Genomic DNA, 54,815 nt, shown 5'->3' with positions numbered 1-54,815 from the left:
CCTCGGCGCCGATGTCGTCCGGATCGAGCCCCCGGGCGGAGACCCCCTGCGCGGGATGCCGCCCGCCTGCTCCGGGATCTCCGCCCGCTGGCTCGCGCTGAACCGCGGCAAGCGGGCCGTCGAGGTGGACATCAAGTCCGCCGCGGACCGGCGCCGACTGCGCCAGATGGCCGCCGGCGCCGACGTCTTCCTGCACAACTGGGCCCCCGGCAAGGCGGCCGCGCTGGGGCTCGACTCCGTCCATCTGGCCGCCGTGAACCCCGCGCTCGTCTACACCTACACGGGCGGCTGGGCGGGCCGCATCCCCGGCGCCCCCATGGGTACGGACTTCATGGTGCAGGCCCGCACCGGCGTCGGCGAAGCCGCCCGCCCTCAGGACGAGGCACCCGCGCCCTCCCTGATGACCCTGCTCGACGTACTCGGCGGACTCCTGGGCGCCGAGGCCGCACTGGCCGGACTGCTCCTGCGCGAGCGGAGCGGCGGAGCGGGCGTCCGCGTCGACTCCTCGCTGCTCGGAGCCGCCGACGTGCTCACCGCCCCGGCCCTGCGCCGGGCGCTGCGCGGGGAGGACCCGCGCCGGCCGGCCGGCTTCCGGCGGCCGCTGCGCACCGCGGACGGCTGGATCGCCCCCACCGACACCTGCGCCCGCGCGGCCGCCGCGTACGACCTGCGCGAACTGCCCACCGCCGAGGCCCTGGCGCAGCTGCGCGCCCACGGCCTGTCCGCGACCCCCGTCACCGCCGAGCCTGCCGACCTGCACCACGACCCGCGCTTCCCCGGCTCGATCAGCCGCGACGCGCACGGTGCCCCCGCCGTTCCCGACCCCTGGAGCTTCGTATGACCGTCGTCCTGCACGACCTGCTGCCCGCCGGCCTCCGCCGTGGCTGGGCGGCCGACGGGATCTGCCCCGACCTCGACCTCTACAGCCTGTTCCGGGCACGCCAGATCGCCGATCTGCACGCCACCGCCGTCGTCGACGCCAAGGGCGAGCTCTGCTACACCGCGCTGGACCGCAAGGTGCGATGTCTGGCCGCCGGCCTCGCCGGCCTCGGCGTACGCCCCGGCGAGGTGGTCGGCGTCCAACTCCCCAACGGCAGGGGCGCGGTCATCGCCGAACTGGCCCTGGCCGCCCTCGGCGCGGTGGCGCTGCCCTTCCCGATCGGCCGGGGGAGCCTGGAGGCGGAAGCCCTGCTGCGCAAGGCGGAGGCCGTCGCGGTCCTCGCCCCCGTCGAACACCGGGGCAGCCACCCCGCCGCCGATCTGCGGGCCCTGGTTCCGGCCCTGCCGGAGCTGCGCCATGTCATCGCCGCCGGGCGGGCCGGCAGCGCGCCTGAAGGAACGATTCCGCTCTCCGGGCTGCTGCGCTGCGACCCGGCCGCGTTCGTGCCCGCCCGGCCCGACCCCGACAGCGCCGCCCGCATCCTCGTCTCCTCCGGCTCGGAGGCGGAGCCGAAGATGGTCGCCTACTCCCACAACGCGCTCGCCGGGGGCCGGGGCAACTTCCTCGCCTCGCTGATGCCCGACGGGACCCCGCCGCGCTGTCTGTTCCTCGTACCGCTCGGGTCCGCGTTCGGGTCCAACGGCACCGCCGTCACCCTCGCCCGGCACGGCGGAACGCTGATCCTGCTCGACCACTTCACTCCGGAGGCCGCCCTCGCCGCCGTACGCGAGCACCGGCCGACGCACATCCTGGGCGTCCCGACCATGGTCCGCATGATGCTGGACCGGTGGGATGGGCGGCCGGACGGCCTCGACCCCGGCGCGGGCGAACTGCCCTCGCCCACCGCCCTGGTCCTCGGCGGCTCGGCCCTGGACGAGACCACGGCCGAGGACGCGGCCCGCGCCTTCGGCTGCCCGGTCGTCAACCTCTACGGCTCGGCCGACGGGGTCAACTGCCACACCGGGCTCGGTGCCGGGTACCCCGGGGCCGAGGCGCACACGGGAGTGGTGGCAGGCCGACCCGACGCCCGCGTCGCGGACATCCACATCGCCGACCCCGACACGCACGAGCAGCTCCCGGACGGCGAGATCGGCGAGATCATCGCGCGCGGTCCCATGACCCCGATGTGCTATGTGGGCTCCCCGGAGCTGGACGCCCGCTACCGCACCCCCGATGGCTGGGTCCGTACGGGAGACCTCGGCCTGATCGACGAGGACGGGGCCCTGCACCTCGTCGGCCGCCTCAAGGACATCGTGATCCGCGGCGGGGCCAACATCAGCCCCGCCGAGGTCGAGCGGGAGCTCGCCTCCCACCCCCGGGTACGGGACGTGGTGTGCGTCGGCATCCCGGACCGGCTGATGGGCGAGCGCCTCGCGGCCTGCGTCGTACCGCGAGGCCCCGAGGCACCCGCCCTCGCATCGCTCGGCGAGCACCTCACCCGCCGCGGGCTCGAACAGCGCAAGCACCCCGAGCGCCTGCTGGTGCTCGCGGAACTCCCGCTCACCCCGGCCGGCAAGCCCGACCGCGCGGCACTCCGCGAGCGGCTGACGCAGCCCGCACGCTCCGCCCCCGCCGCGGCCCCGGCGCCCCCGCTCGCCCACGCGGGCTGACGCGCCCGCAGAACGGCACCGGCACATGCGCAAAGGGTGGGAGGGCGACCGGAGTTGCCCTCCCACCCCTCGTGGGGGTGCCGCGCGCGTCAGGAAGCGCCCGCGGCCTTCTTCAGCTCGGCCGCCGCGTTGCGGTAGACGGGCAGCAGATCGAGGTCAGTGCCCGGGTAGTTGACGATCTCGATCTGCCGGGCGCCCGAATCGGGCAGGACCGTACCGGTCGACATGTGGGCGTTGTCCAGGACCAAGGCGGGCTTCCTCCCCGACAGTTCGGCGAGTTGCGCCGGGGTGACCGCCTCGGGGCCGTACGTGCCGACCGGCGCGGCCCCGGCCAGCCTCGCGGACCAGGTGGTGAACACCTGGCTGACGACCGCCGGGCTCTTCCCGCCCGGCCAGGAAGCCTGGACGTCCTTCGACAGCTTCGCGTACTCGGAGTCGAACGACGCCGTCCACCGCGCGGCGGCCTCCTCGGTGCCGAACAGCTTGCCCAGCCTGGCCACTTCGGCCTTGACCTTGTCGGCGTCGTTGTCGAGGTCCACCTCGACCAGTTCGGCCTTCGAGCCGGCCGCCTCCTTGATCTTCGCCGCGTACGGCTCGAAGGGCGCGTAGAGCACGAAGTCGGCCTTGCCGACGGCGGCCAGGTCGGAGGGCTTGGGGTCGTAGTCCGGGGCGTGGTGTACCGACTGCGGCACGATCACCCTGACGTCCTCGGCCCCGGCGGCCTTGGCGAAGGCCCCCTCCCAGGTGGTGGTGACCACGACGGCCGGTTTTCCGCCGTGGTGGCCGGGTGCGCCGTCCTTCGAAGCGGTGTCGGTGTTGCCGTTGCCGCAGCCGGTGGCGAGAGCCGTCAGGGCCGCGGTCAGTGCGAGGAGGGAAGCGAATCGGACGCGGGTGCGCGCCATGTGCTGGTGCTCCGTTCGGGGATGAGATGGACCGCGAGGACGAGCGCCCCCGCGGTGAGGACGAGGACGGGTCCCGGCGGCCAGTCGAGCCGCAGGGCGAGGAGGAACCCGGTCAGGTTCACGGCCACCCCGATGCCGACCGCCCACGCCGTGATGGACCGCAGCGAAGTGCCCAGGCGGCGTGCCGCCAGTGCCGGCAGCAGGGTGAGGGCGTCGACGAGGAGTGCGCCGGTGAGCTTGATGGCCCCGGCGACCGCCACCGCGACCAGGACCAGCAGTACGGCGGTCAGCGCCCGGACCGGGACGCCCGAACACTGGGCCAGCTCACGGTCGTACAGCAGCAGGGCCACATCGCGCCGCCGCCACCAGAACAGCCCCGGTACGAGGGCCGCCAGCGCGCCGAGCACCACGAGGTCGGCGGTACCCACGGACAGGATCGAGCCCCACAGCAGGGCGAACGCACCGGAGGCGTTGACCCCCGATACGGCCAGGACGAGCAGCGCGGCCGCGATGGCCAGGCTCATCAGCAGGCCCATGGCCCCGGACAGCCCGTCGGGGGTACGGGCGAGCGGCGCCACCCCGGCGCCGGCCAGGGCGCAGGCGACGAGGGCGCACAGCATCGGGTCCAGCCCGGTCAGCAGCCCGACCGCGATGCCCAGCAGGGCGACGTGCATCATCGCGAAGCGCACCGGCATGATGTCGAGCCCGACGATGACCACGCCGATCACCGGCAGGCCGACCGCCGCCAGCAGCAGGGCGAAGCCCGCCCGCTGTACGGGGACCAGCTGGAGCAGTTCGCCGAGATCGGCGCCGGCGAGGATCACGCGACCTCCCGCAGCCGGCCCGCGGCCATCTCCAGCACGCGGTCACAGCGCTGCGCGAGCGCCCGGTCGTGCGTCACCACGACGAGGGTCACCGGCAGGGCGGCCAGTACGTCGGCCGCCTCCTCCTGGCCGTCGAAATCCAGTGCGGCGGTCGGCTCGTCGGCCAGGAGCACCTCCGCCCCCGCCGCCACCGCGCCGATCGCCCGGGCCAGGTACATCCGCTGCAACTGCCCGCCGGACAGCGTGTGCAGCGGCCTGTCGAGCAGTGCGCCGACGCCCAGTTTCCGTGCCGCTTCGGCCGCCTCGGCCGGTGCGCCGCCGCTGGCCAGCAGCTCGTCCCCGAGGAGCGGGAACCGGCCGGCCGCCGGCTTCTGCGGGATCCAGGCGCAGGAGCGCCGCCGCCAGGCCCATTCGGCCGCCGAGGCGGTACCGCGGCCGCCGACCAGGATGCTGCCTGACACCTGGCGGTGCAGCCCGAGTACCGCGCGCAGCAGCGTGGTCTTGCCCGAGCCGTTGGTCCCGGTCAGCGCGACGCGCTCGCCCGGCGCGATCTCCAGGTCCACCTCGGCGACCGCCTCGATCCGGCCGTGGCGGCAGGCGACCCCCCGCATGCGTACGTCCAGCCCGCCCATCCGTCGCCCTCCCGTCGTCCGCGTGCCGGGTGGCTCCCCGCACCCGGAGTTGGTCGGACGCAGGCCGCTCCCGGTTCCGGCGGCGGGCGGCGGATCCGCTTCGGTTCGGGTGGGGACCGGCCCGGGCGGGACGGACCTGCGCGGGAAAGGCCGGGGCGGGCCGTCAGGCCGGGGCAGGTGGCGCCGCCGGGTCCGCGGCCGGGGCGGGCGCCGGATCGGTGCCGCCCTGGTCGAGCCGGAACGGCGGGTACTCGTCCGTCATCAGCGCGGCGTACGCGGCCACGCGCAGCACCCACCGGTGCAGCCCCACGATCAGGTCGAACAGGTCGCGCGGGTACGTCGCGGTGAAGGCGAGCGCCACCACCGCGATGAGGGCCAGCAGCGTGATCAGACCGCCGCCCGCGCACCATCCGTGCCGCATGCCGCCGGTGAAGAAGGCGATGACCAGGTAGTGCGGGATCGCCAGCAGCCACCACTTCACCAGGACCAACGGCCGGGACAGGCGCTCCGGGTAGGCGACCTCCAGGCGTGCCGGATAGCCGGGCTCCGGGCCCAGGCTGAAGGGCGGGTACCGGTCGGTGCCGAGGGCGCCGTACGCGTAGAAGGAGACCCGCCACGACCAGCGGAGCACGCCGACGTTGAAGTCGAACAGGCCGCGCGGATAGCGCCCGGTGAACAGGATCGCGAAGAAGGCGATCACGCTGACCGCGATGAAGGCGATCCAGAGGAAGAACAGCACGATGTAGTGCGGGATCGCCAGGATCCACTTCACCAGCCAGAGCCAGCGCGACAGCGGGCTGTCGAGGTCGGCGCTCACCCTGACCGACCGGTAGTGGGAAGCGTTCGCGGACATGATTGCGTCACCGTCCCGTGTCCGGCGTCGTCGAACCCCCGGGCCTCGTGCCCCTCCATCATCCGTGCCGCACGCGGCAGGCTCCAGTCGGCGTGCCCGGTGTCCGGATGTGACAGACAACCGTCATTGCGGCCATCTGCCCGTCCGGCCAGGATGGACACATGCCCACGCCCCACCGCGTCGTGATCGCGGTCTTCCCCGATGTCGACCTGCTCGACGTCACCGGCCCCGCCGAGGTCTTCGCCCTCGCGAGCCGGGAGGCCGGGCGTCGGCTGTACGACGTACGCCTGGCGGGCCCGGACGGCGGCCAGGTCACGACCTCGGCCGGTGTCCGGCTGGTCACCGACCTCTCCTTCGCCGAGGTCGGCGCCGCCGTGGACACGCTCGTGGTGCCCGGCGCCGTCGAGCTCGCGGAGGAGGGACCGGTCGCGCGCGTCGACGAGGCGGTGGTGCGGTGGGTCGCCGCCACCGCCCCGCACGCCGCGCGCGTGGCCTCGGTGTGCGTCGGCGCCCACCTGCTGGCGGCGGCCGGCCTGCTGGACGGGCGCCGGGCCACCACCCACTGGTCCACGGCGGGCCGGCTGGCGGCCGAGTACCCGCGGGTGGAGGTCGACCCGGACCCGATCTTCGTCCGCTCAGGCCGGGTGTGGACCGGGGCCGGGATCAGCGCCTGCATGGACCTGACGCTGGCCCTGGTGGCCGAGGACCACGGCGAGGAACTGGCCCTGGCGGTCGCCCGGCAGCTGGTCATGTACCTCAAGAGGCAGGGCGGCCAGAGCCAGTTCAGCGTGCCGCTCAGCCGCCCGGCGGCCTCCCGCAGGGACATCGACGCCCTGCGGGTCTACATCGCCGAACACCTCGGCGCGGACCTGTCGGCGGCCGCGCTCGCGCAGCGCATGAGCCTGAGCGAGCGCCATTTCGCCCGTACGTTCCGCAGGGAGCTGGGCACCAGCCCCGCCGCCTACGTGGAGGCCGTACGGGTGGAAGCCGCCCGCCGGCTGCTGGAGACCACCGACCAGCCGCTGGAGCAGGTCGCCGCGGCGGCCGGCCTCGGCTCGGTGGAAACGCTGCACCGGGCCTTCCGCAAGCAGATCTCGACGACCCCGGCCGCGTACCGCCGCCGCTTCCGTACCGCCCACTGACCGCCCGGCGCGACCGCGCGCCGGGCCGCGCTTCGCCATGCCCGCTTCCCGAGAGAAGGACCCCTTCACCATGTCCGCATCCACCGCAGCCGCTGCATCCACCGGGTCCGCGGCACCCGCCGCATCCACCACGAGCAGCGCGTCCGAGTCGCTGCGCGATGTGATCGGCCTGCCCGGCACGCTGCCCCGCCTGGCGGAGTCCGTCCTGGTCATGGTCGACTTCCAGAACACCTACCGCTCCGGTGTGATGGCCCTGGACGGCGCCGAGGAGGCTCTGGCGGCGGGCGCCCGCCTGCTGGCCGCGGCCCGGGCCGCCGGCGCGCCGGTCGTGCACGTCGTCAACGACGGCGGCGAGGGGACCCCGTACGACATCCGGGCCGAGGTCGGCGCCATCAGCGCCGAGGTCGCACCGCGGGAGGGAGAGCCGGTCGTGGTCAAGCAGTTCCCGAACGCCTTCCACGCCACCGAGCTGGAGAGGACCCTGCGGGAGCTGGGCACCGGACCCGACCTGGTGATAGCCGGGTTCATGACGCACATGTGCGTCACTTTCACCGCCCAGGGCGCCTTCAACCTGGGCTACCGCCCGGTCGTCGTCGCCGAGGCCACCGCGACGCGCGCCCTGGCGGCGCCCGACGGCACGCTGATTCCGGCCGCCACCCTCCAGGCGGCCGGCCTCACCACGATCGCCGACCTCTTCGCCCCGGTGGCCCCCACGGTCGACTCCCTCCCGGCCTGACCCGGAACGCGGCAGGGCCCCGGACCGAAACGCTCCGGGGCCCTCCCGGGCACCTCCGCGATGTCCCGGGCGTCCAGCGCGGCCTGGAGGGCGCCGGCGGCGCCCTCGCACTCGGGGTCGCTCGCCGGCTCCGGCGGCAGTGCCTCCGGCGTCAGTGGATGACGCTGAAGCTGCGCCAGGGGAGGCTGACCGGGGCCGTGACGTTCGAGAGCGTGGTGGCGACGTAGATGCCTTCGTTCCCCAAGGGCGTGCTGCAGTCCGCCGTCCGGTACAGCACGACGTCGACGAGGGTGTTGTTCTCCACGTGGGTGGCGCCCTTCGGAAGGGCGATCCTGTGGCATCCGTTCACCGAGGTGTTCGAGTAATTCAGCTCCGCCGGCGAGTCGTGGCTGCGGAACGTCAGCACGCCGACGGTGCTCCGGCCCAGGCCCGAGCAGGCGGTGGCGGTCAGCAGCAGTGCTGCGGCCGCGGTGATGACGCCGATACGCCGGCTGTGGGACATGGCGCGGTCCTCGTCTGTGCGGTGGTGACTGCCTTGCCCACAGCCTGCCCCCGCCGGGCGCGGGCGGCATCCGGTGCTCGGCCGGGCGGATGAACGCGGCCGAGCCGGGAAGGGACTCGGCCATGACCACCGACCTTCGCATCGGCGTCCTCGGATACGGGCTCCGCGGCAGCATCGCGCGGACGGCACACCGGCCCGGCCGCGGCGCGACCGTCACCGCCGTCGCGGATCCCGATCCGCGGGCCCGGGAGGAGGCCGCCGCGGCCTTCCCCGGCGCCCGCGCCGCCCCCGATCCCGCCGCCGTGATCGAGGATCCGGACGTCGACGCCGTCCTCGTCCTGACCCCCGACCACACCCACGCCGACCTGGCCTGCAGGACGCTCGTCACCGGGAAGCCCGTCTTCGTCGAGAAGCCGCTCGCCATCACCGTCGACGGCTGCGACGAGATCCTGCGCACCGCCCGCGCGACGGGCACCCCCCTGTACGTCGGGCACAACATGCGGCACATGCCCGTCGTGCGGATGATGCGCGAGCTGATCGCGGCCGGCGCGATCGGGCGGGTCAGGACCGTCTGGGTCCGGCACTTCGTCGGCTACGGCGGCGACTGGTACTTCAAGGACTGGCACGCCGAGCGCCGCCACACCACGGGCCTGCTGCTCCAGAAGGCCGCGCACGACATCGACGTACTGCACTGGCTGGCCGGCTCCTACACCGACGACGTCCAGGCGATGGGCGACCTGCTGGTCTACGGGGACAACCCGCACCGGCGCGCCCCCGGCGAACCCAAGCCCGACGACTGGTACACGGAGGACGGCCACTGGCCCCCGCACACCCAGCGCGGACTCAACCCCGTCATCGACGTCGAGGACGTCTCGCTGCTCAACCTCCGCCTCGCGGGCGGCGTTCTGGCCGCCTATCAGCAGTGCCATTTCACCCCCGACTACTGGCGCAACTACACCGTCATCGGCGACGCCGGCCGCCTGGAGAACTTCGGCGACGGCCCGGGTTCCGAGGTCCGGGTCTGGAACGCCCGGCGCTCCGGATACCGGGCCGTGCCGGACGCCTCGTACGCCGTCCCCGACGCGCAGGACACGGGCGGGCACGGGGGCGCCGACCCGCTGCTGATCGACGAGTTCCTGCGCTTCGTGCGGCACGGCGGAGCGACGGACACCTCGCCGGTCGCCGCCCGGATGGCGGTCGCGGCGGGCTGCATGGCGACGGAATCCCTGCGCGACGGGGGCACGCCCCGACGGGTACCACCGCTCGATCCGGCCCTGGCGGCGTACTTCGACGAGGGCCAGGTACCGTCCGGGGGCCGTTGAACCGCCACGCCGGCCCCGGCATTTGCCCAAGAGTTCCCCAAGGGCGGGCCCGCCTCCGGATCCCCGGCCGCGGGGGGCCTAGCTTGGGCCCGCATGAGCGTCCTTGCCGAGCAGCACCGGGCCGACGGGACTCCTGGGCGGCGTCGCCTGGTACGGGGCGCCCTCACCGGGGCCCTGGCCCTGGGCGCCGGACTGGCCGCCGGCGGCGGCTCCACCGGCGGCTCCACCCGGACCGGCTTGAACGGTCCGCGGCCCGACACGCCCGAGGCGGCGCTGCTGGAGCTGTCGGTCGGCAACGCCCGCTGGCGGACCTTCCACGAGCGGCATCCCGACGCCACCCGGACCGTACGGCAGGCGCTGGTCGGGGGACAGCATCCGTTCGCCGTCATCCTGGGCTGCGTCGACTCCCGCGTTCCGCCGGAGCTGGTCTTCGACCAGGGGCTGGGCGACCTGATGACCGTGCGGTCGGCCGGTGAGGTGCTGGACGACGCCGTGCTCGGAAGCATCGCGTTCGGGGTCGTGGAGCTGGCCATTCCGCTGGTGGTGGTGCTCGGGCACCAGTCCTGCGGGGCCGTGACCGCCGCGGTCCGCGCCGCCGAGGGGCTGGAGCAGCTGCCCGGACACCTGCGCTACCTGGCGGAGCAGATCCGTCCGGCCGTCGACCGCACGCTGAGCAGGGACGCGCGCGTCGATGCGGCGGTCACCCAGAACGTCCGGCTCGTCCGCTCCCGGCTGGCGGCGGAGCCCGATCTCGCCGCCCGGGTCGCGGCCGGAAGGCTGGCCGTGGTGGGAGCACGGTACGAACTCACCAGCCAGCGGGTGCGCCGGATTCGCTGAGCAGATCTCCAGGTCCCGGTGTACGCAGTCAGGACGGGTCGGTCTCCTCCGGGTCCGGCAGCGCCTGCTCCGACCAGATGACCTTTCCCTCCGGCGTGTACCGGGCCCCCCAGCGGCGGCTGAGCTGGGCCACCAGGAAGAGGCCGCGACCCCCCTCGTCGGTGGTCTGGGCGTAGTGCAGCCGCGGCGAGCTGCTGCTGCCGTCGAAGACCTCGCAGGTCAGCACCCGGTCGTGCAGGAGCCGTACGCGGACCGGCTCGGCGCCGTGCCGGATCGCGTTAGTGATCAGCTCGCTCAGCACCAGCTCCGTGCCGAAGGTGAGCTCCGACAGGCCCCACTCCTCCAGCTTCTCCATGGCGAGGGCCCGCATGGCCCCGACCGCACTCGGCTCGAACGGGACCTCCCACTCGGCGATGCGCTCCGCAGGCAGCGCAGACGTCCGTGCGACCAGCAGGGCGACGTCGTCGCGCGGACGCACCGGCAGCAGTTCCGCCAGGACCTCCCGGCAGGTCTCCTCCGGGCTGCGGTCCGCGTGCGCCAGGGCCGAGCGGAGCAGTACGAGCCCCTCGTCGATGTCGCGGGCGCGGTCCTCGATCAGTCCGTCGGTGTACAGCACCAGCTGGGTTCCCTCGCTCAGGTCCAGCTCCGCCGACTCGAAGGGGAACCCGCCGAGCCCCAGCGGCGCGCCCGCGGGCAGCTCCGGGATCTCCACCGTGCCGTCGGGGCGCACCACGGCCGGGGGCATGTGGCCGGCCCGTGCGACCGTGCAGTGCTGGGTCACCGCGTCGTACACGGCGTACAGGCAGGTGGCCCCGATCAGGCCGCCCTCGGCGCCGTCGCCGCCCGCCACGCTCTGGTCGATGTACTGGACGAGGTCGTCGAGGCGGGCGAGGAGCTCGTCGGGCGGCAGGTCCAGGGACGAGAAGTTCAGTACGGCCGTACGCAGCCGCCCCATGGCCGCGGCGGCGTGCAGACCGTGCCCGACGACGTCGCCGACGACGAGGGCGACGCGGGCGCCCGGGAGCGGGATCACGTCGAACCAGTCGCCGCCCACCCCCGACTGCGCGGGCAGGTAGTAGTGCGCCACCTCCACGGCGCTCTGCTCGGGCAGGTCGCGCGGCAGCAGGCTGCGCTGGAGGGTCACGGCCAGGGCGTGCTCGCGCGTGTACCGGCGCGCGTTGTCGATGCTGACCCCGGCGCGGGCGACGAGCTCCTCCGCCAGCGAGAGGTCCTCTTCGTCGAAGGGCTCCTTCTCGGAGCGCCAGAAGTTGACCAGGCCGAGGACGACCCCGCGGGCCTTGACCGGTGCCGTGATCAGGGAGTGGACTCCGAACTCGACGATGGCCCGGGCCCGGGGCGGGTCCTGGGCGTGCCACCCCGGCGCGTCGGCCAGATCGGTCACCATCTCGGCGCGGCCGCTGTTGAGCCCGCGCGCCTGCGGTGTGGTGGACACGAAGTCGATCAGCCGGCCGCGCGGGTAGAGCGGGACGTCGTCCCGGATGCCGCTCACCCCGGTGCGCCGCAGGTCGGCCTTGAGGGCGGTGGGCTCGTCGCCGAGGAGGACGGGTTCCGCCAGGTCGACGGTGACGTAGTCCGCGAAGCGCGGTACGGCGACGTCCGCGAGCTCCTGGGCCGTCTGCTCCACGTCGAGGGTGGTGCCGACGCCGACCCCCGCGTCGTACAGCAGCCGGAGCCGTTTGCGGGCCGCCTCGGCCCGGGTGCTGAGCACCTGCATCTCCGTGGAGTCCCGGATGGTGACGGCCGTGCCCTCGGACCTGCCGCCGCGGCGGGTCGGGCGCTGGTTGACGACCAGCAGCCGGTCCCCGGCCTCGTGCACCTCGTCGGTGGCCTCCCGGCCGGACAGCAGGAGGTCGGCCATCTGCCGGTCGAGTCCGGACAGCTCCCGGATGTGCTGCCCCTCGGCGTCGGGCGGCAGTCTGAGCAGACGTTTCGCCTCGTCGTTGGCGAGGAGGAGACGGCCGCCGCCGTCGGTGATCAGCACGCCCTCGCGCACGGAGTGCAGCACCGCGTCGTGGTGCTCGTACATGCGGGTCATTTCGAGGGGGCCGAGGCCGCGGGTCTGGCGGCGCAGGCGCCTGCTGATCAGCGCCGCGCCGGCGGTGGCCAGGGCGAGGCCGATCGCGCTGGTGCCGAGGATGAGGGGCAGTTGCCGCTGGAACACACCGGTGACGTTCTTCACCGTGAGGCCGGCCGACACCAGTCCCACGACAGGGCCGCCGTCCTTGTAGGGGTCGGCGAAGACGGGCACCACGGCCTGGATCTCCTGGCCCAGGGGGCCCTTCACGCTCTCGGTGTACACCTGGCCGGCCAGCGAGGGCGCGATGGTGCCCACGAACTGTTTGCCGATGCGGTCGGGGAGCGGATGGGTGTAGCGGATCCCCTGGTCGTTCATCACGACGATGAAGTCCACCCCGGCGTCCTTGCGCGTCACCTCGGTGAGCGGCTGGAGGATCTTGGAGGGGTCGGGGGCGAGGAGGGCCTGGCGCAGCCCGAGCGAATGGGCGAAGGTCTGCGCGACCGCCACCGAGCGGGTCCGGGCCTCCCGGTCCACGTCGTGCCGGGACTGGAGTACGAGGGCCAGTACCGCACCGGCGGCGAGCAGCACCACGATCGCCACCTGGAGGACGAATACCTGTCGGGCGACGCTGCGCGGGCGCTTTTGGCTCAGTGACCGCACCGACGTCCCCGGCACGGGTTGCAAGGATGGGTCACGAACCATTTGTAGCACTGTCGGTGGTCCGGGGCCGGGAGAGCCGCCACCGCCGCGTCCGGGCGCGCCGTCAGTCGGTCCGGCTCTCCCGCCAGGTCCTGAGCACCTCGTCGACGTCGAATTCGGCGAGGTGGAGGGGCGGTCCCGGCGGCGGGCGGCGCAGGGCCGCGCGGATCTTCTCGTTGATCCCGGTGAGGATGGACCGCACCTGGCGTTCCGAGCGGGCGGCGTGGACCGCCTCCAGGGCGTCCTCGGCCTCCTTGCGCAGGGCGAGCGCGGGCGGCAGGGCGGCGAACCCCTCGCGGTGCATCTTGTCCTTGATCCACCACTGCTCGTCGTACGGGGCGTCGATCGAGGCCAGGGGCTTGCCGTAGCCCGGGAGCTGCTCGAACTCGCCGCGCTCGGCGGCCTCCCGGATCTGCCGGTCCACCCAGGACTCGAAGTTGACGCCCGGTGGCTTGCGGTCGGTCACGACTGCTCCTCTCGTCCGTGCGCCCAGCCTATCGCCGGGGTGCCGGGCCCCGGGGCGAAATACGGCAGGGGCCGCTGACCGCAGATTTATCTTGACGTCAAGATTGATTTCCGGCAGGCTACCGCGAAGTATCTCGATGTCGAGATACTTCGGCGGGGGATGCGGAGGCCCGGGATGATCTGGCGGCGCGGCGTGGGGAAGCGGGAGGACCGGGCACACCGGAAGGACCCGGGGGACCGGAAGGGCGGGACCGGGCTGCTGGCGCAGCTGCGCCGACCGCCCGGCGGGCGCGACGCACGGATCATGCTCTTCGCCCAGCTGCTTGACCGCACCGGGACCGGGGTGTGGGCCGCGTCCTGCGTCCTCTTCTTCACCTTCGTGGCCGGCCTGGACGGGCGGCAGCTGGGCCTGCTGCTGGGTGCGGCGGGCGTGGCGGGCATCGCGGGCTCACCGCTGGCCGGCCATCTCGCCGCCCGGTTCCCCGTACGCACGCTGCTGATCGGCTGTCACCTGCTGCGCATGGTCGCGATCTGCGCGCTGCTCGTGTTCACCCGCTTCGAGGTGCTGCTGCTCGTGGTCGCCGTCACCTCGCTCGGCGACCGGGCGGCCAAGATGCTGGAGATGCTGTTCGCCACGCGGGCGGCGGGTGAGCAGCGCGGCACGTACCAGGCGCTGTCGCGCAGCGTGGCGAACGCCGGGTACGCGCTCGGCGCGGGACTCGCCGCCATCGGCCTCGCGGTGGGCACGCGCGGGGCCTACCAGGTCCTGATCCTCGGCAACGCGCTGTCGTTCCTCGTGGCCGCGGCGCTCGTGTGGCGTACCCGGGAACAGCGCCACGGGCCGGGGCACGGTCTCGGGAGCGGAAGCGAGGGCGGGGGAGGGGGCGCGGACGCGGAGCCCGCGGGCACGACCGACACGGACCGCCCGGCCGCCGCGAACCCTTGGCGGGACCGCGGCTACCTCCGGTTCGTCCTCCTCGACATCCCGCTGTGCCTGGACGACTCGATCCTGGGGGTGGGGCTGCCGCTGTGGCTGGTCGGGCACACCGACGCCCCGCACGCCGTGGTCCCGGCCTTCCTCTTCGTCAACACCGTGCTCGTCGTCGCCCTCCAGATGACCGTGTCGGCTCGGGTCCGGCGGCCGCGCCAGGCCGCCGGAGCCGCCCGGCTGTACGGACTGACCCTGCTCGGATGCTGCACGCTCCTGGCCCTCACCCCCGAACACGGGGCATGGGCCGCCTCGATCGCGCTGCTGACCGCCGCCGTGCTGGCCACGGCCGCGGAGCTGCTGCGCTCCGTGAGCTCCTGGGAGCTGGCCGTCTCCCTGGCACCCCGGGAGGCGAGGGCCTCGTACCTGGGGGTGGCGGGCATGTCCCAGTCCATCCAGAAGTCCGCCGGGCCGCTGCTGCTGACCGGCGTGGTGATGGCGGCCGGACCGGCGGGCTGGCTGGTGCTCGGGGCGGCCGTCGCGGGGGTCTCCGTCGTCCAACGGCGGACCGGTCTGCGGCGCTTGGCCGCCATGGAGCGTTCGGCGGCCGCGCGCGCCGTACCGGTCGCCTCCCGTACGCCGACGGGGAGTGATCCCGCGCCGGTGCCCTGACACCGCCTCCGGCCGGGCCATCGGATGGCGGAGGCACGGTGTTTTCTCCCCCGGCCTGGGTAGGCGGCCCCCATGAGCGAGGACACCCGCACGCTGATCCTCGGCGGCGGGACGCACAGGGCCGTCACCCGGTGCCGGGACTTCACCCGGCGCGCACTGGCCGACTGGCAGTGGATCGCCGACGCGGGCGACGGGGAGGGCCCGTACGACCCGGACCGGCAGGAGGCCGCCGAAGACGTCCTCCTGCTCGTCTCCGAGCTGGTCGGCAACGCCTGCCTGCACGCGGGCGGCCCCCGTGAACTGGTGCTGCGCCGCAGCCCCTCGCGGCTCCGGATCGAGGTCGGCGACGGGAGCCCCGAGCACCCCCGTCGCCTGCGCAACACCGGGCCCGCCTTTCCCGGCGGCCACGGCCTGCTCATCCTGGAGCGCCTCGCCCGGAGTTGGGGCTGCGAGCCCTACGGCGACGGGCGGCCCGGCAAGACGGTGTGGGCGGAAGTCCCTACGCCGCTCACGGCCGCGTAGGCGCGGACTCCTCCGGCGGATCCTCCAGCAAGCCCGCCCGCAGCGCGGTCAGCGTCCGGTTGAGCAGCCGCGAGACGTGCATCTGCGACAGCCCCAACCGCTCGCCGATCTCGGACTGGGTCAGCCCGTCGCCGAAGCGCAGGGAGAGCAGGGTGCGCTCCCGCTCGGGCAACTCCGCCAGGAGCGGCTTGAGCGACTCCAGGCACTCGATCGTGTCGTACGCCGTCTCCTCCGCGCCGAGCGAGGGCCGGTCGGCGTACGCGTTGTGGTCGCCGTCCTCCTGGGCGGGCGCGTCCAGGGAGCGCGCGGAGTACGCGTGCGCCGCCTTCTGCCCCTCCACGAGCTCCTCGGGCGTGACGCGCAGACGACCCGCCAGCTCGGCTTCCGTGGGCTCGCGCCCCAGGTCCTGCTCCAGCGCGTCGTGCGCCTTCGCGGCGTCGATCCGCAGCTCCTGCAGCCGCCGGGGCACCTTGACGGCCCAGCTGGTGTCGCGGAAGAACCGCTTGATCTCGCCGACGATGGTCGGCATCGCGAAGGTCGTGAACTCCACCCCGCGCTCCGGGTCGAACCGGTTGATCGCCTTGATCAGGCCGATCGTCCCGACCTGGACGATGTCCTCCATCGGCTCGCTCCGGCCGCGGAAACGGCGGGCGGCGTATTTCACCAGGCTGAGGTTGAGCTCCACGAGGGTGTTGCGCACGTACGAGTACGCTGCGCTGCCCTCGTCGAGGCTCCGCAGCCGGTGGAAGAGGGCCCCCGACAGCGCCCGGGCCTCGCCGGTGCTCACACTCAGCGGGTCCTGCGGAATGCTTTCGGTGACGTCTGCGTAGGGCATCTCGGCTCCTCCGACGGGTGGTCGCGCCGCATCGGTGCGGCACGGCCGTCTCGTGAGCTGTTCTCGGTACATATACCCCCCTCCCCGCCGGATGAAGCCGCCCATGTGGGGAAGCGCAGCTCAGAGCCCTGCTTCCGGGGACCGCAGCGACTGGCGGACCGCCCAGACGACCGAGACCAGCGGGACCGCGACCACCGCGCCCAGCACGCCCGCGGCAATGGCCCCCGCGACCACGGACAGGGCCACGACCACGGGGTGCAACTGCACCGCCCAGCTCATCAGCATCGGGTGCAGCACATGCCCCTCGATCTGCCCGATGATCACGATCAGGGCGACGACGAGCGCGGCGATCAGCGGTCCCTTGGCCGCCAGCGCGACCACCACGGCCACCGCGAGCGCCACCGGGGAGCCGATCAGCGGGATGAACGCGGCGAAGAACTCCAGCAGCGCGAGCGGCACCGCCAGCGGGACGCCCAGCGCGTAGAGCGCCACCCCGACCAGGACGGCGTTGGTCGCCGCCACCAGCACGATCCCGTGGGTGTACCCGGTGAACGTCCGCCACGCGGCCCGGCCCGCGACCGAGATGCGCTGCTGCGCCCCCATCGGGAACTGGGAGCACACCCAGCGCCACTGCCGGTCACCCGAGTAGATGAAGAAGACCGAGCAGAACACCGAGAGCGCCACCACGGTCAAGGCCTCCACGAGCCGACCGGCACCGCTCACGGCCGTGCTGAGCAGGCTCGCCCGGTGGCTGGAGAGGTAGTCGCCGATCCGGTCCCGCAGATCGCCCAGTGCGTGCGGGCTGAGCCGCAGGGGAGGCCGCTCCAGCAAGGGCTCCAGCCGGTCCAGCCCCTCCCGGAACTCCGTCACCAGCGAGTTCCACTCCGCGGCGATCGTCTCGCCCACGAAGGCGAGCGCGCCCAGCGCGACCACGAAGCTGCCCAGGAGCGAGCAGGCCACGGCGAGGGAGCGGGGCATCCACCGGTCCAGCAGATCGGCCACCGGGCGCAGCAGCGCGGTCGCGACGAGGCCGAGGAAGACGGCCACACCGAGCTCGTGGAACCGCCCCAGCACCATGAACACCGTGTACACGACCGCGCCGACCACCAGCAGCCGCCAGCAGTAGGCCGCAGCCGTCCGCAGCAGGGGCGACACCGACGCGTACGGTCTGTCGACCGGCTTCCCGCCCGGGCGGCGGCCCAGGGCCCGGGCGCGCCGGACGGCCACCCGGGTGCGCGGTGCCCCCGTACGCCTCCCGACCGGGCGGGAAGCCGGCCGGCCCGCGGATCGCCTGGTCATGTACCGCCTCTGCCGATGGCCGATGGGTGCGTTTCCCTGTGGACTGCCACGCTGGAATCGGCGGCCCACGCACCCGGAGCCAGATTCGCCCGAAGGAACCGCCGAATGCCCGCGCCCCGAGCGGGGGGGCGCCCCTGCATGGGGCGGCCCCCGGCCGGGCAGACGCAGGGCCAGCGGGACCGGACCGCGACGGGCGGCCGCCGCGGGTGCCGTGGGCGCCGGGAATTCAGAACTCAAGGCAGGAGTCCGACGCGACATGATCACGGTCGGGGTTGAGGAGGAGTACGTCCTGCTGGATCCGGTCACCCATCTGCCCGTGTCCCGGGCGGAGGAGGTCCGGACGGCGGCCGGCCTCGGGCCGTTCGTGGACGCCCGCGAGGTGCACAACGAGCTGCTCCAGGCCCAGATCGAGGTCGCCACACCCGTCTGCACGGACCTGGACGAGGTCGCCGGCCACCTGCTGCGGCTGCGGCACGCCGTCGGGTCCGCCGCCGAGGAGTACGGCTGCCTCCTCGCCACCTCCGCCGCGGCCCCGCTGCGGGACGCGGTACCGGTCCCGGTCACCCGCAAGCCCCGGTACCTCAGGATGCAGGGCGAGGCCCGCCGCCTCGTCGACGAGCAACTGATCAACGGCATGCACGTGCACGTCGGGGTGCCCGACCGGGAGACGGGCGTGGCGGTCCTCAACCGGCTGCGGGTCTGGCTGCCGACCCTGCTGGCCATGTCGGCGAACTCGCCGCTGTGGGACGGGCGCGACACGGGCTTCGCCAGCTGGCGCACGATCGTCTTCGGCCGCTGGCCGGTCAGCGGGCCGCCGCCGTGCTTCCGTACGCTCGCCGACTACGAGGAGCGCGTCGAGGCGCTCCTGGACGCGGGGCTGATCGCCGACCGGGGCCAGCTCTACTGGCAGGCCAGGCTGTCCGAGCGCTACCCCACGGTGGAGGTGCGCTGCCTCGACGTACAGCTGGACGCCACCGACGCGGTGCTGCTCACCGGGATCGTCCGCGCGCTGGTCAGCACCGCCATCGCCGAGGAGAAGGCGGGGGCCGCGCCCGTCACGTGCGCGCCCGAGCTGCTCCAGGCGGCCGTGTGGCACGCGGCCCGGCACGGCCTCGACGGCGCCCTGATGGACCCGCAGGGCCGTCGCCGCAGCGCCGGAGACGTGCTGTCCCTGCTGATGGGGTACATCACGCCCGCCCTGGAGGAGTCCGGGGACGAGCGCGAGGTCGGCTCCCTGCTGCACCGGCTCCTCCGGGAGGGCACGCCCGCGGACCGGCAGCGCCGGGCCCTCGCGGACGGGGGCATGGCGGCCCTCGCCGACCTGATCACCGGGCAGGGCGCCGGGAGCGGCCGCTGAGCCGGCCGCGGCGGTACCCGGCCGAGGTGCGGGGCGGCGGCCCCGACGGGACGATGGGCTGGACGAGGGACGGAGCGTGTGTGGTGGAGATTTCTACGAGGGAGGTCTTCGGCGCGCCGTGCTGGGTCAGCCTGATGGCCCGCGACCTCCAGGGAACCCAGCAGTTCTACGGCGAGGTCCTGGGCTGGAAGTTCCGGCCCGCCCGGCTGGGCGAGGGCTGGACCGTCGCCGTGCTGGACGGGGTGCCGGTGGCCGGCGTCGGCACGCTGACCTCCGACCTGCCGGTCGCCGCGGCGTGGACCCCGTACTTCGCCGTCGAGGACGCCGACGAAGTCGCGGACCGGGTCCGCGAGCGCAGCGGCACCGTCGCCGTCGGCCCGGTCTCCTTCCCCTCCGGCGGCCGCGGCGCGCTGGTCGCCGACCGGGACGGCGCCGTCTTCGGGATCTGGGCCGGCGGGGTGTCCGCCGACTGGCGGGTGGGCCGCGGCCCGGCACCGGCCTGGCTGGAACTGCGGACCAGGGACGCCTTCGAGGCGGCGATCTTCTACGGCGAGGTGCTGGAATGGGCCACCGGCCGTCCCGGCTGCTGCGAGGTCTCGTACGAGGACGACCAGGTCGTCCTGCGGCAGGCGGGCGATCCCGTCGCCCGCCTGAACGGCGGGATCACCGAGGCCGCGACGCACGCACCGGAGACCAGACCCCGCTGGCACGTCTACTTCCGGGTCCCGGACCTCGACGAGGCCATCGAGGCGGCCACCTCCGCCGGCGGGACCACGCTGTCGACCGTCATGTCGAGCCCCACCGACCGCTGGGTCAACCTCCGCGATCCCGAGGGCGCGATGTTCACGCTCACCACCGCCCGTCCGGATCCCGGAGCTCCCTGATCACACCCCGGCGAGCCGGAACGCCTCAGCCGACGTCACCGGATCGCCCACCGCGACCCCGTGCAGGACGTGCGCCAGGACCTCCGCCCCGCGCACGACCCGGGGCCCCGGCCGGTTGAAGTACGCCGGCCCGTCGAGCACCCACACCTCTCCGGCCCGTACCGCGGGCAGCTCCGCCCAGCCCGGCAGCGAGGTGAGCAGCTCCCGCTCCCGTACGGTGCGCTCCGGGCTGAACCCGCAGGGCAGCAGGAGCAGCACTTCCGGACGGGCGGCCCGGACCGCCTCCCAGTCCATGGGCCGGGTGTGCTCGCCCGGCGCGGCGATCAGCGCCTCGCCGCCCGCCGCCGCGATCTGCTCCGGCACCCAGTGCCCGGCCGGCCACAGCGGATCGAGCCACTCGACGGCCACCACCCGCGGCCGCGGCCGGCCCGCCGTCCTGGCCCGTACGGCCTCCAGCCGGGCCGAGAGCTCGGCCCGGCGCCGTGTAGCGGCCTCCGGCACGCCCAGCAGCTCGCCCACGGTGACCAGGCAGTCCAGTACGTCGCCCAGGGTGCGCGGTTCGAGGCTGAGCACCCGCGGCCCGCCGTCCAGCACGCGCACCGCCCGGCTCGCCCCCGCGTACGAGACGGCGCAGACGTCGCACAGGTCCTGGGTCAGGACCACGTCGGGTGCGAGGGCGCCGAGGGCCCCGGTGTCGAGCGTGTAGAGGGAGGAGCCGGTGTGCGCGGCGCCGCCGACCGCCTCGGAGATCTCCCGGCTGCCCAGCGCGTCCGAGGAGAACTCGGCGGCGGTCACCACCGGCACCCCGGCGACGGCTCCGGGCGGCCAGTCGCACTCGTGCGTACGGCCCACCAGATCGGCGGCCAGCCCGAGCTCGGCCACGATGTCGGTGGCGGCGGGAAGCAGGGAGACGATGCGCATGCCCCGAGCCTAAGGGGGTGTCTCGTCGATCGGGCCGGGTCAGACCTGGGCGGCTCCGCCGTCCACGAACAGTTCGATGCCCGTGATGTAGCTGCTCTCCTCCGAGGCGAGGAACAGCGCCGCCGCGGCCACTTCCTCCGGACGGCCCGTCCGGCCGAGCGGCACCCCGGACGTGACCTCCTCCAGGATCGCGGCGGGCGCCCGCGACAGCGCGGGGGTGTCGATCGGGCCGGGGCTGAGCGCGTTCACCCGGATCCCGCGCCCCGCCAGCTCCAGCGCCATGCTGCGCGCCATCGACCGTACGGCCGCCTTCGTGGCGCCGTAGACGCCGAAGCGGGTGGACCCCGACGAGCCGGCGGTCGAGCCGACCAGGATGACCGAACCGCGCTCCCCGAACAGCGGCAGCGCCCGCTGCACGGTGAAGAACGTCGCACGGAAATTCAGGTCCGAGACGATGTCGAACTGCTCCTCGGTGAACTCGGCGACGCCGCCCGCCTTCCCGCCGCCCGCGTTGGTCACCAGGACGTCGATCGCCCTTCCTTCGGCGGCGACCGCCGCGTACAGCCGCTCCAGGTCGGCCGAGCGGGTGACGTCGCCCGGCACCCCGACCGCACCGCCGCCCAATTCCTCCACCGCAGCGCAGAGTTCGGCCTCCCGGCGTCCGGTGACGAACACCCGGGCGCCCTCCCGTACGAACCGGTGCGCCGTCGCCAGTCCGATGCCTGCGGACCCGCCGGTGATCACCGCGACCTTGCCGTCGAGCTGTCCCATGAGCGCAGAGGGTCGGGCAGCGCCCCGGGGAAGTCAAGGCAAGCGCGCGGTACACACGGTGTGGGCCGGGTGGCCCATCGCGCTCGCGGGCCGCGGCCCGGCGGTGTCCGCTGGCAGGGTGAAGCAGGTGCTCTCCCTGCCCGGCCGCCGGTGGTGGACGGGACTCCCCCCGGCCGCGGGCGCCGCCGTCATGGCCGCCGGCATCCTCTCCGTCGGCCTGCACCTGATCGGCTTCGAGGCGCTGTCCCTCGCCGCGCTCATCCTCTCCGCCGGACTGTGGCTCGTACTCGCCGCCGACTTCACGGCCCGGCTCGTGGGCGACCGGGGGCGCTTCCGGGCCGAGGCCGACACCCCGGCCGCCCTGACGGCCGTCGCCGCGACGACCGTACTCGGCACCCGGGTCTCCCTGCTGGGATGGCAGGGGCTCGCCGCCGTGCTGCTGGTACTGGCGGCCGTGCTCTGGCCCGTACTGCTGATCTCCGCCGTACGGCACTGGAAACGGCGGATGCCCGGCACCGCGTTCCTCGTCTGCGTGGCCACCCAGGGGCTCGCCGTCCTGGCGGCGACCCTGGCCGCCCCCCTCCACCGCGACTGGCTCGCCCGGGCGGCGCTGGCCGCCTTCTGCCTCGGCCTGCCGCTGTACGCGGTCGCCCTCGTACGCTTCGACTTCCGCGAGGTGCTGCGGGGCGCGGGCGACCACTGGGTGGCCGGCGGCGCGCTCGCCATCTCGGCGCTGGCGGGGTCGAAGCTCACGGCGTCACCCGTGTGGACCGGTTCGGCGCACACGGCGCTGCGCACCCTCACGCTGGTGACGCTCGCCCTGTCCCTCGGCTGGTACGTGTTCCTGCTGACGGCCGAGCTGCGCCGGTGGCGGCCCCGCTACGACATCCGGCGCTGGGCGACGGTCTTCCCCCTCGGGATGACGGCCACCGCCTGCCTGTCGGCGGCCGACCCCACGGGGGTCGCCCCGCTGCGCCCGCTGGGCGAGGTGCTGCTCTGGATCGCGGTCGGCGCCTGGCTGCTGACCTTCGCCGCCTTCGTCGCCACCCGCCGGGGCACTCCCTAAGCCCCGTGGTGTTCGGCCGCCCTCACGGCGCCCGCCAGGGAGACCCCCAGGAGCAGGGCCACCGCCAGCGCCAGGGCCCAGCGCGATCCGTGGTGGATCGTCAGCAGCCCGCCCGCCAGGGCCCCGCAGCACAGGACCACCACCGAGACCACTCTGCGTACGGCGGCCCGGTCCCACGGGTCGGCGGCCAGGCCCGTCAGCGTCCGGGTGACCACGGTGGTGGTCAGATCGGGCACGCCCAGCCGGAGCACGACGGCGTTCTGCAGGCCCATGCCGAGCGCGAGCAGCCCCACGACCGGCAGTGCCCCCGCCCCGCCCGCCGACAGGGCCAGAGCCGCGGCCACCAGTACGGCCTGCACGGCCACCAGCGGTGCGAACGTCCGGGCGGGCTCCCGGCCGCCGCGCAGCCGCCCGGCGGCCGTGGCGCCGGCCAGGAAGGCGCCGAGCGCCAGCAGGGAGGCCGCGGCCGACAGTTGGCGGTCCCCGGCGAGCGCGAACCCGAGGAAGGCCACATTGCCGGTCATGTTGGCGACGAAGGTGTGGTCGAGCCCGAGGTAGCTCACCGCGTCGACCACCCCGCTCACGAAGGTCAGCGCGACCAGCAGCGCCGGCAGCACCCCGTGCGGCCCGCTCCTGCCTTCCGGTCCCGGCGGGAAGAGCAGCGCGGCCAGCGGCCGCAGGATCCCCCGCCGGGCGGCGCCGGCCGTCACCGCGCCGGACCCGCCGCCCCGGCCCCCTGCCCGTCGCCGGCGAAGGGCGCCCGCTCCACACGGCCCGATTCCATGCGCCAACCCCGTTCCGAAAAGGGACTTCTGGTGAGAAACCGTACCCGCCGAACGGGCGGCATCGAATGAACGACCCGGAGTCCCCGTACGCCTTCCGGGGCCGTCGTCAGTGGTCCTCAGTAGGGTCCCCCTCATGGCATACACATTCCAGGTGACGATCGACTCCGCCGACCCGCACCCCCTCGCCGACTGGTGGGCCGACGCCCTCGGCTGGGAAGTGGAGCCCACCGACGAGGAGTTCATCCGCAAGATGGTCGCCGAGGGCCGGGCCTCCGAGGAGGACACCACCACTCACCGAGGAGCCCTCGTCTGGAAGGTCGGCGCGGCCATCCGCCACCCCGAGGGGATCGAGCGCGCACCCCGCGTCCTCTTCCAGCTCGTCCCCGAGCCGAAGACGGTCAAGAACCGCGTCCACCTCGACGTTCGCACCGGTTCCGACAACCCGCAGGAGGTCGTCGAGCGCCTGATCGCCAAGGGCGCCCGGCACCTGCACGACAGCAGCCAGGGCCCCTACACCTGGACCACTCTCGCCGATCCGGAGGGCAATGAGCTCTGCGTCTCGCACTGACGCCCGCAGGCTGCCCGTCCGCGGCATGCCCTCCAAGACCCTCCTCTACCGGGTCGGCTACCTGGTCACCGCACCGCTCTTCCCGCTGCTGCGCCGCTTCGCGCCGAACCTCGTCACCACCACCGAGGCCCTGGGCCCTGCGATGATCGCCGTCGCGAGGACCGGCGCGGTGTCCGTACCCGGATCCTGCGGCCCCAGGACATCAACCGGCTGGGCCGGAGCCCCTCGGACCAGCGATAATTCGCTATCGGGCCACCCCTCCCGCACGTGAGAATGAACCATCTCGAACCGGGAGGAACCCATGGGCCAGAAGCAGGCCTACCCGACCCTGCACGATCTGCTGCCGCAGCAGGAGCTGGCGGCCGCCATCGACGCCGGACTCGTGACCCGCAAGGCGCACCCCGAACTGCCGCTGTCCATCTACACGTACACGCGGACGGCACAGTACGAGGGCGTCTGGAACCGGATCACCATGCGCTGCCGCGGACTCGTCGCCGACGACGCCACCGGCGCCGTCGTCGCGCTGCCGCTGCCGAAGTTCTTCAACGTCGGCGAGCACGAGTCCGGCCGGCCGTACGCCCCGGCCCTGCCCGACGAGCCGTTCGAGGTGTACGACAAGGTCGACGGCAGCCTCGGGGTGGTCTTCCACTACGCGGGCCGTTGGCGCGTCGCGTCCAAGGGATCCTTCATCAGCACCCAGGCCACCTGGGGCCAGCGCCACCTCGACGGCCGCGACACCTCTGCCCTCGTCCCCGGCGTGACCTACCTCGCGGAGATCCTGTACCCGCAGAACCGTATCGTCGTCGACTACGGTGACCGCCGGGACCTGGTGCTCCTGGCCGCGTTCGGCCTGGACGGCACCGAGGTCCCGCTCGCCGAGGCCGCGGGCCACTGGCAGGGGATCGGATCCGTCGTCACGGTGTGGCCCGCCATGCCGCTCGCCGAACTCCTGGCGCTGGCCGAGTCGAACACGCTGCCCGGCGGTGAGAACGCCGCGGGCACCGACGCCGAGGGCTTCGTGCTGCGCTTCGCCTCAGGCGTGCGCGCGAAGGCCAAGCTGTCCGAATACGTACGCCTCCACAAGCTCGTCACCGGAGTCACCGAGCGGGACATCTGGCGCACCCACGGCATCGAGCGCTTCGCCGGACTGCCCGCCAAGGAGCTGGCGCAGGGCCTGAACTGCACCCCCGCCGACATCGAGGCCTCGGGCGGCAAGCCGCTCGAAGCGCTGTTGCAGCAGGTGCCGGACGAGTTCGACACCTGGGTGCGCGAGGTGGTCGCCCGCTTGGAGGACGCGGCGGCGCGGCGCGAGCGCGCCATCGACGAGGCGTACGCGCAGCTCGCCCATCTGGCGGGCGACCGGGGCGCGTTCGCGCGCGCCGCCAAGGCGCTGCCCGACCGCTGGATCCGCGCCGCGATGTTCCTGCGGCTGGACGGCCGGTCCACGGAGCTCGTCGTATGGCGGCACGTGCGGCCCGAGGCGTCCGACCCCTTCACGACCGATGAGGAGAACTGACCAGTGTCCGAAGACCCCGCACGCCCCGTCGTCCACGTCATGACGGGGCTGCCGGCCTCGGGGAAGACGACGGCCGCGCGCGCCCTGCAGGCCGAGGCCGCGGGCCGGATGCGCCGCGTCAACCTGGACGACCTGCGGGCCATGCTCGACCTGCCCGACCCGGAGCGCGGCCGCTCCTACCGGCACGAGCAGACCGTCCTGGCCGTCCAGGACGCGGCCGTGCGCGCGGCCGTCGACGGCGGCTTCGACGTGGTCGTCGACAACACGCACCTGACCTCGAACATCCCCAAGCGGCTCAAGGCGGCGGTCGGCGGGCGCGCGACCTTCGTCGTGCACGACTTCACCGACGTGCCGGTGGAGGAGTGCCTGCGCCGGGACGCCGCGCGGGAGCGGCCGGTCGGCGAGGAGATCATCCGGATATTGAACGACAAGCACATGAGCGCCAAGAGGGGCGGCTGGCGGCTCACCGCGGAGTGGCTCAACGACCAGCCCGTGGTCGAGCCGTACGTGCCCGACCCGGCGCTGCCCTCCGCGGTGATGTGCGACATCGACGGCACGCTCGCGCTCACCGGCGACCGCAGCCCGTACGACTTCTCGCGGTGCGAGATCGACGCGCTCAACGAGCCGGTGCGGTACGCGCTGGACGCCTTCCGGCGTGCCGACGGCGACACCATCGTGCTGCTGTCCGGGCGCGGCGAGGAGCACCGGCCGCAGACGGAGGCGTGGCTGCGCCGGCACGAGGTGCCGTACGACGAGCTGTGGATGCGGCCGCTCGGCGACACGCGCCGCGACGACGTGGTGAAGGCCGAGCTGTTCGACGCGCATGTGCGCCACCGGTACGCGGTGCGGGTGTCGCTGGACGACCGGGACCGGGTGGTCGCGGTCTGGCGCCGGATGGGCCTGCCGACCTGGCAGGTCAACTACGGCGACTTCTAGGAGTACGGCGGATCTCCCCATACTGGGGCCATGAGCGTGTTGATCGTGGACGCCGCGAACGTGGTCGGCTCCGTACCGGACGGCTGGTGGCGGGACCGGCGGGCCGCGGCCGAGCGGCTGCGCGACCGCCTCGCGGAGCGGGATGCGGCCGCGGGCGGGGAGATCGAGGGGATCGGAGCGGTCGAGGAGATCGTCCTCGTCGTCGAGGGCGCGGCCCGGGGCGTCGAGTCCGTGCCCGGAGTGCGGGTGGACCCGGCGCCCGGGAGCGGTGACGACCGGATCGTGGAACTGGCCGCCGCCCACGCGGAGCGCGGCTGCGTCGTGGTCACGGCGGACCGGGAACTGCGCGAGCGGGTCCGGGCGTACGGAGCGCGGTGCGTAGGGCCGCGTACCGTACGCCCGGCGGACTGACCGGCCGGTGCGGGGACCGCAGGGTCAGTCGCACCACTCCACGTGGCGGAGGTTCTTCACGTAGCGGGCGGTGACCCAGGCGCCCTTGTGCTCCTTGCGGTCCTTCTGGTCCTTCCGGTCCTCGCGGTCCTCGCGGTCCTCGCGGTCCTTCTGGTCCTTGCGGTCCTTGCGGTCCTCGCGGTCCTCGCGGTCCTTCTGGTCCTTGCGGTCCTCGCGGTCCTCACGGTCCTTCCGGTCCTTCCGGTCCTTGCGGTCCTTCTGGTCCTTGCGGTCCTTCTGGTCCTTGCGGTCCTTCGCCTCCGCCCCGTCCTCCCCGTCTTCCCCGTCCTCGCTGTTCGAGGCGGCGGACTGGTCCCTGGGCTGCCGTCCGTCCGTCTCCCGGTCGTCCTTCTCCTTGACGTGGAGGAGGTACCAGATGTCGTTGCCGTCGATCGACTCACCGCGCACCTTGCACACGATGGCGATCCTGTGGTCCGGCCTCACGTGTCCCACGGACTTCGAGTGGCTGGTCGGCTTGTAGCGGAGCGTCAGCGGTCCGCGCGAGACGACCTTGCCGACGGAGTACTCCTTGCCCTGGTAGGTGCCGGCCTGGTCGCCGTCCGGTTCGAGGACGACCAGCTCCTGCGCCGGGCTGTCGGCCATCGGACCGTCGTCCGCGACGGCGGCGCCCGCCCCGACCCCGCCGAGCACCAGGCTTGTGGCGGTGAGAGCGAGGATGGTCCTGGTGGGCTTCCGCATGTGCAGGCTCCTCTGCGAAGTCATCCGCCCGGCCGCGGTGGGCCGCGGGCCGGGGCGGCAGCCAGTCGGCTGCCACGGTCGACTATGGCGAGGGCGGGTCGAGCGGGCCGGGTGACTCGCCGTCGTTTAACCCGAAATGCGCAATAAGCGGCTTTCGGCGTCAACGGTGGGACGCTCGGGGCATCGCGCGGCCGAATGGGCAGGCTCCGGGTGGCCGGCCGCGCCCAAGCCGTCGTCCCGGCACAGGAATCGGTCTCGAAGCCCGGCTGCCCTGAAGCCGCCCTCCCGGGACGGGCAGAACAGTCCCCTCCGGATGCGCGGGCCCGCGTCCGCCGCCAGAGTGGTTGCCATGGGTATCGAAGATTACAGCGGCGGCCCCGGGGCCCAGCAGACCGGCGTCCTGGTCGTGACGACGAACGACGTTCCCGGGTACCGGGTCGAGCAGGTCATCGGCGAGGTCTTCGGCCTCACCGTCCGCTCCCGCCACCTCGGCAGCCAGATCGGGGCCGGCCTGAAGTCGATGATCGGCGGCGAGCTGAAGGGCCTGACCAAGACCCTGGTGGAGACCCGCAACCAGGCCATGGAACGGCTCATCGAGGCGGCGAAGGCCCGCGGCGGGAACGCGGTCCTGATGATGCGCTTCGACGTGACGGAAGCCGCCGACGTCGGGACCGAGGTGTGTGCGTACGGGACGGCCGTGGTGATCACCCCCGCCGCCTCCTGATCCCCTTCATCCACTTCCGTAAGTCCAGGACAGGGCTCCGCTTTGTCCATGGGCCTGCGGTGGCGCGGTCCGCAAGCTGACAGGTCAGTGAGCGGACCGCGGGGCTCCGTGCCGTGCGGTCTTCCGCCCAGGAAGCACCGACACCCGGAGGCCCGATGCGCACCCCCCTCTGGCCGACCGCAGCCGCGGTCGCCGGTCTCCTCGCCACCCTCCTCGTCTCCGTGCCCGCGGCCTCCGCGGCGGATGCCGCCGGAGCCGCCGCGGCCACCGCCGCGGCACCCGTGACGATCACCTCGCCCGAGCTGTCCGTCAGCGTCGACAGCGGCTTCCCCCGGGTCGTCAGCTACACCCGGCGGGCCACCGGGGACGTGCTGAACGGCAACGAGGACCCCCTTTCCGCGATCCTCGTCAACGGCACCGCGTACACGCCCGCCGTGACGTCGACGCCCTCCGCCTCCGCGGTGGACTACGCGCTGTCCTTCTCCGGCGTGACCATCAGATCCCGGCTCTCGGTGACCGGTTCGGTCGTGGAGTTCAAGGTCACCGCGATCGAGGACACCGCCACCCTGCGCGTACGCAGCCTCGCCATCCCCGACCACACCCTCGTCAGCGTCCGCAGCGACCAGCCCGGCGCCGCGCTGGCCACCGCCAACATGTACACCGCCACCACCGGCACCGGGGACACCTTCACCCCCGTCACCGCGAGCACCCCCGTGGACCCCGCCGCGACGACGGTGATGTACGGGCTGGCCAGCACCGCCAAGCTGGCCGCCGCCATCGACTCCAACTCCCTCTACGACACCCCCTCCGGCGGCACCGCCCGGGAGAACGGCCGGATCAGCAAGCGGGTCGCCGACAAGGGCGCCTACCGGCGCGCCGGACTGTGGAGCGGAGCCTGGCTCTACCGGGCCGCGGGCGCCGCCGACACCGACACCGAGCCGCTCCCGTACGCGCGGATCGCGATCACCGGGGACCGCAACGGCGATGCGACCGTCGACTGGCAGGACGCAGCCGTCGCCTACCGCGACATCTGGACCCCGTCCACCGGCTGGCAGCAGACCGCCGACCGGGTCGTGCAGCGCATCCCCTTCAACTTCGCCTCCCAGGCCACCCACCCCTTCGCCGAGACCCTCGACGAGACCAAGCGCGTCAGCCTCGCCACGGACGGCCTCGGCCAGTTCGTCCTCCTCAAGGGGTACGCCTCCGAGGGCCACGACTCCGCGCACATGGACTACAAGAACATCGGCTCCAAGCTGGGCGGAGCGGCTGATCTGAACGCCCTCACCACCGCCGGACACGCCTACAACGCCGACTTCGGCGTCCACATCAACGCCACCGAGGAGTACCCGGTCTCCGCCACCTTCGACCCGGCCCACCAGAGCGGGGGACTGGGCTGGGACTGGCTCGACCAGTCGTACTACGTGGACACCCGCGAAGACGGCCAGTCCGGCGGGCGGCTGAAGCGGCTCCAGGACCTCAAGGCGGCCGCGCCGGGACTCGACTTCCTGTACGTGGACGTCTGGTACGGGGACGGCTACGTGTCCCGGAAGCTCCAGCGCGAGATCGGCGGCCTCGGCTTCCAGCTCGCCACCGAGTTCCCCAACACCCTGACCGAGCAGTCCCTCTGGCACCACTGGGCTGCCGACGTCAACTACGGCGGCAGCGACCTGAAGGGCGTCAACTCCACCATCGCCCGCTTCATCGGCAACCACGCCAAGGACGACTGGATCGCCGCGAACCCGCTGCTCGGCGGCGCCGAACTCACCGCCTACGAGGGCTGGCAGGGCAAGAAGGACTACACCGCCTTCCTGAACACCACCTTCGCCGTCAACCTGCCGACCAAGTACCTCCAGGAATCCCCGATCGTGAAGTGGACCACCGACACGGTCACCCTCGCGAACGGGACCACCGCCACGACCGCAGGCGGAACCCGGAAGATCACCACCGGCGGGCGCACCGTCCTCAGCGGCGGCAGCTACCTGCTCCCGCGCGACGGGAAGCTCTACCACTGGAACGACAAGGGCGGCTCCACCACCTGGACCCTGCCCGCCGGCTGGTCCGCGCCCAAGCTGTACCAGCTGACCGACACCGGCCGGCAGCTGGTCGGCGACCTCGCCGTCAGCGGCGGCCAGGTCACGATCAACGCCGGCGCGAAGACCGCCTACCTCGTCACCAACGGCGCCGCGCCCGCCCAGGCCGACCCGAAATGGGGCCAGGGCACCCCGGTCAAGGACCCCTCCTTCTACGCGGGCGACCTGAAGGCCTGGACGGTCACCGGGACCGGCGCGGCCGTCACCCGCAACGCCCAGGGCCAGAACGAACTCACCCTGGCCCCCGGTACCGCCCCCGCCGTCTCCCAGCAGCTCACGGGCCTGACCCCCGGCACCTACGCGGCCTCCGTCTGGGTCTCCACCCCGACGGGCCGCGCGACCACCCTCACCGTCACCCCGGCCGGCGGCGGCGCCGCATCCGTGTACGCCGACTCCTCGACACTGACCGACAACCTGGGCGGCAGCGAGAAGAACGGCACCAGGATGCAGCGGATGAAGGTGCTCTTCGACGTACCGGCCGGGCAGTCCACCGCCAACCTGAGGCTCTCCGCCGCGGCCGGCTCCGGCACGGTCCGCCTGGACGACGTACGGGTCGTCCGCTCGGCCCGCACCCCGCTCGCCGGGCACTGGTTCACCGAGGACTTCGAGAACGTGGACGCCGGCTGGGGCCCCTTCGCCTTCGGAGGCGCCGGAGGCTCGGCCACCGATCCGCGCACGCACATCGCCCAGCGCAACGCCCCCTACACCCAGGCGGGTTGGAACGGGAAGCTGGTCGACGACGTGATCTCCGGGCAGAACTCGCTCAAATCGCACGAGGAGCGCCAGGGCCTGGTCTACCGCACCCTCCCGCAGACGCTGCGGCTGGTCCCCGGCCACTCGTACAGGGTGACCTTCGGATACGAGAACGGCTACTCCGGCGACTACCAGTTCATCACCGGCTCCGGCAGCACCGAGACGGCCACCGCGCTGAACCAGGCGCGGACGGCCACCCCGTTCACGAAGACCTTCACCGCGGGGAGCGATGCCTGGATCGGCATCCGCAAGGTCACCGCCGAAGGCTCCCACAACGAGGCCGACTTCGTCCTCGACGACCTCGCCGTGGACGACCTCGGGCTGGTCGGCGGCGGCGAACTACCGGTACCACAGGCGCAGATGAGCGTGAAGGCCGTCGACAGCCAGGAGACCGCCGGCGAGAACGGCAGCGCCGCCAACGTCCTGGACGGCGACGCCGCCACCATCTGGCACACCGAGTGGTACGCTGCCACCGCGCCGATGCCGCACGAGATCACCCTCGACCTGGGCGCCCCGTACGACGTCTCGGCGCTGCACTGCCTGCCCCGGCAGACGCAGAGCAACGGCCGCATCGCCGACTACCAGGTGTTCACCTCAACCGACGGGGTGAACTGGGGGACGGCCGCCGCCACCGGCACCTTCGCGAACACCACCGCCCAGCAGGACGTCACGTTCGCCGCCAGGACCGCCCGGTACGTCAAGCTCAAGGCCACCCGGGAGGTGGGAGGCAACCCCTGGACCTCGGTCGCGGAGCTCAACGTCGGCTATCTGCCCGGAGGCTGAGCGCGGGGCGGCGGCGACTGCCGCGGCACCGACTGCTGTTGGCGGAACCGGACGGGCGCCATGCCCACCCGGCGGCTGAACAGCCTGCTGAAGTAAGCCGGATCCTCGTAACCGACCCGCCGGGCGACCCCCGCGACCGGCAGGTCGGTCCGGGCCAGCAGCTCCTTCGCCCGGCTGAGCCTGATCCCGAGGAGGTACTCCTTGACCCCCTCGCCCGTGCTGCGCCGAACTGCCCCGCGCAGCTCGGGCAGGGGTATCCCGAGCCGGGCCGCGTGCTCGGCCACCGAAATGGGCAGCAGCGCGTCCCGGGCCAGGGCGTCCATCACCGCGTCCCCGTGCCGGGACACCTCGGCTCTGGCGTAGCGCAGCGCCACGAGCAGCCCGTGCACGGCCGCGGCGGCCTCCACCTCCAGCAGCGGGCCGCCGCGCCGGGCCGCCCGCACGATCCCGTCGACCACGTGCCGTACGCCCTCCGTCCCGCTCAGCGGGACCACCGGACGGTCCGGGGTGACGTAGCCGAGGTCGGTGTACGCCTCCACGCCGCGTCCCGCGAAGTCCACGAAGCACTCGTCCCAGCCGGTCTCCGGGTCCGGACCGTAGTGGTGCTCCACGCCCGGCACCAGCCACAGCAGGGCGGGCGCGGTCACCGGCTGCGGCGGGCGCCCGCCGTGGCTGAACCAGCCGCGCCCCCGGGTGACGACCACCGCGACGTGGTGGTCGAGGGCCCGGGGGCCGACCACCGGCAGCACGCCCTGCTGCACCCCGACGCCGAGACAGACCAGGCCGAGTCGCCGGTGGTTGGCGGTGGGGGAGAAGTACCGCATCCAACTGCTGTACGGGAGCTTCGGCATCTGCGGATTGTGATCCACCGGGCCGGGCGCCCTCAAGGGGACGCGGGCGCCCGGCCCTTGCCGGGCCGCGGCCCCTTCCGTACGGGACTCGGGTCGTCGTTTCCGGATCGGCGCGGGGCGCGGAGCCCGGCCGCCAGCCCGGCGACCACCACGACCAGGCCGAGCCAGACCGGCGGGCCCGGCACACCACCGCCGGAGAGCGCCCCGATGGCGGCCGCGGCCAGGGGCGCGACCCCGGTCAGCAGCCCGGCCCGGCCCGCCCCGACGGCGGCCACCGTGCGGTACCAGAGGAGGAAGGCCACCGCGGTCACCATGACGGCCAGGTACCCGGCGGCCGCCCACTGCGCCGCTCCGAGGGCCAGTACGTCGGCGGGGCGTTCGGTCAGCAGCGCCAGCCCCGCCGGCATCACGGCCCCCAGCCACACGGCGTGTACGGAGACCCCCCACGGTCCGTGGCGCGGCAGCACGGGTACGGCGAGCAGGGTGAAGGCGGCCTCGCAGGCCAGCGCGAGCGCGGCCCAGGCCACTCCGGCGGCGTCCGTCCGGCCGGTCCCCTCGACGAGGACGGCCCCGGCGACGACCACGACGGCCGCCGCCAGGATCCGCCTGGTGGGACGGCGGCCCTCCAGCAGCGGGCCGAGCACCCCGAGCAGGACCGGTACGGAGGCGACCGCGACGGCGATGACGGCCGGTTCGGCGTGCGCGACCCCGCGGACGACGGCCACGTTGAACAGCAGGAGCCCGGTGGCCGCGATCCCGGCCAGCCACAGCCACTCCCGGCCGCGCGGACGCAGGATCGGCACCCGGGCGGCCCGTGCGAACGCGATCAGGAGGAGGGCGGCGGCCGCGTACCGGACGGCCTGGGTGGCGAACAGCGGGGCGTGGACCAGGGAGCGCGAGACGGTGACGCTGCTGCCGACCAACACCATGCCGAGGGCGCCGGGGGCGAGGGGAGCGAAGGTGTTCATACGGGCCAGCCTCTGCGAGCATTGGCCCCATGGGGAGTGCCGAACCACGTCGATCCGAGGGGTCCAAACCGTCGGAACCCGCAGGCGGCTCGGACTTCCTCCAGCTGGACCGGGAGGAGGCGCCGCCGGGCGGCCGCACGGAATGGCTGACGGCCCGCATCCGAGCCGCCATCGCCGACGGCACGCTTCCGGTCGGCAGTCGCCTCCCGCCGAGCCGGGTGCTCGCGGCGGAGCTCGGCGTCTCCCGAGGCCTGGTCACCGGGGCCTACCAGCGGCTGGCGGACGCCGGCCAGATCCACGGCAGCGGCCGCTCGGGCACGACGGTGGTCGCCGCCCCCGTACTCCCGCAGCCCCCGGCCGGCCGGAGCGCGCCGGGCGGACCCTTCGCCCCGGCCGGGCCCTTCGCCCCGGCCGAGCCCGTCCGTTCCGGCGGACCGGTGGCGCCGGGCGGACCCGGCGGACCCGGCGGGCCTGGCGGCCCGTTCGGTACGGGGTCCGCCGGGGCGCTCGTCGATGCTCTGCGGGCCGTGCCGTGCCGGATCGACCTCTCGCCGGGCGTGCCCGACCTCACGGCGTTTCCGCGTACCGCGTGGCTGCAGGCCGAGCGGCGGGTGCTCGGCGCGCTCACGGCCGCCGACTTCGGCTACGGCAACCCGCAGGGCGCGCCCGCGCTCCGTACGGCGGTCACCGGCTGGCTCGCCCGCAACCGCGGAATCCGCGCCGACCCCGAGGAGGTCGTCATCGTGGCCGGCGTCGCGCAAGCACTGGCCCTGGTGGCCCACGTCCTGCGCGAGGGCGGCGTACGGAAGGTCGCCGTGGAGGACCCCGGCTCGCTCGGGGCCCGGCAACAGCTGGAGTACGGACGGCTGGAGACGGTACCGGTTCCGGTGGACGAGGGCGGTCTGGACACCGCCGCCCTCCGGGCGAGTGGAGCCCCGGCGGTCCTGCTCACCCCGGCGCACCAGTTCCCCACCGGGGTCGTGCTCGACGGCGAGCGCCGCCGGGAGCTGCTCGGCTGGGCGGCGGGAGGGGGCCTGGTCGTCGAGGACGACTACGACGCCGAGCACCGCTACGACCGCGCCCCCGTCCCCGCGCTGCGCGCTCTGCTGCCCGAGGGCGTCTGCTACGCCGGAAGCGTGTCGAAACTGCTCGCCCCCGCGCTGCGCCTCGGCTGGCTGCTGGTCCCGCCGCGCCTGCGCGACGCGGTGGTGGCCGCGAAGCGCTACGCCGACCTCGGCAATCCTGTCCTCGCCCAGCTGGTGCTGGCCCGGCTGATGGACTCGGGAGAGCTGGAGCGCCACCTGCGCTTCGTCCGGCGCCGCCACCGCCGCCGGAGGGACGCCATGCTCCGGGCGGTCGCCGCGCACGTGCCGGGCGCCCGGGTCCACGGCGCGGCGGCCGGTCTGCACCTGATGGTCACCTTCGACGGCGCGCCCTTCGAGGACACCGCCCTCGCGGCCGAGGCCCTGGCCCTCGGGGTCAAGTCCCACCCGCTGTCCTGGCACCGCATCCGACCGGGCGCACCCGGCCTGGTCCTCGGCTACGCGGCGGGCCCGCCGGGCGAACTGGAAGAGGGCATCGCGCTGCTCGGCCGAGCCCTCGACCGACTCCGCTGAACCGGCCCGGCCCGGCCCGGCCGCCAGGTCCGCGGGACACCCCCTCCGGAGTCCGGGAAGCGGAACTTTATGCTCAGGTGCATGCACCACGCGTCCGCCCCCGACATCACCGTGATCATCGCCGTCTACAACGCGATGCCCTACCTGAACGAGTGCCTCGACTCCGCGCTCGGCCAGAGCCTCGGGGTCGAGCGCCTGGAGGTCATCGCCGTCGACGACGGCTCCACGGACGGCAGCGGCGCCGAGCTGGACCGCTACGCCGCCCGGTATCCGCAGGTCCGCGTGGTGCACCAGCCGAACTCCGGCGGTCCCGGCGCCCCCCGCAACCGGGCCCTCGACCTGGCCCGCGGCCGGTACGTCTTCGTCCTCGACGCCGACGACCACCTCGGCCCCGAGGCGCTGGAGCGGCTCTTGGACATGGCCGAGACCCAGGGCAGCGACGTGGTGCTCGCCAAGCAGGTCGGGCTCGGCCGGACGGTGTCGGACAAGGCCCACCGGCACGCCGAGGAGGCCGACCTCCACACCTCCGAGGTCTACCGCTCGCTGCACTCGGGCAAGCTGATGCGCCGCCAGGTCATCGAGGACGCCCGCCTGCGCTACCCGGAGGACCTCTGGTACGGCGAGGACCAGGTCTTCGTGACGGAGGTGTTCCTGGCCGCCGGGAAGATCTCGGTCGTCGGAGACTACGACTGCTACTTCCTGCGCCGCCGCGACGACGGCCAGAACATCACCTCGCGCCCCCGGACCGCCGGCGAGACCGTGGCCCACATCGAGCGCGTCATGGCCCTGGTGGCAGAGCGGGTCCAGGACCCGGTCGGGCGGCGCCGGATGCTCGGACGGCACTTCCGCAGCCTGCTGCGCACGGCACTGCGACCGGCCGTCGAAGCCCGCCGTGAGAACCCCGGCTTCACCGGCGAGGTGTACGACCGGGCGCGGGCGCTGGTGCAGACGTACTGGCGGCCGGACATGGGCGGCGAGCTGCCGCCCATCGACTGGATCCGGCTGTACGCCTTCGCCTGCGGCCCGCTGCCCGCCTTCGAGCAGCTGATGGAGTACGACCCGGCCCTGGAGCCGGCGCCGCAGGAGATCGTCGACAACGGCCGCGTGTACCGCTGCTACCCGCTGTTCCGCGACCCGGCGGCGGCCCTGCCGGACGTGCTCTTCGACGTGACCGACAGGCTCAAAACGCAGCACCGGCTCGCCTCGCTGACCTGGCAGGGCGGGCGCGTGCGGCTGACCGGCCACGCGTACATCCAGTCGCTCGGGACCGGCCGCATGGAGAGCGAGCTGCTGCTGAGGGCGCGGGAGACGGGCGACGAGCACCTCGTCCCCGTCCTGGCCCGGCCGGCGCCCGAGCTCACCGAGCAGAACCCGGAGCTGATGATGGCCGGCTTCCTGGCGGAGCTCGACCTGGCCAAGCTGGCCGACGGGGATCCGCTACCGCCGGGCACCTGGGACTGCTTCCTGAACGTACGGGCGGACGGGGTCACCCGTACGGTCCGGCTGGGCCGCCGGCACGCCCCGGAGCTCGACCGCACGGCCCGCCGCGCCAAGGTCCTCGCCCGCGACCCGGGCGGAGCCACGGAACTCACGGCCGCCGCCTTCTTCACCTCGTACGGGAACCTGAGTTTCGAGGTGGTCCGCAGGATCCCGCTGCCCTCAGCCTGAGGAAGTTTCTTCCCCCTGGGGAAAATTCCTCGGAATCGGCGGCAACCTCGCGGGGGTTCGCGCGTCGTGCGGGGGTGAAGGGCGGCATTCCGAGCCCTGCACCGACCGTGACCCGACCGTGGAGAACCACTGTGATGAACCTGAAGCGCGTCCCCTCGACCGTCCGCCGGGCGGCCGTCACCGCTGCCGCCGCCGGGGCGGTCCTCGCGCTCGCCGGGCCCGCCTTCGCCGCACGGGGGGCCTCGGCCACCCCGTCGCCCGTCCCCAGCGCGTCGTCGAGCGCGATGCCGAGCGCCTCGCCCACCCCCTCGCGCAGCGTCCCTCCGACCTCGGCGCCGAGCGTCCACCCCTCGCCCTCGCGCAGCGTCCCGCCGACGGCGGCGCCGAGCGTCCAGCCCACGGGGCAGCCGAGCGCGGTGCCCTCCGCGGCCCCTTCGGCGGCCGGCGACGAGCTCGCGAAGACCGGCTCCTCCGCCACCACCGCCGCCATCGGGGGCGGGGCCGCCGCGCTCATCGCCGCCGGCGCCGGCACCCTCTACGCCGTCCGGCGCCGCGCCAACGGCTAGGAACCCGGGAATCCAGTGCTCCACCTCGTACCGCCCGCACCTTCCGCACGCCCCCTCACGCTCGGCCTCGGCCGGGCGTGGCGGGGCTCGTGGTCGTGGCGGGTCCTGTGGTCATCGGTGGTGCGCCGCGAGCGCGCCACCCCGCCGCCCGCCCGGCCGTACGGGCACGCCCACGGTCAGGGGGCCGCGTACGGGGCGGGGGCCGAGTACGGGGCGGGGACCGCGTACGACGGCGATCCGCGCGGCGACGCACCGCAGCCCACCGTCACCGAGCTCTACCACGCACACCGCCTGCCCATGGTCCGGCTGGCGGTGCTGCTCGTCGACGACCTCGCCACCGCCGAGGACGTGGTCCAGGACGCCTTCACGGCCCTGTACCGGCGCCACGGGGAGCAGATCAGCGAGGTCGACAACGCGCTCGGCTACCTGCGCACCGCCGTGGTCAACACGTCCCGGTCCGTGCTGCGCCGCCGCCGCACGGCCCGGGCGTGGACCCCGCCCGCGGCGGCCGACATCCCGTCCGCGGAGGAGCACGTCGTCCTCGACGAGGCACACCGCGAGGTCCTCGCCGCACTCGGCCGGCTGACCCCGCGCCGCCGGCAGGTCCTCGTACTGCGCTACTGGGCCGAACTCAGCGAGGCGGAGATAGCGACCACCCTCGGAATCAGCCGGGGTGCGGTGAAGTCGAACGCGAGCCGCGGCCTGGACGCGCTGGAACGGATTCTGGAGGGACGGATATGACGCTCGGCGAACGCCCCGTCGAACGCAGGCTGCGCCAGGCCCTCGACGCCCGCGCGGCCGGGATCACCGTCCGCGAGCTGCGCCCCGCGGATCCGCCGCGCCTGCACGCAGGACGGCTGCCCGCCGCGCGGCTGCGGATGAGGCTGCGCCGGTTCGCGCTGCCGCTGGCGGGACTGGCCGCGGCAGCCGCCGCCGTGGCCGGGTACCTCGTACTGGGCCCTGACCCGTCCCCGGCCCGGCCGGAGCCGCCGGCCTCGCCGCCCGAGTTCACCGGACCCGGACCGACCTCCGATTCCCGTACGGGAACGGGCAGTCCGCACCCGTCGGCGGTGCCGTCGTCCCCGATGCCCCCCACCGCCCCCCGGACCCGCTCCCCGCAGGCGCCCGGGCCGACGCCGAGCCCGTCGGGAGCGCGCTCCGCCCCGCCGTCGAGGTCCTCGGTCCCGTCCGCGAGCCCGTCCGCCACGCCGCTGCGGTCCTCGCCGCCCCCGAGCACGGGACCGTCCAAGGGGTAGCGGGCACCCCCTGGCCGGCACCCCGGCACCCCGGCACCCCGGGGAGCCGGGGATCAGGCGCCGGTGTTCTCCACCGCCGCGACCAGCGGGGCGAGTTCGGGGTTGCGGCCGGCCTCGGCCAGCGCCTCGCGCAGCGCGGTGTCGTTGGTCGGCCGGGCGGCGGCCAGCAGGGCCAGGCCCGCCTCGCTCACGTCGGTGTAGATGCCCCGGCGGTCCGTGTCGCAGATGTAGCGGTTGAGCAGCCCGCGGTCCTCCAGCCGGCTGACCAGGCGGGTGGTCGCGCTCTGGCTCAGCACCACCGAGTCGGCGACCTGGTGCATCCGCAGGTGCCCGCCCGGGCCGCTGTGCTGGCGGCTCAGTACGTCCAGCAGCGAGTACTCGCGCACGCTCAGCCCGTGGCCGCTCTGCAGGGCCCGCTCGATGTGCGCCTCGATCCGCCCGTGCAGCAGGGAGAGGGCGCACCAGCCCTGGGCGAGGCCGGTGAGTGCGCTGTCGGTGGCCGTCATGGCTGCTCCCTGCTCCTTCACACCGCTTCCGGCGGTCCCGTTTCCCCGTGTTCCCGGGGAATCTCCTTCCCAGGATAGGTCACCACCGCAATAGCCCGCGCTTGCAATTATCCCGCGCCTGCAATTAATGTGGACGCATGTAAGCGGCGACGGCAAGTGTCGCGGACCGCACCCCCACCTCCCTTTGAAGGGCACCCCCTCATGCCTCTCGCACTCCTCGCCCTGGCCATCGGGGCCTTCGGGATCGGCACCACCGAATTCGTGATCATGGGCCTGCTCCCCGAGGTCGCCGCCGACTACGGCACCTCGATCCCCACCGCCGGCTTCCTGGTCACCGGATACGCCCTCGGCGTCGTCCTCGGCGCCCCGCTCATGACCGTCCTCGGCACCCGCGTCCCCCGCAAGCGCATGCTGATGCTGCTCATGGGCCTGTTCATCGCCGGCAACGTGCTCTCCGCGCTCGCCCCCGCCTTCGGCGTCATGCTCGCCGGGCGCGTCGTCGCCTCCCTCGCCCACGGCGCCTTCTTCGGCATCGGCTCGGTGGTGGCCGCCGGGCTCGTCGCCCCCGAGAAGAAGGCCGGCGCGATCGCCATGATGTTCACCGGCCTGACCGTCGCCAACGTCGTCGGCGTCCCGCTCGGCACCCTCGTCGGCCAGACCCTCGGCTGGCGCGTCACGTTCCTGATCGTCGCGGCCCTCGGCGTCCTCGGCCTGTTCGGCATCGCCAGGCTGGTCCCCGAGCTGCCCCGGCCCGAGGGCGTCCGGATCCGCCACGAGCTGGCCGCCTTCCGCAACGTCCAGGTGCTGCTCGCGATGGCGATGACCGTCCTCGGCTTCGGCGGGGTCTTCGCCGCGATCACCTACATCACGCCGATGATGACCGAGGTCGCCGGCTTCGCCGACACCTCCGTCACCTGGCTGCTCGTCCTCTTCGGTCTCGGCATGGTCGCCGGGAACCTCGTCGGCGGCCGGTTCGCCGACCGTGCGCTGATGCCGATGCTCTACGTGTCCCTGGGCGCCCTGGCCGGCGTCCTGGCCGTGTTCACCTTCACCGCCCACCACAAGATCGCCGCCGCCGCCACGATCGTGCTCATCGGCGCCCTGGGCTTCGCAACCGTGCCGCCGCTGCAGAAGCGGGTCCTCGACCAGGCCGCAGGGGCCCCCACCCTGGCCTCAGCCGTCAACATCGGCGCCTTCAACCTCGGCAATGCGCTCGCCGCCTGGCTGGGCGGGCTCGTCATCGCCGCCGGGCTCGGCTGGACCGCCCCGAACTGGGTCGGCGCCGCGCTCGCCGCCTCCGCCCTGGTCCTCGCCCTCGCCTCCGGCGCGCTGGAGCGGCGTACGGCCGCCCGAGCGGGCTCCGGCGGCCGGGTCGTCGCGGCCGGAGCCCCGGCCGCCGCCCCCGTGCCCGTCCACCACTGATCCACGACCCCTCGTACGAAACCCCTGGTACGCCACCCCTCGTACGACATCCCCCGCACCACGATTCAGGAGAACCCGCATGTCCGCCGCCACCAGCCCCGCCCGTACCGCCGTCGCCCCGCTGACCACCGAGGACGCCGAGCTCCTCCTCGCGGCGGCCCGCGCCGCCGCCGAACGGGCAGGTGTCGCGGTCAGCGTCACCGTCCTCGACGCCGGCGGGCACCCGCTCGCCTTCCGCCGCGACGACCGGGCCGTGCTGATCTCCGGCGAGACCAGCACCCGCAAGGCCTTCACCGCCCTCCAGCTCGACGCCCCCACCGCCGACCTCGTCGACGCCGTCCGGCCCGGCGGGCCCTTCCACACCCTGCCCACCGCCCTCGACCGGCCGCTGCTGTTCATCGCGGGCGGGCTGCCGGTCCACCGCGACGGCCGCCTCGTCGGCGCCATCGGCGTGGGCGGTGGCGCCCCCGACCAGGACCACGGCTTCGCCGCGGCCGCCCTCGACGCGCTGGCCTGACGCCTTCGGCCCGGCCTCCGGGTCGCGCGCCCCGGTCCCCCGTGCCACGTTGGTACGGGGGACAGGGGTGCATGATGCGAGAGTCCAGGCAGCTCCGGTCCACGCGGGTCCGGTCGAGGCAGGTCAGGCGGAGCCACGTCATCGCGACGGCGGTCGCCGCAGCGCTGGCCTCCCTCGCCGTACCCGGGTGTACGGCCGCCTCCGACGAGGGCCGCAGCACCGGGGACGGCGGCACCACCGGCGGCTCAGCCGCCCCCGCCACCACGCTCTCCGCGCCGACGGACCCGGCACCCTCGTCCACCCCGTCGTACGCGCTGTCCAAGGCCCCGCGCACCATTCCGGCCGTACGGGAGCACATCCCGGCCCGCGGCCCCGGCTGGAAGCCGGCCGCCGCCGCCCGGGTCGTCGTACCGCCCGCGAACGCGGCCGCCCTCACCGACGAGGGCAAGCTGCTCGCCGGCGAACTGCGCATGGGCTTCGCCCAGACCGCCGACCCGCGCCCCGGCGACGTGGAACTGGTCCTCGGCGCCAAGAACTCCGGACCGCCCGAGTCCTACACGCTCACCGTCCAGGGCGGCCGCGTCCGGGTCACCGGCCCGGACGAGGCCGGGGTCTTCTACGGCACGCGCACCCTCAAACAGGCGGTGAGGTCCGCGGGTTCGGCTCCCGAGGGCACCGTGCGCGACGCCCCGGCCAAGTCCCAGCGCGGCCTCAACCTCGACATAGCCCGCAAGAACTTCACCGTCGGCTGGATCGAGGACGAGCTGCGCCGCATGGCCGATCTCAAACTCAACCAGCTCGGCCTGCACTTCTCCGACGACCAGGCGTTCCGGCTCCAGTCCCAGACCCACCCCGAGATCGTCTCCACGCCCCACCTCACCAAAGCCCAGGTCCGGCAGATCACCGCCCTCGCCGCCCGCCTGCACATCACGGTCGTGCCCGAGCTCGACTCGCCCGGCCACCTCGGCGCCGTACTGCGCGCCCACCCCGCCCTCCAGCTGCGCGACGTACAGGGCAGGGCCGTGAAGGGCGCCGTGGACATATCCGACCTGGCCGCGGCCAAGCTGATCGACGAACTTCTCCGCGAATACCTGCCGTTGTTCCCCGGCGCGTTCTGGCACCTGGGCGCCGACGAGTACCAGGCGCTCGTCTACCGCGACCCGCAGGCCTCCTTCCCGCAGCTCGCGCGGGCCGCCCGGCAGAAGTACGGGCCCTCGGCGCGCATCCAGGACCTTGCCGAGGGCTGGCTGAACGACCGCGCGGACGTGGTGCGTCCGGCGGGCAAGGTGCCCAAGGCGTGGAACGACGGCTTCTTCACCGCAGGCGTGGTCCGGGCGGCCGGCGACATCCAGGTCGAGTACTGGACGGGCAGGGAGATCGGGGCCAGGCCGCCGCTGGAGTACCTGCGGGAGGGCCGCAAGGTGGTCAACCTGAACGACGAGTACCTCTACTACGTGCTCGGCCAGCCGAACCAGTTCACCTATCCCACCGGCAAGCGGATCTACGAGCAGTGGACCCCGCTCGTCCTGCGCGGCACGACCCCGGTACCCGCACAGTACGCGGCGCAGGTACTCGGCGCCCGGCTCGCCGTGTGGTGCGACCTGTCCGGTGCCCAGACCCAGGCCCAGGTCGCCGAGGGGATACGGCTGCCGCTCGCGGCGCTGTCCCAGAAGGTCTGGGACGCCCGCCCGCCGCAGCCCGCGTGGCCCGAGTTCAAGGCACTCGCCGACCGGCTCCAGCCGCCGGGCTGACCCGCCGACAGCCGCCCCGGATATTCACTGGCCCGACCGCCGCCCCCGTGCTGAGATGCCGGGATGAACAGTGAGCTGCCGGACGGCTATGAGCTGTCCACCGACCCCGACCGGCTCGACGCCGAGCTGATCCACCGCTGGCTGTCGCAAGACGCGTACTGGGCCCTCGGCCGGAGCCGGGAGAAGCAGGACCGGGCCATCGCGGAGTCCCTGAACTTCGGCGTCTACGACACGGCCTCGGGCGCCCAGCTCGGCTACGCCCGCGTCGTGACCGACCGGGCCACCTTCGCCTGGCTGTGCGACGTCTACATCGACCGCGCCGCACGCGGCAAACGGCTGGGGACGGGCCTCGTCGCCGCGATCCGCGACCACCTGGCCCCGTACGGGCTGCGCCGGGTGATGCTCGCGACGGCCGACGCGCACACGGTCTACGCCGAGGTCGGCTTCGAGCCCCTGGCGAACGGGGAGAAGTGGATGGTGCTCGGCGAGCAGTAGGGGAGCGGCCGCTACGGCCGCTCCGCGTGCTCCCGGCGCTGCCAGCGGCGCCGGATCCACCGGGCGGCCGGCGGCAGGGCCAGGACCACGGTCAGGGTCCAGGCCGCGGCGAAGCCCCAGATCAGCGGGAGCGACACGGTGACCGAGGCCGCGACCAGCAGGGCCAGGGTCACCGCGCCGAGGAGACAGGCGGCCGCGGTGCGGTTGCGCGGACGGGTCCGCGCGGCGCGCAGGATCCGCTGGAGAGACCGGTCCGCTTCGAGATCGGCCTCGATCGCCGAGAGGGCGCGCCGCTCGTGGTCGGACAGTCCGGCTCCGTCCATGACGACCTCCATCGGCCGGCGTCGCCGGGCGGCGCGCACCACAGCCTCTGGCCTGCGAATACCCGACCAGGGGCGGCCCAACCCTCGCGGGCCGTCCCCTGGCTGTCGAGGAGGGGTCACCAGATGGAGTTGACCCACTCCGGGTGGTCGATGAACGGGTTCCGGTTGTGCTGGAACGTGTCGAATATGACCTGGTTGCGGCGCTGCTCGAAGGCGTCCGGCGGGTCCTGCTGGTTCCACTGCTTGAGTACGCTGATCCGGCCGATGGCGGGGGCGGTGCCGTTGTTGACCTTGTCGTTGACCTCCAGGTCCGCGAAGCCGTCGCCGCCGTCGTAGCGCACGGCCATGTAGAGCAGCATGCGCGCGACGTCGCCCTTGACCGCGTCGCGCGGCTCGAAGGAGTCGGAGTCGGTGAAGCTGCCGGGAGCCTCGGCGACGGGGCTGCCGCCCATGTCGAAGTCCTTGTTGCCGCGGGTGCTGTTGACCGTGACGTCCTCGGGGCGCAGGTGGTGCAGGTCCGTGCCCGGGCCGGTGGCCGTGCCGAAGTCGCCGTGGCTCTTGGCCCAGACGTGCTCGCGGTTCCAGTCGTTGACGCCGCCGCCGTTGGTGGACTTGGACTGGGAGCGGCCGGAGTAGACGAGGATGACGTTGTTCGGGTTCGCCGGGTCCTGGTCGGTCACCTTCAGCGCGTTCCACACGCCGTCGTAGGTCACCTTGGACTGGGTCTTGATGATGTTGTGGAGCGCGGTTTTCAGCTCGGCTCCGGTCTTGCCCTCGGCGGCCGTGTAGCACGCGTCCACGGAAGCGGTGGTGGCCGCGGTGGCGGCGGCGTCGGCGTGGGGAGCCGCCGTGCGCTGGGAGCCGGCCGACGCTGTGGCCGGAATGAGGGCCAGGGCCGCGACGGCGAGGCCGGCGGCCCAGGGGGCGCGTGGGGAGATCTTCATGATGTGGGGGATACCTCTTCGCAGGCACCGCCCCCGCCATGGCAGTTGGCGGGGCGTCAGGTGGCAGAGCAGAGGCTCACATTGTCATGTGCCCTACAGGCAAAATCCATGTGTCGGAAGGCCGGATTCTGCCCTCGGGGCCTCCGGGTCTCTGGGCCGAACGGGCGAGGGCCCCTTGGCAGATCGCTCGGCTGCGGGCACGGTGGCGGTGGCCCCGCCGGGGCCGCGCGGACCGTGCACACCGTGAACACCCCCACCGGGAGCAGCCCATGGCAGTGAAGATCCTCATCGTGACCGGCGACGCGGCGGAGTCGCTGGAGGTCCTCTACCCGTACCAGCGCCTGCGCGAGGAGGGCTACGAGGTGCACATCGCGGCGCCGGCGGTCAAGAAGCTGCGGTTCGTGGTGCACGACTTCGAGGAGGGCTTCGACACCTACACCGAGAAGCCCGGCTACACCTGGCCCGCCGATGTGGCGTTCGCCGACGTGGTGACGGAGGAGTACGCGGCCGTGGTCGTCCCGGGCGGCCGGGCGCCCGAGTACCTGCGCAACGATCCCGAGGTGCGGCGGATCCTGGCCGCCTTCACCGGCTCCGACAAGCCGGTCGCCCAGATCTGCCACGGCCCGCTGATCACGGCGGCGAGCGGCGGGCTGGACGGCCGCCGGGTGACCGCGTACCCGGCGCTGGAACCCGACATGAAGGCCGCCGGGGCCGCCTACGAGGACTCCGAGGCCGTGGTCGACGGCACCCTGGTCTCGGCGCGCGCCTGGCCCGACCACTCCGCCTGGATGAGGGAGTTCCTGAAGGTGCTGCGCGCCAAGGCTCCGCTGGCCTGACGTACGCGGCGGGCCGGCGGCGGCCGGTGGCGGCCCTGGCCGCGTACGGGTGGCGGTGAAGGGGAGGCTCCCCATTCCCTTGTGAAGTGTCCGGATCCGGGACTGACGGGGCGGCTGGGGTGTGCTGAGGTGGCAGGGTCAACCGATGCTGTTCAACCACCTCTGCTCGTTCGGCAGTTGAAAGGACACCACCGTGACCGGACCCTTGGGTCGGCGCAGTTTCCTCAGCGCGGCCGCAGCCCTCGGCGGCGCCGCGCTCGTGGGGCCGCTCGCACCGCTCGCCCGGGCCAGGCCCGCCGCGTCCCGGCCGGACACCCTGCACACCCCGCCCGGATTCCAGCCGGAGGGCATCGCCGTCTCACCCGGCGGCCTGGCCTACACGGGCTCCCTGCTCGACGGGTCCGTCTACCGGGTGGACCTCGCCACCGGCGCCGGGCGGATCATCACCCCGGCGCCGGGGCCCGGCCAGGCCTCCGTCGGGCTCAAGCTCGACGGGCACGGCAGACTGCTCGTCGCGGGCGGTGCGAGCGGCCGGATCCGCGTCGTGCACGCCGGTGACGGCCGGGTGCTGGCCACCCACCAGGCGGCCACCGGGACCGCCTTCGTCAACGACGTCGTCGTCGGCTGCGGCGGAGCCTGGTTCACCGACTCGTTCAACGACGTGCTGTACTTCCTGCCCGCCGGCCGGGCCCCGCGCGCGGTGGCGCTCTCCGGGGAGTGGGCGCCGACCCCGCCCGGCGGCCAGGTCTGGGGCGCCAACGGCATCGAGCGGACCCCGGACGGGCGGGCGCTGCTCGTGGTCAACGACAACGTGCAGGCGCTGTTCCGCGTCGACCCGGGCACCGGCGGCGCGACCGAGGTCGAACTCGACGGCGGATCGGTGGCCAACGGCGACGGGCTCGTCGTCCACGGCCGCACGCTGTACGTCGTCCGCAACCGGGACCAGGCCGTCGACGTGTTCACGATCGCCGCGGACGCCCGCCGGGCCGCCTTCGTGCGGCGGATCACCGACCCGCGCTTCGACGAACCCACCACGGCGGCGGTCCACGGCGGCCGCCTCTACGTGGTCAACGCGGCCTTCGACTCCGACTGGTCGGATCCCGCCACCGCGTCGACGATCGTCAGCTGCCCGTCGTGATCTGCGGGGCCGGCTCGTTCTTGTAGTTGGCAGAACCGAAGTTCTTCTTCACGGCGGCCTCCCAGGAACCGTCCTGGACCATCTTCTTCAGGGCCGCGTTGATCTTGACCTGGAGGTCCTTGTTGCCCTTCTTGACGCCGATGCCGTAGTTCTCGTTGCTCAGGCTCAGCCCGACCAGCTTGAACTTGCCCGTGTTGCCCTTCTGGGCGGCGTAGCCGGCCAGGATGGAGTTGTCCGTGGTGAGGGCGTCGACCAGACCGTCCTGGAGCGCGACGACGCACTCCGAGTAGCCGTCGAGCTCCAGGACGCTGGCCTTCGGCGCGAGGGTCTTCTTGACGTTCTCGGCCGAGGTGGAGCCGGTGACCGAGCAGAGCTTCTTGTTGTTGAGGTCCTCGGCCTTGGTGATCGTGGTGTCGTCGGCACGGACCAGCAGGTCCTGGTGCGCGAGGAAGTACGGGCCGGCGAAGTCGACCTTCTCCTTGCGCTTGTCGTTGATCGAGTAGCTGGCCGCGACGAACTTGACCTCGTTGTACTGCAGCAGCAGCTCGCGGTCGGAGCTGTCGACCTTCTTGAACTCGATCTGCTCCGGCTTGTAGCCCAGCTCCTTGGCGATGTACGTCGAGACGTCCACGTCGAAACCGGAGAAGGTCCCGCCCTGCTCGCGCAGCCCGACACCGGGCTGGTCGAACTTGATGCCGATCGCGAGGTTCCCCTGGGGGCCGCTGTCACCGCCACACCCGGAGGCGGTCAGGGCGAGGCCGACCACTGCGACCAAAGCACCGGCCTTGGGAACCTTCATGCTGCACTCTTTCCTCGGGCCGCGGGACGCGCTGCGGGGATCGCCGGCAGCGGGGGGAACCGCGGATTCGTACGAAGCGTCAAGAAGAGTCGAGACGCGTGTACGAGGAAGCTAGGAAGGCGCCCGGCGCGATGTCACTGCAATTGAGCAAAACTTGAGGTAACGATCCGGCGCGACCGGCGTTTCTCCGGCGAATTGTGCGGTGAACGGCATAAAGCGGGCCGGAGGCGTGGCGGATTCCGTACAGGTCAAGGGAAATGCGCTGCTACCGGGGGAAGTATTCCAGGTCCGTTTTATCCGTACATTCCCCCATCCTGAATCCGTCGCCCACGCGCTGCCGCCGGGGCCCATGGCGCCGGGCCGGTCGCGGCGGCTCCGGCCATGGCCGCGTACACCCACCCCGGGCTGCCCTGGTTCGACTACCGCGACGAGCGCGGCACCGGTCTCGCACCCCGCCGAAACCCTGGCCCGGATCAAGCCGGTGGGCGACTGGCTCGGCGGTGACCACGACCCGTGGAGCCCGCCCGGCCCCGGCCGGGTGAAGCCGCCGGGAAACGTCCCGCGGCCGGGCGAACCGGTACGGGACGGCGCAGGGTGACGGTCCGGCACCCGGGCCGCTCGCGCACTGCGGCCAGCCCGCAACCGTTCAAACTGGTGATCGAAATCAGGCCTGCGGATGGGTATGATCTGCCGCAGCAAGGCCGTAGCGCAGAGGTCGTCGCGCCCACGCATCGAGCTGGAGGACGTCGGTTCGAATCCGACCGGTCTTGCGTCTTCTTTCATGTTTCACGCGTTTTTCCCCATGTCGTTGTGGACGCCGGGCACCGGCGAAGGACCGGTGGAGTGGTGATGACACAGCCGACACCCGTACGCTGCCCCGCGATCGAGCACCCCGACCTGCCGCTCGCAGACCCGGCCGGGCTCGACCCGCTGCTCGCGCGGCTCGCCGCCGAGGACGCCGTCGGGGCCGACGAGGCCTTCCCGATCGGAACCCTGCGCGCGGACGGCCGCGTCGACCTGTGCAAGCAGGGCCTCGGACCGGCCGGCGCCGCCCGGGTGGCCGCCGCAGCCGCCGGCTCCGCCCACGCCCGGCACCTGCTCCTCGGCACCAACTCCATCGGCGACGAAGGAGCCCGCACCCTCGCCGGCGCCCTCACCGACGGACACGGCCTGCACACCCTCTACCTGGGCTGCAACCGCATCGGACCCGACGGCGTGACCGCCCTCGCCGACGCGCTCGCGGACGACACAGGCGTCAAGGCCCTGTGGCTCAAACGCAATCCGGTCCTCGAAGACGGTGCCCGGACCCTCGCCGCCCTGCTGCGCCGCAACCGGACCCTGCGCACCCTCGACCTGGTCAACACCGGCATCGGAATCGAAGGCGTACGCCTCCTCCTCGACGCCCTGCGCACCCGCGAGACGCCGCTCGAACGCCTCTTCCTCGGCGGCAACGGCCTCACCGCCGAGGCCGCACCGCTGCTCGCCGCCCTCATCCGGGAGGCCGGGGTGCGCGAGCTGTACCTCCCGGCCAACCACCTCGGCGACGAGGGCACCGCGGTCCTGGCCGCCGCCGCGGCCGCCGACCCCCTGCGGCCGGTCCGTCTCGGCCTCGGCGGCAACGGCATCGGACCGGCCGGCGCCCGGGCCCTCGCCGATGCCCTCGGCGGGATCGAAGCCCTCGACCTCGGCCGGGCCATGTCCGAGCGCAGCCTCGGCTCCCCCGGCAACGAGACCGGCGACGAGGGGGCGTCCGCACTGGCCGCCGCCCTCCCCGGCAGCCCGCTGCGCCGCCTCGAACTGCGCCACACCGGGATCACGGGGCGCGGTGCGAAGTGCCTGCTGGCCGCCGTGCCCGAAGACTCCCCGCTGGAGTACGTGGGCCTCGGCCCCGGCCTGCCCCGCAAGGTGAAGCGGTCCTTCACCGCCCGGCTGCGGCCCGCCCGGCCCGCTCACACCGACCTCGGCGCGATCACGAGCGTGTACCGGTGAGCGGGTACACGGAGCGCGGCGAGCTGCCCGGGGGCTTCCGTGCCGAGGACGGCTCGGCCTGGCGGCGGATCCGCCGCTACGCCGTACCCGGCTGGATGATCGAGCGCGCCACCGCGCACCGGCTGGCCGGCGACTGGCGGGCCGCCTGCGCGGCGGCCGCCGTGGACCTCACCTTCGACCTGCCCGCGCTCGCCGCCCGGTACGGAGCCCCCGTCGCGGAGGCGGTGGAGGAGGACCTGCGCCACCTCGCCCCCGACCTGGTGCGCTGGCACCTGCCCCGCGCCCTGGGAGGCCGTACGACCGTCGAACCCGACGTGCGCGTGCTGCTCGCCCGCTACGGCGGCGGCGCCGGCACGCCGGTGCTGTCCGTGACCACCGGCCCGATGATCGAGGGGCCGCAACGGCTGCTGCTGCACTGCGCGCCGGTCGAACCCCCCTCGCCCCGCCGGGCCCTCGGCGGCTTCGACCGGCTGCGCCCCGAGGACTGGACCGCGGCCCGCCCGCTCTGGGACGCCCGGCACGCCCTCTCGCTGCGCGAGCGCCTCGGCGGCGGCGAGCGGCTGCCCTTCTTCCGCCCGGACGGTACCCCGCTGGCCGCGGACGAACTGCCCACCGGCGATCCCGGCACCGCCGACCCGGCCCGGCACGCCGAGTGGGTCGCCCTGCTGCACGCCCGCGGGGATTTCGCCGGGGCGTACGAGGCCGCGGGGATCGAACGGGACCTGACCGAACCCCCGGCGGTCCCGCGGTACGGCACCGCGCCGGCCCCGGAAACCCTCATGGCCACGGCCGGGGCCGACCTGACGCGGCTGGGAGCGGAGGTGCGCCGCCTCGCGGAGGCCGGCGCGGGCGAGCGCTTCCGGATGGGCGACTGGCGCGGCAGCCTGGTGCTGGAACCCGTCGGCTCCGCTTCCGGCCACGGGGTGCGGGTCCGGGCGGCCGGCCGGGACGAGCTGGGGGAAGTACCCCCGCTGCCGCTGTTCGCCTGGAAGCGGCTCCCCGACCTCGAACTGGTCCGCACGGGCCGGATCGCCCCGCGCGAGCTGCATCCGCTGGTCGCCGACGCGCTGTTCCCCGGGGCCGGCCCCGCCGCCGGGCCGCCCGGCCCCGCCGGGGCGAAGCCCGTACGGGTGCGCTGCCGCGGCGAGTGGCACGAGGTCCGCTCCCAGGGCGGCGTACTGGACCTGCTCCCGCACAGCCCCGAGGAGCAGCGGCGCGAGCGCGCCATGCGGGCGTTCGGCGGCGCGATCGAGGGCTGCTTCGCCGTGCAGCAGATCTGGACCACGGGGGAGGGGCGGCTGCCGCGGGCCCTGCGGGCGGAGCGCCGGGAGCTGTTCCTGCGCGTCCAGCACGGGGACACCCCGGGCGTCGTCGCGCTGCTCGACGCGGGCACGGACCCCCGGGTCCGCGACGCCCGCGGGTACACGCTGCTGCACGTCCTGCACCTGCTCGACCACGAGGTGCTGCTGCCGCGGCTGCTGGCCGCGGGCCTGGACCTGGAGGCCCGGGACAAGTCGGGGTGCACCCCGCTGCAGGTGGCCGTCGAGCGAGGGGCCCGCGTGGGCCTGGTCCGGGCCCTTCTCGCGGCCGGCAGCAGGATCGACGTCGTCGACGACGCGGACCTGTCGCTGGGCCAGGTGATCCGCCGCCACAAGCGCACCGATCTCGCCTTCCTGCGCAGCCGGGTGGAGGAGGAGTACCCCGACATCGGCTCCGAGTGGTTCGACGAGTACCTGGACGAGCGCGAGTCCGACGAGGAGTACGAGGACGCATGAGCACCGAGCCGCCGCGCGCGCCGCGGCCACCGTCGCAGCCCCGCCCGGACCGGGACGAGCGGCCGCGGCCCCCGCGGGCCCTGGCGGCCGCCGACGCCCTGGGCGCCCGGCTCCGCGCCACCCGCACCGAACCGGCGACCAACCCCCAACTCGAAGCGCTGGCCCTGGCCGTGACGGCCAATCAGCCCGTCCTGCTGTGGGGAGAGCCGGGCATCGGCAAATCCGCCGGCATGCAGCAGCTCGCCACCGCCCTCGGCGTCGGGCTGGAGACCGTCATCGCCAGCGTCCACGAGCCCTCCGACTTCGCCGGGCTGCCCATCGTCGGCGACGACCCCGCCACCACGGGCGTGCCCATGGCCCCGCCGGACTGGGCGGTCCGCCTCGCCCGCACCGGCCACGGACTGCTGTTCTTCGACGAGCTGTCCTCCGCCCCGCCCGCCGTGCAGGCGGCCCTCCTGCGGGTGGTCCTGGAGCGCCGGATCGGCAGCCTCGTCCTGCCCGAGTCCGTACGGATCGTCGCCGCGGCCAACCCGCCGTCCAGCGCGGCGGACGGCTGGCACCTCAGCCCGCCGCTGGCCAACCGCTTCGTCCACCTCGACTGGACCCACAACCCGCGCACCGTGGCCCGGGGCCTCGCCGGCACCTGGCCCGAGGTGGCCATCCCGGCCGTCGACCCCGCCCGCGCCTCCGGGGCCGTCGCCCGCGCCCGCGGCGTGATCTCCGGCTTCCTGACCGCCCGGCCGGGCCTGGTCCACCACATGCCGAACGAGGCCGAGGGCCGAGGCCGGGCCTGGCCCTCCCCGCGCACCTGGGAGATGGCGCTGCGGCTGCTGGCCACCGGGTACGCGGCCGGCGCCGGCCGGGACGCACTGGCCGCCGCGCTCACCGGGGCCGTCGGGGACGCGGCCGGGATCGAGCTGCTCTCGTACGTGGAACACCTCGACCTGCCCGACCCGGACCGGGTGCTCGCCGACCCGGACGCCTTCGCCCTGCCGGAACGCGGCGACCGGCAGCTGGCCTTCCTCATCGCCGTGGTCGCCGCCGTCCAGGGCGAGCTCACCCGGCCCCGCTGGGAGGCGGGCTGGGCGGTCCTCGCCAAGGCGGTCGACGCGGGCGTGCCCGACGTGGCCGCGCGTGCGGCCACCGACCTGGCCGCGATGCGCGACCTGGACTGGCCGGTGCCCGCGGGGATCGACGCGTTCGTCGAACTGCTCCAGCTCTCCGGCGCCCTGCCGGGCGGCGGCTGACAGGCGGGTGAGCGTGCCCATGGACGGCCCGGCGGCCGCACGCGGGGACGCGGCCCGCGCCGCCGCCCGCCTGGACCGGGCCAAGCTGCTGGCCGCCCGGTACAAGGCTGCCGAGGCCCGGCCGTACCTCGCCTCCTCCCTGTACGCACTCACCGTGGTCCCCTCGGCCGGGGTGCCCACGATGGGTGTGGACCGGCACTGGCGCTGCTACGTCTCGCCCGCGTTCGTCGACGCCACGCCGGTCGCCGAACTGGCCGGGGTGTGGATCCACGAGGCGGCCCACCTGCTGCGCGGTCACCACGCCCGCGCGGACCGGCTCCCGGCCGCCGACCAGCGCGACCGGCGCCGCGTCAACATCGCGCAGGACTGCGAGATCAACGACGACCTCCTCGCCGACGGGCTGGCGCTGCCCGAGGGCCGGATGGAGCCCCGGCTGTTCGGCCTCGCCGCCGGCGGGATGTTCGAGGCGTACCTGCCCGCGATCCCGGCCACCCCGCCGCACGCACCGGACTGCGGCTCGGGGGCCCACGGCACGCCGATGCCGTGGGAGCTCGGCGAGGCGGCGGGACCCGCCCGGATCGGCCCGGTCGAGGCGGAGGCGCTGCGCCGGCAGACCGCCCAGGCCATGCGCGCCCACCAGCGCACCCGCGGCAGGCTCCCGGCCGGCTGGCAGCGCTGGGCGCAGGAGCTGCTGGAGCCCACCGTCGACTGGCGCCGCGCGCTGTCCGGGGCGGTACGGGAGGCCGCCGCCTGGGCGGGCGGCGCGGTCGACTACACCTACCGCCGCCCCTCGCGGCGCACTCCGGCACTGGGCGGCCGCGTGGTGCTGCCCAGCCTGCGCCGGCCGCTGCCGCGGGTCGCGATCGTCATCGACACCTCGGGGTCGATGGGCGAGGAGGAACTCGCCGCCGCGCTCGGCGAGGTCACCGGCGTGCTGCGGGAGGTGGGGGTCCGGGGCAACCGGGTCGCCGTCCTGGCCTGCGATGCGGACGTGCACACCGTGGCGCGGGTGACGAGCACCGAGCAGGTGACCCTGGCCGGGGGCGGCGGCACCGACATGCGCGTCGGAATCCGGGCCGCGCTGGCGGCGGCGGAGCGGCCGAACATCGTCGTCGTGCTGACCGACGGGTACACGCCGTGGCCGGATGAGACCCCGTCCTGCCGGCTGATCGCCGCGCTGATCGGGGCCGAACCGCCGCAGCCGCCGGGCTGGGTGGAGACCGTACGGGTTCCGTCCGGGTCCTGAGCGGCGGACGGCGCCCGGCTCAACTGGCCGGGAACGTACGCTCGTCCGGACCTGCGGGGCCCCCGCGTGACAGCATGGCCGGGCAACACCCGGCAAGCGGAGGGGGAGTTCGGTGAGCACTTCGACGAGCGGAGTACGCAAGGGCCTGGCCAAGGTGGAGATCGCACTGCGGTGGGATCCGAGCCCCGCGGGCACGCCCGCCCACGACCTGGACATCATCGCGGCGGTGTTCGGTGCTTCCGACCCCCACGGGGAGCCGGTCCACCTCGTGCACTTCGGGAGCCGGTCTCCCGACGGCACCATCACCTTGAACCGCGACAGCCACACCGGCCAGGGCTTCGGCTTCGACGAGGTGATGACCCTCGAACTGGACCGGATGGCATCCGCGTTGGCGCGGGTGGTGGTCGGCGTGGTCATCCAGGGCACCGGGGAGCGGGGTGCCCGTACGAAGACCTTCACGGCCATAGGCGGTACGGGGGTCCGGATCCGGGAGGGCTACACCGATCTCGCGGTGACCGACTTCGCCGGGGTCCCGGAGGCCACGGCGGCCACCATCGCGGAGTTCACGCGCGACGGTTCGGGGGCCTGGTCGCTGGACGCCGCCGTACGCGGCTTCGACGCCGATCCGGAGGAGTTCGCCCGGACCATGGGCGCGCCGCGGTCCTGACACGGCACGGGCCTCTGACGTGAGGCCGCACAGACCGGGCGGTGGGCCCACCCCCGGGGGGGGGGCCCCCCCCCCCCCCCGGGGGGGCGGGGGCGCCCCCCCCCCCGCGCCCCCCGGGGGGGGGGCCGGGCGGGGCGCGGGGACGGCGGGCCCCCCGGTCAGGGGCCCCCGCCC

Annotated in this window: 53 protein-coding genes and 1 pseudogene (1 of these 54 cut by a window edge); 35 read left to right on the top strand and 19 right to left on the bottom strand. The window is 73.9% G+C overall.

The window, feature by feature from the left end:
• Positions 1-841, top strand: partial view of a CoA transferase gene (locus tag ACIBAD_RS16070; protein ID WP_398907191.1) — the 3' portion only. The gene continues 980 nt to the left of window position 1, outside the view; the window shows 841 of its 1,821 coding nt (coding positions 981-1,821); its start codon lies beyond the left edge, outside the window; it ends in the stop codon at positions 839-841.
• Complete coding sequence (locus tag ACIBAD_RS16065) at positions 838-2,550, top strand: class I adenylate-forming enzyme family protein (protein WP_398907189.1); 1,713 nt, start codon at positions 838-840, stop codon at positions 2,548-2,550. Before ACIBAD_RS16070 ends, ACIBAD_RS16065 begins: the two co-directional genes overlap by 4 nt.
• An 89-nt stretch (positions 2,551-2,639) precedes the next feature.
• On the opposite strand, the gene ACIBAD_RS16060 is transcribed toward ACIBAD_RS16065, so the two are convergent.
• The 4 genes from ACIBAD_RS16060 to ACIBAD_RS16045 all read right to left on the bottom strand — a co-directional run bounded on the left by ACIBAD_RS16060 (position 2,640) and on the right by ACIBAD_RS16045 (position 5,761).
• A complete protein-coding gene (locus ACIBAD_RS16060; RefSeq protein ID WP_398907187.1) occupies positions 2,640-3,452 on the bottom strand; it encodes an ABC transporter substrate-binding protein in 813 nt (270 codons plus the stop codon).
• A complete protein-coding gene (locus ACIBAD_RS16055) occupies positions 3,410-4,276 on the bottom strand; it encodes a metal ABC transporter permease (RefSeq protein WP_134069342.1) in 867 nt (288 codons plus the stop codon). Before ACIBAD_RS16055 ends, ACIBAD_RS16060 begins: the two co-directional genes overlap by 43 nt.
• Positions 4,273-4,908, bottom strand: a complete 636-nt coding sequence (locus ACIBAD_RS16050; RefSeq protein WP_398907184.1) for a metal ABC transporter ATP-binding protein — start codon at positions 4,906-4,908, stop codon at positions 4,273-4,275. The genes ACIBAD_RS16055 and ACIBAD_RS16050 overlap by 4 nt, the downstream gene beginning before the upstream one ends.
• Positions 4,909-5,071: 163 nt before the next feature.
• Complete coding sequence (locus ACIBAD_RS16045; protein ID WP_398907182.1) at positions 5,072-5,761, bottom strand: DUF4389 domain-containing protein; 690 nt, start codon at positions 5,759-5,761, stop codon at positions 5,072-5,074.
• 161 nt (positions 5,762-5,922) lie between these two features.
• Between ACIBAD_RS16045 and ACIBAD_RS16040 the strand changes: the two genes are divergently transcribed.
• Both ACIBAD_RS16040 and ACIBAD_RS16035 read left to right on the top strand, forming a co-directional pair.
• Positions 5,923-6,903, top strand: a complete 981-nt coding sequence (locus ACIBAD_RS16040; RefSeq protein ID WP_134069336.1) for a DJ-1/PfpI family protein — start codon at positions 5,923-5,925, stop codon at positions 6,901-6,903.
• Positions 6,904-6,973: 70 nt separating this feature from the next.
• The gene (locus ACIBAD_RS16035) at positions 6,974-7,639 is read left to right on the top strand and encodes an isochorismatase family protein (protein WP_398907179.1); all 666 of its coding nucleotides are present in this window, start codon (positions 6,974-6,976) and stop codon (positions 7,637-7,639) included.
• Between the two features lie 151 nt (positions 7,640-7,790).
• On the opposite strand, the gene ACIBAD_RS16030 is transcribed toward ACIBAD_RS16035, so the two are convergent.
• The gene (locus ACIBAD_RS16030) at positions 7,791-8,141 is read right to left on the bottom strand and encodes a hypothetical protein (protein WP_134069332.1); all 351 of its coding nucleotides are present in this window, start codon (positions 8,139-8,141) and stop codon (positions 7,791-7,793) included.
• Between the two features lie 122 nt (positions 8,142-8,263).
• Between ACIBAD_RS16030 and ACIBAD_RS16025 the strand changes: the two genes are divergently transcribed.
• Together ACIBAD_RS16025 and ACIBAD_RS16020 are read left to right on the top strand one after the other, a co-directional pair.
• A complete protein-coding gene (locus ACIBAD_RS16025; protein WP_134069329.1) occupies positions 8,264-9,463 on the top strand; it encodes a Gfo/Idh/MocA family protein in 1,200 nt (399 codons plus the stop codon).
• Positions 9,464-9,556: 93 nt separating this feature from the next.
• Positions 9,557-10,300, top strand: a complete 744-nt coding sequence (locus tag ACIBAD_RS16020; protein ID WP_398907176.1) for a carbonic anhydrase — start codon at positions 9,557-9,559, stop codon at positions 10,298-10,300.
• Between the two features lie 28 nt (positions 10,301-10,328).
• Here the strand turns inward: ACIBAD_RS16020 and ACIBAD_RS16015 are convergent, their stop codons facing one another.
• Both ACIBAD_RS16015 and ACIBAD_RS16010 read right to left on the bottom strand, forming a co-directional pair.
• A complete protein-coding gene (locus tag ACIBAD_RS16015; RefSeq protein WP_398907174.1) occupies positions 10,329-13,040 on the bottom strand; it encodes a SpoIIE family protein phosphatase in 2,712 nt (903 codons plus the stop codon).
• Between the two features lie 61 nt (positions 13,041-13,101).
• Positions 13,102-13,503, bottom strand: coding sequence for a DUF1992 domain-containing protein (locus ACIBAD_RS16010; protein ID WP_134069325.1), 402 nt, complete (start codon positions 13,501-13,503; stop codon positions 13,102-13,104).
• Between the two features lie 174 nt (positions 13,504-13,677).
• Here ACIBAD_RS16010 and ACIBAD_RS16005 point away from each other — a divergent pair, with 174 nt between their 5' ends.
• The gene (locus ACIBAD_RS16005; protein WP_398907172.1) at positions 13,678-15,102 is read left to right on the top strand and encodes an MFS transporter; all 1,425 of its coding nucleotides are present in this window, start codon (positions 13,678-13,680) and stop codon (positions 15,100-15,102) included.
• Positions 15,103-15,174: 72 nt separating this feature from the next.
• Positions 15,175-15,624: an ATP-binding protein gene (locus ACIBAD_RS16000; RefSeq protein WP_134069320.1), complete on the top strand. Its 450-nt coding sequence runs from the start codon at positions 15,175-15,177 to the stop codon at positions 15,622-15,624.
• On the opposite strand, the gene ACIBAD_RS15995 is transcribed toward ACIBAD_RS16000, so the two are convergent.
• The gene (locus ACIBAD_RS15995; RefSeq protein WP_134069318.1) at positions 15,611-16,459 is read right to left on the bottom strand and encodes an RNA polymerase sigma factor SigF; all 849 of its coding nucleotides are present in this window, start codon (positions 16,457-16,459) and stop codon (positions 15,611-15,613) included. The genes ACIBAD_RS16000 and ACIBAD_RS15995 overlap by 14 nt on opposite strands.
• 120 nt (positions 16,460-16,579) lie before the next feature.
• Complete coding sequence (locus ACIBAD_RS15990; protein WP_398907169.1) at positions 16,580-17,758, bottom strand: AI-2E family transporter; 1,179 nt, start codon at positions 17,756-17,758, stop codon at positions 16,580-16,582.
• A gap of 256 nt (positions 17,759-18,014) precedes the next feature.
• Between ACIBAD_RS15990 and ACIBAD_RS15985 the strand changes: the two genes are divergently transcribed.
• Both ACIBAD_RS15985 and ACIBAD_RS15980 read left to right on the top strand, forming a co-directional pair.
• Entirely contained in the window at positions 18,015-19,115 is a 1,101-nt protein-coding gene (locus ACIBAD_RS15985) for a glutamate--cysteine ligase (protein ID WP_398907167.1), read from the top strand.
• Positions 19,116-19,249: 134 nt separating this feature from the next.
• Positions 19,250-19,999, top strand: coding sequence for a VOC family protein (locus ACIBAD_RS15980; RefSeq protein ID WP_134074259.1), 750 nt, complete (start codon positions 19,250-19,252; stop codon positions 19,997-19,999).
• Here ACIBAD_RS15980 and ACIBAD_RS15975 read toward each other — a convergent pair whose 3' ends face one another.
• Together ACIBAD_RS15975 and ACIBAD_RS15970 are read right to left on the bottom strand one after the other, a co-directional pair.
• Positions 20,000-20,920 carry a cobalamin-binding protein gene (locus ACIBAD_RS15975; RefSeq protein ID WP_398907165.1) on the bottom strand — a complete coding sequence of 307 codons (921 nt, stop codon included), beginning with the start codon at positions 20,918-20,920 and terminating at the stop codon, positions 20,000-20,002. It abuts the gene before it with no gap.
• A gap of 39 nt (positions 20,921-20,959) precedes the next feature.
• A complete protein-coding gene (locus tag ACIBAD_RS15970) occupies positions 20,960-21,691 on the bottom strand; it encodes an SDR family oxidoreductase (RefSeq protein WP_134069309.1) in 732 nt (243 codons plus the stop codon).
• A gap of 118 nt (positions 21,692-21,809) precedes the next feature.
• On the opposite strand from ACIBAD_RS15970, the gene ACIBAD_RS15965 reads away from it, so the two are divergent.
• Positions 21,810-22,757: a tellurite resistance/C4-dicarboxylate transporter family protein gene (locus tag ACIBAD_RS15965; RefSeq protein WP_398907163.1), complete on the top strand. Its 948-nt coding sequence runs from the start codon at positions 21,810-21,812 to the stop codon at positions 22,755-22,757.
• Here the strand turns inward: ACIBAD_RS15965 and ACIBAD_RS15960 are convergent.
• On the bottom strand, positions 22,754-23,467 hold the full coding sequence (locus ACIBAD_RS15960) for a YoaK family protein (RefSeq protein ID WP_398907161.1): 714 nt from the start codon (positions 23,465-23,467) through the stop codon (positions 22,754-22,756). The genes ACIBAD_RS15965 and ACIBAD_RS15960 overlap by 4 nt on opposite strands.
• A 208-nt stretch (positions 23,468-23,675) precedes the next feature.
• Here ACIBAD_RS15960 and ACIBAD_RS15955 point away from each other — a divergent pair, with 208 nt between their 5' ends.
• From ACIBAD_RS15955 to ACIBAD_RS15935, 5 genes are read left to right on the top strand one after another with little or no spacing between them, the layout of a single operon-like run.
• Entirely contained in the window at positions 23,676-24,110 is a 435-nt protein-coding gene (locus tag ACIBAD_RS15955) for a VOC family protein (protein WP_398907159.1), read from the top strand.
• A 25-nt stretch (positions 24,111-24,135) separates the two neighbouring features.
• On the top strand, positions 24,136-24,381 hold the full coding sequence (locus ACIBAD_RS15950; protein WP_398907157.1) for a hypothetical protein: 246 nt from the start codon (positions 24,136-24,138) through the stop codon (positions 24,379-24,381).
• Between the two features lie 30 nt (positions 24,382-24,411).
• The gene (locus ACIBAD_RS15945) at positions 24,412-25,626 is read left to right on the top strand and encodes an RNA ligase (protein WP_134069301.1); all 1,215 of its coding nucleotides are present in this window, start codon (positions 24,412-24,414) and stop codon (positions 25,624-25,626) included.
• 3 nt (positions 25,627-25,629) lie between these two features.
• Positions 25,630-26,562, top strand: coding sequence for an AAA family ATPase (locus ACIBAD_RS15940; protein ID WP_398907155.1), 933 nt, complete (start codon positions 25,630-25,632; stop codon positions 26,560-26,562).
• Positions 26,563-26,592: 30 nt separating this feature from the next.
• A complete protein-coding gene (locus ACIBAD_RS15935) occupies positions 26,593-26,973 on the top strand; it encodes an NTP pyrophosphohydrolase (RefSeq protein WP_134069299.1) in 381 nt (126 codons plus the stop codon).
• A gap of 24 nt (positions 26,974-26,997) precedes the next feature.
• On the opposite strand, the gene ACIBAD_RS15930 is transcribed toward ACIBAD_RS15935, so the two are convergent.
• The gene (locus ACIBAD_RS15930; protein WP_398907153.1) at positions 26,998-27,711 is read right to left on the bottom strand and encodes a hypothetical protein; all 714 of its coding nucleotides are present in this window, start codon (positions 27,709-27,711) and stop codon (positions 26,998-27,000) included.
• 349 nt (positions 27,712-28,060) lie between these two features.
• Here ACIBAD_RS15930 and ACIBAD_RS15925 point away from each other — a divergent pair, with 349 nt between their 5' ends.
• Entirely contained in the window at positions 28,061-28,435 is a 375-nt protein-coding gene (locus ACIBAD_RS15925; protein WP_053689141.1) for a YbjQ family protein, read from the top strand.
• Positions 28,436-28,590: 155 nt separating this feature from the next.
• Positions 28,591-32,061, top strand: coding sequence for an endo-alpha-N-acetylgalactosaminidase family protein (locus ACIBAD_RS15920; RefSeq protein ID WP_398907150.1), 3,471 nt, complete (start codon positions 28,591-28,593; stop codon positions 32,059-32,061).
• On the opposite strand, the gene ACIBAD_RS15915 is transcribed toward ACIBAD_RS15920, so the two are convergent.
• Together ACIBAD_RS15915 and ACIBAD_RS15910 are read right to left on the bottom strand one after the other, a co-directional pair.
• On the bottom strand, positions 32,043-32,912 hold the full coding sequence (locus ACIBAD_RS15915) for a helix-turn-helix domain-containing protein (RefSeq protein ID WP_398907148.1): 870 nt from the start codon (positions 32,910-32,912) through the stop codon (positions 32,043-32,045). The genes ACIBAD_RS15920 and ACIBAD_RS15915 overlap by 19 nt on opposite strands.
• 32 nt (positions 32,913-32,944) lie before the next feature.
• Positions 32,945-33,880 (bottom strand): EamA family transporter, encoded by a 936-nt coding sequence (locus ACIBAD_RS15910; protein ID WP_134069295.1) that lies wholly within the window; start codon positions 33,878-33,880, stop codon positions 32,945-32,947.
• 29 nt (positions 33,881-33,909) lie between these two features.
• Here ACIBAD_RS15910 and ACIBAD_RS15905 point away from each other — a divergent pair, with 29 nt between their 5' ends.
• The 5 genes from ACIBAD_RS15905 to ACIBAD_RS15885 all read left to right on the top strand — a co-directional run bounded on the left by ACIBAD_RS15905 (position 33,910) and on the right by ACIBAD_RS15885 (position 38,986).
• On the top strand, positions 33,910-35,496 hold the full coding sequence (locus ACIBAD_RS15905; protein ID WP_398907145.1) for a PLP-dependent aminotransferase family protein: 1,587 nt from the start codon (positions 33,910-33,912) through the stop codon (positions 35,494-35,496).
• 81 nt (positions 35,497-35,577) lie between these two features.
• Positions 35,578-37,164, top strand: coding sequence for a glycosyltransferase (locus ACIBAD_RS15900; RefSeq protein ID WP_166682006.1), 1,587 nt, complete (start codon positions 35,578-35,580; stop codon positions 37,162-37,164).
• A 134-nt stretch (positions 37,165-37,298) separates the two neighbouring features.
• Positions 37,299-37,730, top strand: coding sequence for an LAETG motif-containing sortase-dependent surface protein (locus ACIBAD_RS15895; protein WP_398907142.1), 432 nt, complete (start codon positions 37,299-37,301; stop codon positions 37,728-37,730).
• Positions 37,731-37,745: 15 nt separating this feature from the next.
• Positions 37,746-38,471 carry an RNA polymerase sigma factor gene (locus tag ACIBAD_RS15890; RefSeq protein ID WP_398907140.1) on the top strand — a complete coding sequence of 242 codons (726 nt, stop codon included), beginning with the start codon at positions 37,746-37,748 and terminating at the stop codon, positions 38,469-38,471.
• Positions 38,468-38,986 carry a hypothetical protein gene (locus tag ACIBAD_RS15885; protein WP_398907138.1) on the top strand — a complete coding sequence of 173 codons (519 nt, stop codon included), beginning with the start codon at positions 38,468-38,470 and terminating at the stop codon, positions 38,984-38,986. Before ACIBAD_RS15890 ends, ACIBAD_RS15885 begins: the two co-directional genes overlap by 4 nt.
• 53 nt (positions 38,987-39,039) lie before the next feature.
• Here the strand turns inward: ACIBAD_RS15885 and ACIBAD_RS15880 are convergent, their stop codons facing one another.
• A complete protein-coding gene (locus tag ACIBAD_RS15880) occupies positions 39,040-39,492 on the bottom strand; it encodes a MarR family transcriptional regulator (RefSeq protein ID WP_134069285.1) in 453 nt (150 codons plus the stop codon).
• A gap of 201 nt (positions 39,493-39,693) precedes the next feature.
• Here ACIBAD_RS15880 and ACIBAD_RS15875 point away from each other — a divergent pair, with 201 nt between their 5' ends.
• From ACIBAD_RS15875 to ACIBAD_RS15860, 4 genes are all read left to right on the top strand, one after another.
• Complete coding sequence (locus ACIBAD_RS15875; RefSeq protein ID WP_398907136.1) at positions 39,694-40,914, top strand: MFS transporter; 1,221 nt, start codon at positions 39,694-39,696, stop codon at positions 40,912-40,914.
• Positions 40,915-40,993: 79 nt separating this feature from the next.
• Entirely contained in the window at positions 40,994-41,431 is a 438-nt protein-coding gene (locus tag ACIBAD_RS15870; RefSeq protein WP_134069280.1) for a heme-binding protein, read from the top strand.
• 74 nt (positions 41,432-41,505) lie between these two features.
• Complete coding sequence (locus ACIBAD_RS15865; RefSeq protein WP_398907133.1) at positions 41,506-43,182, top strand: glycoside hydrolase family 20 protein; 1,677 nt, start codon at positions 41,506-41,508, stop codon at positions 43,180-43,182.
• 63 nt (positions 43,183-43,245) lie between these two features.
• Positions 43,246-43,677, top strand: a complete 432-nt coding sequence (locus ACIBAD_RS15860; protein ID WP_134069278.1) for a GNAT family N-acetyltransferase — start codon at positions 43,246-43,248, stop codon at positions 43,675-43,677.
• Positions 43,678-43,688: 11 nt separating this feature from the next.
• Here the strand turns inward: ACIBAD_RS15860 and ACIBAD_RS15855 are convergent, their stop codons facing one another.
• Both ACIBAD_RS15855 and ACIBAD_RS15850 read right to left on the bottom strand, forming a co-directional pair.
• The gene (locus ACIBAD_RS15855) at positions 43,689-44,000 is read right to left on the bottom strand and encodes a DUF3040 domain-containing protein (RefSeq protein ID WP_166682005.1); all 312 of its coding nucleotides are present in this window, start codon (positions 43,998-44,000) and stop codon (positions 43,689-43,691) included.
• 116 nt (positions 44,001-44,116) lie between these two features.
• Positions 44,117-44,944 (bottom strand): endonuclease I family protein, encoded by an 828-nt coding sequence (locus ACIBAD_RS15850; RefSeq protein ID WP_398907130.1) that lies wholly within the window; start codon positions 44,942-44,944, stop codon positions 44,117-44,119.
• Between the two features lie 269 nt (positions 44,945-45,213).
• Between ACIBAD_RS15850 and ACIBAD_RS15845 the strand changes: the two genes are divergently transcribed.
• Positions 45,214-45,780 (top strand): DJ-1/PfpI family protein, encoded by a 567-nt coding sequence (locus ACIBAD_RS15845; RefSeq protein WP_134069272.1) that lies wholly within the window; start codon positions 45,214-45,216, stop codon positions 45,778-45,780.
• Positions 45,781-45,973: 193 nt separating this feature from the next.
• Positions 45,974-46,918, top strand: coding sequence for an SMP-30/gluconolactonase/LRE family protein (locus ACIBAD_RS15840; RefSeq protein ID WP_398907128.1), 945 nt, complete (start codon positions 45,974-45,976; stop codon positions 46,916-46,918).
• On the opposite strand, the gene ACIBAD_RS15835 is transcribed toward ACIBAD_RS15840, so the two are convergent.
• Complete coding sequence (locus ACIBAD_RS15835; protein WP_134069267.1) at positions 46,902-47,717, bottom strand: glutamate ABC transporter substrate-binding protein; 816 nt, start codon at positions 47,715-47,717, stop codon at positions 46,902-46,904. The genes ACIBAD_RS15840 and ACIBAD_RS15835 overlap by 17 nt on opposite strands.
• Positions 47,718-48,414: 697 nt before the next feature.
• Here ACIBAD_RS15835 and ACIBAD_RS15830 point away from each other — a divergent pair.
• The 6 genes and pseudogenes from ACIBAD_RS15830 (at position 48,415) to ACIBAD_RS15805 (ending at position 54,641) form a co-directional block, all read left to right on the top strand.
• Positions 48,415-48,487, top strand: a pseudogene (locus tag ACIBAD_RS15830).
• Between the two features lie 79 nt (positions 48,488-48,566).
• The gene (locus ACIBAD_RS15825) at positions 48,567-49,706 is read left to right on the top strand and encodes a gala protein (RefSeq protein ID WP_398907125.1); all 1,140 of its coding nucleotides are present in this window, start codon (positions 48,567-48,569) and stop codon (positions 49,704-49,706) included.
• On the top strand, positions 49,703-51,481 hold the full coding sequence (locus ACIBAD_RS15820; protein WP_398907123.1) for an ankyrin repeat domain-containing protein: 1,779 nt from the start codon (positions 49,703-49,705) through the stop codon (positions 51,479-51,481). The genes ACIBAD_RS15825 and ACIBAD_RS15820 overlap by 4 nt, the downstream gene beginning before the upstream one ends.
• Positions 51,478-52,728, top strand: coding sequence for an AAA family ATPase (locus tag ACIBAD_RS15815; protein WP_134069263.1), 1,251 nt, complete (start codon positions 51,478-51,480; stop codon positions 52,726-52,728). Before ACIBAD_RS15820 ends, ACIBAD_RS15815 begins: the two co-directional genes overlap by 4 nt.
• A gap of 19 nt (positions 52,729-52,747) precedes the next feature.
• A complete protein-coding gene (locus ACIBAD_RS15810; protein ID WP_398907364.1) occupies positions 52,748-53,974 on the top strand; it encodes a VWA-like domain-containing protein in 1,227 nt (408 codons plus the stop codon).
• Positions 53,975-54,086: 112 nt separating this feature from the next.
• The gene (locus ACIBAD_RS15805; protein ID WP_134069261.1) at positions 54,087-54,641 is read left to right on the top strand and encodes a TerD family protein; all 555 of its coding nucleotides are present in this window, start codon (positions 54,087-54,089) and stop codon (positions 54,639-54,641) included.
• Positions 54,642-54,815: the final 174 nt, after the last annotated feature.

The organism is Streptomyces sp. NPDC051109, assembly GCF_044455885.1.
Lineage (GTDB): Bacteria > Actinomycetota > Actinomycetes > Streptomycetales > Streptomycetaceae > Streptomyces.
The sequence above is the reverse complement of the archived record's forward strand: the minus strand, read 5'-3'. Positions and strand labels throughout refer to the sequence as shown.

What these genes read in the sequence shown, in the direction of transcription:
- ACIBAD_RS16065 (WP_398907189.1), top strand. Translation starts at nt 838, where the DNA reads ATGACCGTCGTCCTGCACGACCTGCTGCCCGCCGGCCTCCGCCGTGGC.
- ACIBAD_RS16060 (WP_398907187.1), bottom strand. Translation starts at nt 3,452, where the DNA reads ATGGCGCGCACCCGCGTCCGATTCGCTTCCCTCCTCGCACTGACCGCG.
- ACIBAD_RS16050 (WP_398907184.1), bottom strand. Translation starts at nt 4,908, where the DNA reads ATGGGCGGGCTGGACGTACGCATGCGGGGGGTCGCCTGCCGCCACGGC.
- ACIBAD_RS16045 (WP_398907182.1), bottom strand. Translation starts at nt 5,761, where the DNA reads ATGTCCGCGAACGCTTCCCACTACCGGTCGGTCAGGGTGAGCGCCGAC.
- ACIBAD_RS16040 (WP_134069336.1), top strand. Translation starts at nt 5,923, where the DNA reads ATGCCCACGCCCCACCGCGTCGTGATCGCGGTCTTCCCCGATGTCGAC.
- ACIBAD_RS16035 (WP_398907179.1), top strand. Translation starts at nt 6,974, where the DNA reads ATGTCCGCATCCACCGCAGCCGCTGCATCCACCGGGTCCGCGGCACCC.
- ACIBAD_RS16030 (WP_134069332.1), bottom strand. Translation starts at nt 8,141, where the DNA reads ATGTCCCACAGCCGGCGTATCGGCGTCATCACCGCGGCCGCAGCACTG.
- ACIBAD_RS16025 (WP_134069329.1), top strand. Translation starts at nt 8,264, where the DNA reads ATGACCACCGACCTTCGCATCGGCGTCCTCGGATACGGGCTCCGCGGC.
- ACIBAD_RS16020 (WP_398907176.1), top strand. Translation starts at nt 9,557, where the DNA reads ATGAGCGTCCTTGCCGAGCAGCACCGGGCCGACGGGACTCCTGGGCGG.
- ACIBAD_RS16015 (WP_398907174.1), bottom strand. Translation starts at nt 13,040, where the DNA reads ATGGTTCGTGACCCATCCTTGCAACCCGTGCCGGGGACGTCGGTGCGG.
- ACIBAD_RS16005 (WP_398907172.1), top strand. Translation starts at nt 13,678, where the DNA reads ATGATCTGGCGGCGCGGCGTGGGGAAGCGGGAGGACCGGGCACACCGG.
- ACIBAD_RS16000 (WP_134069320.1), top strand. Translation starts at nt 15,175, where the DNA reads ATGAGCGAGGACACCCGCACGCTGATCCTCGGCGGCGGGACGCACAGG.
- ACIBAD_RS15995 (WP_134069318.1), bottom strand. Translation starts at nt 16,459, where the DNA reads ATGCCCTACGCAGACGTCACCGAAAGCATTCCGCAGGACCCGCTGAGT.
- ACIBAD_RS15990 (WP_398907169.1), bottom strand. Translation starts at nt 17,758, where the DNA reads ATGACCAGGCGATCCGCGGGCCGGCCGGCTTCCCGCCCGGTCGGGAGG.
- ACIBAD_RS15985 (WP_398907167.1), top strand. Translation starts at nt 18,015, where the DNA reads ATGATCACGGTCGGGGTTGAGGAGGAGTACGTCCTGCTGGATCCGGTC.
- ACIBAD_RS15980 (WP_134074259.1), top strand. Translation starts at nt 19,250, where the DNA reads ATGGCCCGCGACCTCCAGGGAACCCAGCAGTTCTACGGCGAGGTCCTG.
- ACIBAD_RS15975 (WP_398907165.1), bottom strand. Translation starts at nt 20,920, where the DNA reads ATGCGCATCGTCTCCCTGCTTCCCGCCGCCACCGACATCGTGGCCGAG.
- ACIBAD_RS15970 (WP_134069309.1), bottom strand. Translation starts at nt 21,691, where the DNA reads ATGGGACAGCTCGACGGCAAGGTCGCGGTGATCACCGGCGGGTCCGCA.
- ACIBAD_RS15955 (WP_398907159.1), top strand. Translation starts at nt 23,676, where the DNA reads ATGGCATACACATTCCAGGTGACGATCGACTCCGCCGACCCGCACCCC.
- ACIBAD_RS15950 (WP_398907157.1), top strand. Translation starts at nt 24,136, where the DNA reads ATGCCCTCCAAGACCCTCCTCTACCGGGTCGGCTACCTGGTCACCGCA.
- ACIBAD_RS15945 (WP_134069301.1), top strand. Translation starts at nt 24,412, where the DNA reads ATGGGCCAGAAGCAGGCCTACCCGACCCTGCACGATCTGCTGCCGCAG.
- ACIBAD_RS15935 (WP_134069299.1), top strand. Translation starts at nt 26,593, where the DNA reads ATGAGCGTGTTGATCGTGGACGCCGCGAACGTGGTCGGCTCCGTACCG.
- ACIBAD_RS15930 (WP_398907153.1), bottom strand. Translation starts at nt 27,711, where the DNA reads ATGCGGAAGCCCACCAGGACCATCCTCGCTCTCACCGCCACAAGCCTG.
- ACIBAD_RS15925 (WP_053689141.1), top strand. Translation starts at nt 28,061, where the DNA reads ATGGGTATCGAAGATTACAGCGGCGGCCCCGGGGCCCAGCAGACCGGC.
- ACIBAD_RS15920 (WP_398907150.1), top strand. Translation starts at nt 28,591, where the DNA reads ATGCGCACCCCCCTCTGGCCGACCGCAGCCGCGGTCGCCGGTCTCCTC.
- ACIBAD_RS15915 (WP_398907148.1), bottom strand. Translation starts at nt 32,912, where the DNA reads ATGCCGAAGCTCCCGTACAGCAGTTGGATGCGGTACTTCTCCCCCACC.
- ACIBAD_RS15910 (WP_134069295.1), bottom strand. Translation starts at nt 33,880, where the DNA reads ATGAACACCTTCGCTCCCCTCGCCCCCGGCGCCCTCGGCATGGTGTTG.
- ACIBAD_RS15905 (WP_398907145.1), top strand. Translation starts at nt 33,910, where the DNA reads ATGGGGAGTGCCGAACCACGTCGATCCGAGGGGTCCAAACCGTCGGAA.
- ACIBAD_RS15900 (WP_166682006.1), top strand. Translation starts at nt 35,578, where the DNA reads ATGCACCACGCGTCCGCCCCCGACATCACCGTGATCATCGCCGTCTAC.
- ACIBAD_RS15895 (WP_398907142.1), top strand. Translation starts at nt 37,299, where the DNA reads ATGAACCTGAAGCGCGTCCCCTCGACCGTCCGCCGGGCGGCCGTCACC.
- ACIBAD_RS15885 (WP_398907138.1), top strand. Translation starts at nt 38,468, where the DNA reads ATGACGCTCGGCGAACGCCCCGTCGAACGCAGGCTGCGCCAGGCCCTC.
- ACIBAD_RS15880 (WP_134069285.1), bottom strand. Translation starts at nt 39,492, where the DNA reads ATGACGGCCACCGACAGCGCACTCACCGGCCTCGCCCAGGGCTGGTGC.
- ACIBAD_RS15875 (WP_398907136.1), top strand. Translation starts at nt 39,694, where the DNA reads ATGCCTCTCGCACTCCTCGCCCTGGCCATCGGGGCCTTCGGGATCGGC.
- ACIBAD_RS15870 (WP_134069280.1), top strand. Translation starts at nt 40,994, where the DNA reads ATGTCCGCCGCCACCAGCCCCGCCCGTACCGCCGTCGCCCCGCTGACC.
- ACIBAD_RS15865 (WP_398907133.1), top strand. Translation starts at nt 41,506, where the DNA reads ATGCGAGAGTCCAGGCAGCTCCGGTCCACGCGGGTCCGGTCGAGGCAG.
- ACIBAD_RS15860 (WP_134069278.1), top strand. Translation starts at nt 43,246, where the DNA reads ATGAACAGTGAGCTGCCGGACGGCTATGAGCTGTCCACCGACCCCGAC.
- ACIBAD_RS15855 (WP_166682005.1), bottom strand. Translation starts at nt 44,000, where the DNA reads ATGGACGGAGCCGGACTGTCCGACCACGAGCGGCGCGCCCTCTCGGCG.
- ACIBAD_RS15850 (WP_398907130.1), bottom strand. Translation starts at nt 44,944, where the DNA reads ATGAAGATCTCCCCACGCGCCCCCTGGGCCGCCGGCCTCGCCGTCGCG.
- ACIBAD_RS15845 (WP_134069272.1), top strand. Translation starts at nt 45,214, where the DNA reads ATGGCAGTGAAGATCCTCATCGTGACCGGCGACGCGGCGGAGTCGCTG.
- ACIBAD_RS15835 (WP_134069267.1), bottom strand. Translation starts at nt 47,717, where the DNA reads ATGAAGGTTCCCAAGGCCGGTGCTTTGGTCGCAGTGGTCGGCCTCGCC.
- ACIBAD_RS15825 (WP_398907125.1), top strand. Translation starts at nt 48,567, where the DNA reads ATGACACAGCCGACACCCGTACGCTGCCCCGCGATCGAGCACCCCGAC.
- ACIBAD_RS15815 (WP_134069263.1), top strand. Translation starts at nt 51,478, where the DNA reads ATGAGCACCGAGCCGCCGCGCGCGCCGCGGCCACCGTCGCAGCCCCGC.
- ACIBAD_RS15810 (WP_398907364.1), top strand. Translation starts at nt 52,748, where the DNA reads ATGGACGGCCCGGCGGCCGCACGCGGGGACGCGGCCCGCGCCGCCGCC.